The organism is Rhodococcus sp. WS3 (genome assembly GCF_003797085.1).
GTDB classification, from domain to species: domain Bacteria; phylum Actinomycetota; class Actinomycetes; order Mycobacteriales; family Mycobacteriaceae; genus Rhodococcus_F; species Rhodococcus_F globerula.
Genome location: NZ_RKMA01000002.1, coordinates 229,945 through 287,615, shown reverse-complemented (window position 1 = coordinate 287,615; position 57,671 = coordinate 229,945). Strand labels below are relative to the sequence as shown.

The following is a 57,671-nucleotide window of genomic DNA, read 5'->3' as shown; positions in this document are numbered from 1 at the left end:
CATCCGTCGAGTCCTGAATTTCAATTGTTTCCCCTATACCTGTTTGTCGAGCAGGCACAAACTCCCCCGTAGGTGCCACTTTGCACCTTAGTGCGTAGTAGTACCCAGCGGCTACCAGTTTCATGCATCGTCCTAGATGAGATGCTCTCGCAACGCTGCCGCTATGTATGCGGACGGCACTGCATCGATCATCTGGTTGTGTGCGCAGTCAACGGTGTCGGCTGCGATCTCACCGCCCACGTATGCGCGCCACTCGTCGACACTATGACCGTTTTCACTAGATTGTCCGGCTATGAAAAATGCGATGTCGCCACCGAAGTACGGCGGACGGTGAGCATTCACCAGTGCGACCGAGTGGGAATAGCCGTCGCTGATCCGGGCGAGGTGATCGGCCTCGATACCGGTGCCGGGCCCGAGTGTTCGCTCGAGGAGGTCGACTGCGTCGTCGAACGTCGCGACGTTTGTCTCCCCAGGCGGCAATCCGAGTCCTGCGACCAATTCGGCGACGGAGAGGTCGACAGGTTGATCGTTGTCCGCGGATGGGTAGCTGTCGAGGATCGCAACTGTGGAGACGTCCGCGTGTCGCTTCTCGAGTTCGTGGGCCACCGCGTGGGCGATGACGCCGCCAAGCGACCACCCGACCAGATGGATGGGCCCGCTGGGTGCAAGTGATTGGACGCGGTCTGCATAGTTCTGAGCGAGTTCGGTGAGGGTGCTGAAGCTGGGTCCTCCGCTCAGGGACGGCAGTTGGAGGCCGTAGAGAGGGCGATCTGGGTCCACATGCGCAGCGAATCCTGCGTATCCCCAGGCCAACCCGATGCCGGGATGGATGAAGAACAGCGGAGGTTTGGTGCCGCCTGCGCGCAGAGTGACAACCGGAGCGAGGAAGGCGGAAGTGTCGGCGGGTTGATTCGCCTGGTCTGCGGCTCGGGCAACGCCTGCGGGTGTGGGGTCGAGGAAAAGTGCTTGCAGGCGGACGCGTCGGCCGATTCGTTCGTCGAGTTCGGCAGTGATCCTCGTTGCGACGATGGAGTTGCCGCCGAGGTCGAAGAAGTTGTCGTCGATACCGACGCGGTCGACGCCGAGGACGGATGCAAAGACCTCGGTCACAACTTCCTCGGTGTGAGTTGTGGGCGGTGCATACGGCACGTTGCGGTTCTCGAAATCGGGTGTCGGGAGTGCGCGGCGATCGAGTTTGCCGACCGGCGTCATCGGGATCTTGTCGACGACGATGATTGCCGCGGGAACCATGTGTGCGGGAAGTCTGGACGAGAGATGATGCCGCAGTTCGGCTTCCGCGATGGTATGTCCGTCGACGGGCTGCACGTACGCCGCGAGCATAGTGTCGCCGGACGGTGTTTCCTGGCCGAGGGTTGCGGCGAAGGACACGGACGGGTGTGACGTGAGAACGGAGTCGATCTCCCCCAGTTCTATGCGGAATCCGCGCACCTTGACTTGGAAGTCGCTTCGTCCCATGTATTCGAGGGCGTGATCGGCATTCCAGCGAACCAGGTCGCCGGTGCGGTACATCCGTTGGCCTGGTTCGCCGTACGGGTCCGCGACAAAGCGGTCGGAAGTAAGTCCGGGGCGGCAGTGGTAGCCACGCGCGAGACCTGGGCCGGTGACGTAGAGCTCACCGATGACGCCGACGGGGACGGGCCGCAGGTGGGCGTCGAGTACCAGTCCGGCAAAACCGATGGCGGGGCGTCCGATGTTGATGTTCTTCCCTGGCCGCATGGGCGTGCTGACGGCGGCTTGGATGGTGGATTCGGTGGGCCCGTATCCGTTGAACATCCGCCGGTCGCGTCCCCAGGTGTCGACGAGTTCGGTGGGGCAGGCTTCGCCGCCGACTGCGAGTACTTGCAGCTCCGGTAGTGCCGAGCTTTCGATGGAGCTCAGCGCGGTAGGTGTGATGAAGGCATGGGAGACGTGTTCGCCCGAGAAGATCTCGGCAAGTTCGGATCCGCCGAATACGGCCGGCGGGATGATGACGAGGCACGCGGCGCTGCCGAACGCCATCATCAGTTCGAAGACCGACGCGTCGAAGCTCGGGGATGCGAGGTGCGCGATGCGCGAGGTGGTCTGCACGTTGAAGCGTTGGTGCTCTTCGGCGTTGAGGTTGGACAGGCCGAGGTGTGTGACGATGACGCCCTTCGGTTTTCCGGTCGATCCGGAGGTGTAGATGAGATACGCGGGGTGCCCGAGGCGTAGAGGCATGGTGCGTTCGGCATCGGTGAATCGGGCGGGACTCCGAGATGTGAGTTCGCGGGTGGTCTGTTCGGAGTCTACGACTATCCAGTCGATGTTCGGGGGCAGCTTCGCGTGCTGTGCTGCGACGGTCAATCCGAGGACCGCCTGAGAATCGTCGAGCATGTGGGTAATGCGCTCGTGCGGGTAGTTCGGGTCGACGGGCAGGTAGGCGGCGCCGGTCTTGGCGACGGCCCAGATCGCGACAACTTCCGAGGCCGATCGTGGCAGCGCGAGTGCAACGTAATCTTCCGGACCGATTCCCCGGGCGCGGAGCACTCGTGCCAGACGATTGGCTTCGGTGTCGAGTTCTCGGTAGGTCATGGTGCGTTCCTGGCTGGAGACTGCCGGCGCGTCGGGGTTCAGTGCGGCTGCGGTCTCGAGGATCTCGGGCCAGGTGCGCGGTCGGGTCGCGTCGGCGCCCAATGCGGGGACAAGTGATTCGGTCTCGTCGGCGCCGAGGATGTTGATGTCGGCGACGTGGATGTCGGTGCTGCTGACCACGGTGTCGAGGATCAGTTGGAGCCTCTGCGCCAACGCGTGAATGGTGTCGGGTTCGAAGAGGTCTACGGCAAAGATGAAGGCCGCGGACATTCCATCAGGTTGTCCGGCTGCGTCGAAGGATTCGTTGACGACCAGTTCGAGGTCTTCCTTTGCGGTCTTGGATTCTGTTCCGAGTGCTTCGACGGTGAGTCCGGGTAGTTCGAGCGCCACCGTCTCGTTGTTCTGCAGTTCGAGTGCGACTTGGAACAGTGGTGAGTACGACGTGGACCGGGTGGGATTGACAACGTCGACGAGTCGTTCGAATGGCAGATCCGAGTGATGGTAGGCGGCGAGATCGGTGTCGCGGATGCCGTCCAGGAGTTCGGTGAACGTCTGATCTTGGTTCACGGGGGTCCGAAGGACGAGTGTGTTGACGAACATTCCGACGAGGTTCTCGAGCTCGTCTTTTCCTCGTCCGGCGATGGGTGTGCCGATGCTGACTTCGTCAGCTCCGGAGAGTTTTGCCAGGAGCACGGCAAGCGCGCCGTGTAGTGCCATGAACATCGTGACGCCTTGTTCGCGAGTCAGCGCGGTGAGTGCGCGGTGTGTGTCCGCGTTGATCTGGAAGTCGAAGCGGTCACCGTGGAACGTCTGTTGGAGCGGCCGGGGGTGGTCGGCTGGTAGCGCGATGACGTCGTCGAGCCCGGCGAGTTGTGCGTCCCAGTACGCGATTTGGCTGCTGATGATCGATTCGGGATCGGATTCGGAGCCGAGGACGTGTTGCTGCCACAGTGTGAAGTCGACGTACTGGACCGGTAGCGGCTCCCAGGCCGGTGCGATGCCGGCTGTTCGGGACAGGTAGGCGGTCATGACGTCGCGTGCGAGTGGAGCCATGGATGCCCCGTCCGCGCAGATGTGGTGGACCACAACGAACAGGACGTGTTCGGCCTCGTCGGTTGTGGTGTCGACCGTGAACAGCGTGACGCGCAGCGGAAGTTCGTTGGCTACGTCGAACCCTTCCTGAGCGAGCTCGCTGATGCGACTGAAGAGATCGTCGGGTCCGACCGTTGCCGTAGCGACGGCGGGTAGGGCGTCGGCGACGTCGAGCACCTTCTGGAACGGTTCGCCGTTCGCGGTCGGGAAGACGGTTCGTAGGCTTTCGTGGCGTCCGACGACGTCGACGATTGCGGCTTTCATGGCGTGGGTATCGAGGTCGCCGGTCAATCGCACGGCAAACGGAATGTTGTACGCGGCTGAGCTGGTGTCGAATTGATTGAGGAACCACATCCGCTTCTGGGCAAGCGAGAGCGGAATGTTGCCGGTCCGTTCGAACGGAACGAGTGGGACGTGGATGCTGGTCGACGGTCCCTCTTCCCGCTGCGAGGAGATCAGTACTGCCAGCTGCGCGGTGGTGGGTGATTCGAAGATCGTCCGCACGCCGAGGTCGAGTTCGAGGGCGGTATTCAGCCTGGATACCACGCGGGTGGCGATCAGCGAGTTGCCGCCGAGGTCGAAGAAGTTGTCGTTGACGCCAACTTTGTCCAGGTCGAGGATGTCGGCGAACACTGCTGCGATCTGCCGTTCGAGTGGTGTCCGGGCTGCCAGGAATTCCGTGGCCGGCGCGGTGAAGTCCGGAGCGGGTAGTGCGCTGCGGTCGATCTTTCCCACGGCGTTGCGTGGTAGTTCATCGACGATCGTGATGCTGGTCGGCACCATGTGGGTGGGCAGACGTCCGGACAGGTGCGCGACGACGGCGGCGGGGCTGAGGTCGGATCCTTCGGAAACGGTGAGGTACGACGCGAGGACGGTCGCTCCCCCTGGTCCTTCGACGCCGAGGGTGACGGAGTTGGTGACACCGTCGATAGAGGTTATCTGGGTGTCGATTTCGCCGAGTTCGATGCGGAAACCGCGGACTTTGATCTGGAAGTCGCTGCGACCGACGTATTCGATGGTGTGGTCGGCGCGCCAGCGCACGATGTCGCCGGTGCGGTACATCCGTTCCCCTGGCTTGCCGTAGGGGTTTGCCACAAACCGTTCGCTGGTCAACCCGGTGCGCTGGTGGTAGCCGCGGGCGAGACCGACACCGGCGATGTACAGCTCACCGTGCGCGCCGACAGGTACGGGTTGGAGACGGCTGTCGAGGACGATTTCGCTGACGCCTCGGATGGGGCCGCCGATGGTGATGGGTGCGCCGACGGTCATGGGTTCGCTGATGTCGGCCATGACGGTGGTTTCGGTAGGTCCGTACGCGTTGGCGAGCTCACGTCCAGGGGCCCATTGTGTGACGAGGTGCGGTGGGCAGACCTCTCCCCCGACAACAACGTGCCGGAATTCGTCGAGTCCTTCGGCGTTGACGGTGGAAAGGGCGGCCGTGGTGATGAAGGCGTGTGTGACGTGTTCGGTTTTGATGAGCTCGGCGAGTTCGCTGCCGCCGTAGATATCGGTGGGCACCAGCACCATCGTGGCTCCCACGCCGAATGCCTGGAGGTATTCGAAGATCGCGCCGTCGAAGCTGGGCGTCGCGAAATGCAATGTGCGCGAAGTGTGGTCGGCATGGAAGCGTCGTTGTTGGTCGAGCGCGAAGCTGTCCAGGCCGGAATGGGTGACGACGACGCCTTTCGGTTTCCCGGTGGAACCCGAGGTGTAGACGATGTAGGCGGCGTTGTTCAGGTCGATTGCACCCAGTCGTTCGTCCTGGCTGATCGGGAGTGTGCAGGCGAGGGAGACGTCCCGGATGAAGGGTTCTTCGTCGAGGACGAGCCACGGCGCCGCGGGTGGGAGTGAGTCGACGGACTCGCTGACAGTGAGGCCGAGCAGGACGTTCGAATCGGTGAGCATGTGTTCGATGCGGTCGGCTGGGTAGTTGGGGTCGACGGGAACAAATACTGCTCCGGTTTTGGTGACGGCCCATACTGCGAGCACCGATTCGATCGAGCGGGCAATGCCGATCGCGACGGCGGTTTCGGGGCCGGCGCCGCGCTTGATGAGTTCGCGGGCCAACTGGTTGGATTTGCGGTCCAGTTCCAGGTAAGTGAGTGCGCGTTCGCCGGCCGAGAGTGCGATGTGTTCGGGGAACGTTGCGGCGGCGTCGGCAAATATCTCGGGGAGTGTTCGAGTGGATCGCCCGGGGGCGCCGAAGACGGGGACCAGGTCGCGGCTCTCGAATTCGGTGAGGATGTGCATCGAGGACAGTGGTTCGTCCGGCGTCGCCGCGATACGTTCGATCGCGATGAGTATGCGTTCGGCGATGATCTCGGTGTCACGCTCGGTGAACTGGCTGGGCTGGTATTCCATCTTGATGTGGAGGGCTCGGTCTTCGGAGGCGACCACTGCCAGGGGGTAGTGGGCGGAGTCACGTCCGTCGATTCCCAGGACATGCATGCCGGCGATATCGGTACCGGCGGACAGTCCGGCGCGATCGACCGGGTAGGACTCGAAGACCGTCAAGGTATCGAAGGAGGCGGCAGGGCCCACCGCTGCGGATATGTCGGTGAGTCCGACGTAGTGGTGATCGAGCATGTCAGCTTGCTCGCCCTGGATGCGAACGCACAACTCGGACAGTGATTCTCGTGCGTTCAGTTGAACGCGTACGGGCACCGTGTTGATGAAGAGGCCCACCATGGACTCGACGCCCGACACTTCGGGTGGGCGCCCGGAGACGGTTCCACCGAATACGATGTCGTCGCGGCCGAGCAACTCCCCCAGCACAATTCCCCACGCGGCCTGAACGACCGTTGCCATGGTCAGTCCGTGCGAGCGGACAAAGGTGCGGAGAACATCGGTGCGTTCGGGCGAGAGACTGACCGAGCACACCTCACTTGTCTGCTCGGGGTCGTCGGTGGACGCGCCCAACAGCGTTGGTGTGTCGATCCCCTGCAGGGCGCCTCGCCAGGCTTCGAGCGATGTGTTGCTGTTGCGGGTGGTCAGCCAGGCGAGATAGTCGCGGTAGTGCGGTGCGCGGGGCAGGATCTCGGGGTCACCGTCGGTGGCGTACAGCGTGAGCAGGTCGCGCAGCACGAGGGGCGTCGACCATCCGTCGAGCAGGATGTGGTGGTTGGTGATGACAAGTCGGGCCGAGTCGTCACTGATGCGTACGAGCATGAACCTGATCAGCGGTGCTGTTTCCATATCGAAACGCTGCGAGCGGTCGGCCTCGAGGAGGCGTGTCCACTCCGCTTCGATCTCGGAAGGCCGGAGATGTGACAGGTCCGCATCCGTCCAGTCCGCCGTCACGTCGGATCGAATGATCTGCAACGCGCGCCCGCCGGGCGCTGCGATGAATCCGGCTCGCAGGCTGGGATGACGGTCGAGCAATGCCGCTGCGGCGCGTTGCATCCGCGCGTGATCGATGCGGCCGCCGAGTTCGAGAGTCAACTGCACCATGTACGGATCGATGCCGGTGTCGTCGAACTGTGCGTGGAAAAGCAGCCCCGATTGCAGCGGTGAGAGGGACCAGACGTCCGTCAGGTCGGGGAATCGTGTGGTCAGGTGTTCGATCGCAGGCTGATCGAGAGTGACGAGGTCGACGTCCGACGGGGTGAGTTGCCGGATGTGCGTCTGCTCGACGTAGTTGCTGAGCGCGGTCAGGGCGCGGGTCCACAGTTCAGCTAGCTCCGACGCGTCGGTAGCGGTGAGGATTCCTCCCGGGAACGCCCAGGTGCTGCGCAGGACCAGGCCGTTGCTGCTGTCCGTGGCCACGGTGTTGATGTCGAGCACCGACGCGGCCGGGAGTTGTCCGTTGTGTGGTTCGTCGAGGGTTACTCCCGGCACTGGCAACCACGGAACTTCCTCGCTGCCGGTCTCAGTACCACCGAGTCGTCCGAGGTAGTTGAACGAGATCTGCGGCGCCGGGAGTTCATGCAGTGATCGGGCGTCGTCGAGGTATTTGGCCATTCCGAACCCGATGCCGTTGTCCGGTACGGCGAGCAGCGTTTCCTTCACCGATTTCACTGCCGACGCGATGGCGTCGCCGCCGGAGAGAGCGTCGATGACGGAGATGCCGGCGAGGTCGAGTCGTACCGGGAAGATGGTGGTGAACCAGCCGACGGTTCGGGACAGGTCGGCTCCCGGTACAGCGGCTTCCTCACGTCCGTGGCCTTCGAGATTGATCAGGACATCGGTGCCGCGCTTGCCGTGCGAGTGACGCCACCCGGTCACGGCCAGTGCCAGTGCTGCGAGCAGGCCGTCGTTCACCGAGCCGCCGAACAGGTGCGGAACGGCGGTGAGAATGTTGTCGGTGACCGCGGAGTCGATGTCGACGGTGATCTTTTCCACGGTCGAACCGAGGTCGACGGCCGGGTCGAGTGCCCGGTTTCCCAGCAGTGCGTCGCGGCCGGCGGTGGCTTCCCAGCGCGTGAGTTCTGCGCGGCGCGCGGGTGCCTGTTCGGCGAGGCCGGTTGCCCACCGGCGCATCGACGTCCCACCTGCGGGCAGCGTGACCGGAGTGCGAGCTTCGGCAGCGGCGTACGCGGTCGCAAGATCGGGGACGAGTAGACGCCACGACACACCGTCGACGGCAAGGTGGTGAATCACCAGGAGTAGCCGTCCACGGGCGCTGGCTCCGACAGGATCGAGCCACACTGCTGCGATCATCTTTCCGTTCTCGGGATCAAGGCGACTCGACGCGTATGCCATTGCTTCTTCGGCGGTGCGGCGGAACTGCGGCCCTTGACCGGCACTGATCTCCAGGCGGTGCAGTACATCAGATGCGCGCACAGTTCCTGGTTCGGCGACGATCAGGCTGTGTGTGCCGGTGTCGAGTCGGCTTCGCAGCACATCGTGATGGTCGAGCAGGGATTGCAGGGCGTCATCGAGTGCACGGGCGATGGTGTGACGAGGCAGAGAGAGCAGCGCGCTCTGGCTGTAGCTGCGGATCAGTTCGAGATCGTCACCACTGCGCTCGAGGAGCCATTTCATGATCGGGGTAAGCGGCATTGTTCCGACTGCGCCGCCGGGTAGTTCCTCCAGTGCGGGTGCGGTTTCGACGGGTTCGCTGCGGACCACCTGCGCGAGTCCGGCCACGGTTTTTGCCTCGAACACGTCGCGCGGAGTGAAGGCCAGTCCGGCGTCCTTGGCCCGCGAGACCAATTGGATCGACATGATCGAATCGCCGCCGAGGCCGAAGAAGGAATCGTCGATGCCGACCGATGGTAGGCCGAGAACGTCGGCGAACAGATCGGCGAGCATGGATTCTGTTGTGGTGGAAGGGCTTCGATTAGACGTCGGCCCCAGAGTGAGCACGGTGAAATCGGGAGCCGGGAGATGTCCCCGATCAAGTTTCCCGTTGACGGTCAGCGGAAGCTCGTCCAGGACCACTATCACCGTCGGCACCATGTACGACGCCAATTCGGCGGACACGGAGACGGTCACTGCCTCGGAATCGATGCTCGCTCCAGCTTCGGGCACAACGTATCCGACGATTCTCGAGCTGCCACTGTCGCTGCGCACGATGGCAACGGATTGCGCGACGCCGGGGCAGCGGAGCATGGCGGCTTCGATCTCACCGAGTTCGATGCGGAAACCACGCACCTTCACCTGGAAATCGCTGCGTCCCACATACTCCAGCTGCCCCGCGTCGTTCCACTTCGCAAGGTCCCCACTTCGATACATTCGATCCCCCGAGCCACCGAAAGGGTCGGGTAGGAACCGCGTAGAGGTCAATGCGGGCTTGCCGAGATACCCGCGGGTGATCTGGTCACCGGATACATACATTTCTCCGACGACGCCGGGCGGTACCAGGCGTAGTCGCTGGTCCAGGACGTAGACGTTCATTCCCGGTAGTCCGCGGCCGATGATGCTGGCGGAGCCGCGATGCGCGTCGTCGCGGGTCAAGGCGATGCGACTGACATGGACGGTGGTCTCGGTGATGCCGTACATGTTGATCAGTGCAGGTGTTGTGGGTCTGCGGTCGAACCACTTTCGTAGTTGACCGAGGTCGAGTGCTTCTCCACCGAAAATGACGTAGCGCAGTGCGAGGTCTGGTTCGCCCGGTGCTGGGTGATGACCGCGGTCGGCTTCTGCGAGTTGGTAGAACGCGGTGGGTGTCTGGTTGAGGACTGTGACGCCTTCGCGGCGCAACAATTCGTCGAACATGTCGGGTGAGCGGGTTGTGTAGTAGTCGACCACAACGAGGCGGCCACCGTGCAGGAGCGGGCCCCACAGTTCCCAGACGGAGAAGTCGAAGGCGTAGGAGTGGAACATCGTCCACACGTCGGTGTGGTCGAAGCCGAATGTCGGGGACGCGTTGTCCATGAGGGTGAGGACGTTGCGGTGTGAGACGAGCACGCCCTTGGGCTGTCCGGTCGATCCGGAGGTGTAGATGATGTAGGCGATCGAGTCGCCGCGCAGTGGAGCCAGGCGGTCCGCGTCGGTGATCCGGGACGGCGCAAGATGCTCGAGACGCAGGTCTGTTTCCGGCGTCCCGAGTTCGATCACCGGGAGGCTGTAACCGTCCGTGAGGCCGTCGGGCAACATCCGCCGGAACTCGTCGGACGTGATCAGGGCGCCGGGTTGAGCATCGGCGACGAGGAATCGGATGCGCTCTTCCGGGTAGGTGACGTCGATGGGCAGGTACGCGCCACCCGCTTTGATCACGGCAAGAAGCGCAACCACCAACTCGGTGGTGCGGGGCAGTGCGACGCCGACGACGGATTCCGGTCCTATCCCCTGGGCGATCAGCAGCCTGGCGAGTCGATTCGCGCGGCCGTCGAGTTCGGCATAAGTGAGTGACGTGGTGCCGTCACCGACCGCAGTGGCGTTGGGATGCGCCGCGACGCTCGCGTAGAAGCGATCTGCGATGGTGTCGTCTGCGGTGAGCGACGCATATCCTGCGGTGTTCCATTCGGTCAGCGCTGTGCGGCGCTCGATGTCGTCGAGGATGTCGAGGTCGCCGAGCCTTGTTGTCGGCTCCTGTGCGGCGGCGGTGAGCAGTTCGACAAGCCGGCGAGCATAGGTTTCCATGAGATCGGCGTCGAAAAGATCTGTGGCATAGATGAACTCGGCGTCGATGCCGTCGGGAGCGCCGTGTTCCCCGTACCGTTCCGTGACCGACAGTTGCAGATCGAATTTGGCGACAGGGAGTTCGATGTCCACTCCGGACACACTCAGTCCGGGAAGTTCGAGTGTCGGCACCACGTTGTTGCGGAATTCGAGGAGGATCTGGAACAGCGGAGTGTGCGATGTGGAGCGCTCAGGGTCCAGTGTGTCGACCAGTCGCTCGAACGGTAGGTCACCGTGCTGGAACGCGCCGAGGTCGATCTCGCGCACCTGATCGAGCAGGTCGGCGAAGGTGGAGTCGAGTGAGAGCGGTGTGCGCAGGACCAGGGTGTTCACGAACATGCCGATGAGGTGATCGAGTTCGGCTTCACCGCGTCCGGCGATGGGTGTTCCGATCACGATGTCGCTCTGGCCGGATAGTCGGGCAGCGAGTGCCGCGTAAGCGCTGTGCAGGACCATGAACATGGTGACGCCGCGCTGGCGGGCTACATCGGAGAGGAGTCGGTGGGTGCTCGCCGGAATCTCGAACGCCGCCACGGCGCCTTGCATCGACTGCTTTGCCGGACGGGGATGCGAGGTGGGCAGATTGATGGGGTCGGGCAGATCCGCCAGTTGGTGTGTCCAGTAGTCGAGTTGACGGGAGATCTCCGAGTCTGCGTCCTCCTCCGAACCGAGGTTCGCCTGCTGCCACAGCGTGAAGTCTGCGTACTGGACGGGTAGTTCGGCCCAGGTCGGTGCGCTGCCGGTGCTGCGTGCGGCGTAGGCGGTGGCAACATCGAGCGCGAGGGGGCTCATGGAGAACCCGTCGGCGATGATGTGGTGAGCCACGACCACAAGAACGTGGCGATCCGGGGCGATCTCGAGCAGTGTGCTGCGAATCGGGACAGCGCGTGAGACGTCGAAGCCTGCTGATCCGAATTCGAGGATGCGGTTGATCAGATCCTGCTCGGCGACGGGTTCCGGTTCCAGATTCAGTGGAACGTCATCGACGGGGACGATGCGTTGCGTCGGTGTTCCGGCGGTGGCGGGGAACATCGTCCGCAAGCTTTCGTGGCGGTCAAGGACGTCGTCGAAAGCGCGGGTCAGCGCGTCGTGGTCGAGTTCTCCGGTCAGGGTGACGGCAAGTGGGATGTTGTATGCCGGTGAGCTGATGTCGAATTGGTTGAGGAACCACATGCGCTTCTGCGCGACGGATACCGGGATGGGTTCGGGGCGTTCGATCGGGGTGAGTGGCACTCGTGCGGTGAGGTCGCGGCCGGCGTTCTGGGCGGCGTGTGCCAGTGCCCGTACCGTCGGGGCGTCGAACAGGGTCCGGACGCCGATGTCGCAGCCCAGCGCGGCGTTCACCCGTGCGACGACGCGAGTCGCGGTGAGCGAGTTTCCGCCGGCGTCGAAGAAGTGTGTGTCGAGGCCGATCGGTCCCGATTCGAGGACTTCGTCGAATGCTGCGGCGACCAGTCTTTCGAACTCGGTGGTCGGGGCCGTGAATTCTCCGCCCGCGGTGTCGAACTGCGGTTCCGGTAGGGCCGCCCGGTCGACTTTTCCGGTGCCGGTCAGTGGGATGTCGTGCAGGATGACAACACTGGCGGGGACCATATGCGCGGGCAGGTGCTCACGTGCGTGTGCGAGGACGTCTGCGACGGTCACCGCAGCATCGCTGTCGATCAGGACGTACGACGCGAGTGCCTGTTGATCGGCCGGTCCGTGAACGGCGAGGGTGACGGCAAATTCGACTCCCGGCAATGCGGCGAGGGCGGTGTCGATCTCTCCGAGTTCGATGCGGAAGCCGCGGATCTTGACCTGGAAGTCACTGCGGCCGAGGTATTCGACGGTACGGTCGGCGCGCCAGCGTACGACGTCGCCGGTGCGGTACATCCGCTCCCCTGGTTCCCCGTAGGGGTCGGCGACAAAGCGCTCGCCGGTCAGCCCGGCACGCTGGTGATAGCCGCGCGCCAGTCCGGCGCCGGCGATGTACAACTCACCGGGCACTCCAACGGACACCGGCTGGAGGCGTCGGTCGAGGACCAGTTCGCGCACGCCTCGGATCGGTCCACCCAGGACGACGGTGCCGTCGGCCGGTATGGGGTCGCTGATGTTGGCGCCGATGGTGGTTTCGGTGGGCCCGTACAGGTTGTGGAAGGACCGCCCAGGTGCCCAGGTGTGCAGCAGTTCCGGTGGGCACGCTTCACCGCCGACGATCACGCACGTCAACGCGTCGATGCCGCTCGGATCCACTGAGGTGAGCATGGCCGGGGTGATGAATCCGTGGGTGACCGCCTCATCGCGCAGGACTGCGGCGAGTTCCTCGCCGCCGTACACGGTGGTCGGCGCGATCACCATGGTGGCACCGTTGGGGAACGCGAGGAGGTATTCGAGAACGGAGGCGTCGAAACTGGGCGAGGACAATGCCAAGGTGCGGGACTGCTCGTCTATCCCGAAACGCTCACGTTCCTCGTCGGCGAAGTTCTCGAGGCCGGAGTGCGTGACAAGTACGCCTTTGGGTTGTCCGGTCGATCCCGAGGTGTAGATGACGTACGCCGCGTTGCCCAAGTGCGTGGGGGTAACACTGCGGCCCGATGCCAAGGTGGCCAGACGCGCTTGCGTTTCGGGTGAATCCAGTTCGATCCATCCGATAGCGGCGGGTAGGTCACCGGAGTGCTCGGTGGTGGTGATGCCGATGTGTGCGGCGGAGTCGGCGAGCATGAACTCGATTCGCTCACGTGGATAGCGCGGATCAACCGGAACAAAGGCGGCGCCGGCCTTCGTGATCGCCCACATCGCGACGACGGATTCGACGGACCTGCTGACGCCGATCGCGATCCGATCCTCAGCCGCGACACCATCGGCGATGAGCATCCGGGCAAGGCGATCGGATGCGTCGTCCAGTTCGCGGTAGGTGACCTGGCGCGTGCCGGCGGTCAGTGCGATCCGATCCGGGAAACGGGCTACGGCGTCGGTGAACAGTTCGGCAAGAGTGCGATTCGACCCGCCCGGCGTCCCGTACGCCGGAACCAGTTCGCGCATTTCCTGCTCGGGCATCAGGGACAGGTGAGCCAGCGGCAAGTCGGGATGCGCGGCAATGAGTTCGAGGGTCCGCATCAACCGGTCGGCTACCGCGTCGACGTCCCGATCGGCGAGTGCACCCGGGAAGTACTCGAACTTGAGCTTGAACATGCCGCCGTCGGTGGACGCGATGACGGCCAACGGGTAGTGCGCGGCGTCCTGCGCGTCATGCACGTCCAGTACGTGCATTCCGGCGATGTCTATTCCGGCGGACAACCCGGTGCGATCGACCGGGTACGACTCGAAGACGGTCAATGTGTCGAACGTGGCTGCGCTGCCCACTGCGGCCGAGATGTCCGGTAGACCGACATGATGGTGGTCGAGCAGCGCAGTTTGCTCACTCTGCACGCGAATGCACAACTCGGCCAAAGACTCTCGTGCGTCGAGTCGCACCCGGATGGGAACGGTGTTGATGAACAACCCCATCATCGATTCGATACCGTGCACCTCGTGTGGACGCCCGGACACCGTGCCGCCGAAGATCACGTCGTCGCGGCCGAGCAACTCGCTCAACACGAGTCCCCAGCCCACCTGGATCAGTGATGCCATGGTCAGTCCGCGGGATCGAAGGAACCCGCGCAGGGCTTCGGTTCGCGCGACATCGAGTTCGAGGAAGGTGTCACGCGATGTAGTGGTCAGTTCTTCGGCCGTGTGGGCATGCGTGACCAAGGTCGGTTCGTCCATCCCGGCCAGGGCGTGCGACCAGGCTGTCAAAGCCGACTCGGTGTCGCGATGTGAGAGCCATTCGAGATAGTCACGGTACGGATGGACGCGTGAGAGGGCACTTTGGTCGGAGTCCGTCGCGTACAGCGTCAGCAGATCCCGCAGCAGCAACGGCATGGACCAACCGTCGAGGAGGATGTGATGGTTGGTCAGAATGAGTCGGTAGGTTGTCTCCCCCGTACGTAGGAGCAGGAAACGCAGCAACGGCGCGGTGGCCATGTCGAACCCGCGGACGCGATCTGCTCGGAGCAGTTCGCGGAATTCTGTGTCCTGCTCGCTGAGCGGCAGCGGGGAGATGTCGATCTCGGTCCACGGCACAACCGCATTCGCGTGGACGATCTGCACGGAGTTGCCGGCCTCGTCGGTGACAAACGAGGTGCGGAGGTTGTCGTGTCGATCGAGCAGTGCCTGCGCGGAGCGATGGAGACGCGCGGGTTCGACGCTCTCGAGGTCGAGGGTCAACTGCACGGTGTACGCGTCGACGGTGTGTTCGGCGTACCGCGCGTGGAAGAGCAACCCGGCTTGCAGGGGTGAGAGTGACCAGATGTCGGCCAGATCGGGGATCTGCTCCTCGAAGCGGTCGATAGCGCTCTGATCGAGTTCCACCAGCGGGAGATCCGACGGGGTGAACCCGCCGCGTTCGGAATTCTCGGCGTGGGCGGCCAGTGCGGTGAGCGCCGATACCCACAAGTCCGCGATCTCCCGGACATCGCCGTCTGACAGAACGCCGGACGGGTACGCCCACGTAGCCGACAACTGTGGTCGCCCGTCGATGTCGGTGGCGACGGCATTGACGTCCAGGACGGCCGCGAGCGGCATGTCGGATCCCCGCGCGGATGCTTCCAGATCGACGTCCGATGCCAACGCCCAGTCGCCGTCGTGAGAAGATTCGGAGCCGCCGAATCGGCCCAGGTAGTTGAAGGAAATCTGAGGCGAGTCCGGTCCCGACAGTTGTTGCTGCCCGACATCGTCGAGATAGCGGAGCAGTCCGTATCCGATGCCGCTGTCGGGAATTGTGTGAAGCAGTTCCTTGACCGATTTGAGAAGCGGTCCGGCATTTTCCTGCCCGGACAGCAGTGCGGCGGTATCGACTGCCGATAGATCCACCCGCACCGGGAACACGGTCGTGAACCAGCCGAGCGTGTGCAGAACATCGGCACCGGGGACAACGTGCGCTTCGCGGCCGTGTCCCTCCAACGAGACCAGCACGTCGTCGGCCCGAACTCCGCGAGACGATCGCCACTGCGTCACCGCCAGCGCCAGCGCAGCGAGCAGTCCATCGTTGACCGAGCCCGAATACAGCGCGGGCAAGGCGGTCAGTACGGTCTCGGACACGTCCACCGGAACCTCGACGGCTACGCGCGCCAACGCCCGGCCGGTATCGAGGTGCGGGTCCAGCGGCCGCGAACCGATTTGCGGGTCCGCTCCGGCCAGCATGGAACGCCACAGGTCTATCTCGCTGCGACGGGTCGGGGCGATCTCCGCGAGGGCGGTTGCCCACCGCCGCAGGGACGTCTCACCGGGGGTCGACGTCGAGGCGGGGGTGAGTCCGGCGTCGAGTTGATGGAAGGCTGCCGCGAGTTCGGGTACCAGTACCCGCCAGGAGACACCGTCCACTGCAAGATGGTGAATGACCAGGAGCAAGCGTCCGGCGCCGGTGGGGCCGGACAACCAGGTGACCTTGATCATCGACGCGTTTCGTGGATCCAACGCGTCGCGGGCGTCGTCGAGGGCGGTGACGATCGCCTCGTCGAACTCCGACGTTCCCGGTTCGGCGTCCACCTGAACGCGTCGGCACACGTGGGCCGCGTCGATGCTCCCGATCTCGCCGACGACCAGCGCCCGGTGCGGTTGCAGTTCGAGTCGAGCGCGCAGCGTTCCGTAGCGGTCGAGAACGACTTGTACTGCGGCAGTGAGCTGTGCGATGCGATGCAGAGCAGTGGGGGCGTTGAGCAGAGTGGATTGCGAGAACGAGTCCAGGCCTGCCGTGTTCTCGGTAAATCGATCGAGCCACCAGTGCGCAACCGGCAGGAGCGGCATCGAACCCACTCCCCCTCCCGGCAGTTCCTCCAGCACGAGCGGTGCGCCGTCTTCGGCGAGCTCGATCACTGCCGCAAGTGCGGCGACGGTCTTGGCTTCGAACACCTCACGCGGCGAGAACACGATGCCGCTCGTGCGAGCGCGAGCCACCAGTTGGATCGACATGATCGAATCGCCGCCGAGTGAGAAGAACGAATCGTCCACGCCTACCGAATCCAGCCCGAGAACGTCGGCGAACAATGCGGCGAGAGCCGTCTCGAGTTCGGTTTCCGCTGCTCGCGAATTCGTGCGGGCGGCAGCGAAGTCCGGGACCGGGAGTGCGCGGCGATCAAGCTTTCCGTTGGACGTGCGCGGCAATTCGTCCAGGACGACAACCGTCGACGGCACCATGTGCGGGGCCAGTTGGGTGCTGACCACCGCGATCACGTCATCCGGACTCAGAAGCGAGACGTCGGTATCCGAGGCAACGACATATCCGACGATCCGTGCCGGTCCGCCGTCACGCTCGACCGTGGTCGCGACAGCTTGAGCCACACCAGGGCACCCTGTGAGTGCCGTTTCGATCTCGCCGAGTTCGATGCGGAAGCCGCGGATCTTGACCTGGAAGTCGCTGCGACCGAGGTACTCGAGTTCGCCCTCACCGTTCCAGCGGACCAGGTCACCGGTCCGGTACATCCGGCTGCCTGGAGCTCCGGCGGGATCGGCGACAAAGCGTTCGGCTGTGACGGCGGTTCGGTTCCGGTACCCGCGGGCCACACCGTCGCCGTTGACGTACAGTTCGCCGGCCACACCGATCGGCACGGGGTGTAGTCGCGCGTCGAGGACGGATGCGGTGATCCCGAGCGACGGCCGTCCGATACTGACGCGCCGCGACGGCGTCAGCGGTTCGGTGATACTCGCGACGACGGTCGATTCGGTCGGCCCGTAGGCGTTGATCATGATCCGCCCCTGGCGTGCCCAGGCAGCTACCAGTTCGGGCGGGCAGACGTCGCCGCCGGTCCCGACAGCCTCGAGTTCGCCCAGGACACTTCCGTCGACGGTTGCCAGAGCGGCGGGTGTGATGAACGCGTGAGTGACGTGCTCGTCGCGCAGCAGAGCCGTGAGTTCGTCGCCGCCCAGGATCGAGGGCGGTGCGATCACCATCGTTGCGCCCGCGGACACCGCGAGCAGCAGTTCGAGGACCGAGGCGTCGAAGCTGGGCGAGCTGAAATGCAGAGTCCGCGAGTGTGCATCGACCCCGAATGTGATGCGTTCCTGCTCGGCGAGTGCTGCCAGGCCCCGGTGGGTGACCATGACGCCCTTGGGCAGTCCGGTCGAGCCGGACGTGTAGATGACGTAGGCAACGTGGTCGAGGGATCGGGGCGCGCGGAGTTCGGAATCGCGGATCGGCGCGTCCGATGCGGCAGCGCATTCCGCGCGGACCTCCATCGTGTCGAGAACAACCGTGCTCACGTCCGCCGGAATGGTGTGTGTGTCGGCCGTGGTGGTCACGACTACACACGCGCCGGAATCGGTGATCATGTGCTTGATCCGGTCTGCCGGATACGACGGGTCGACGGGAACAAACGCTGCACCGGTTCGAGCAACAGCCCAGATCGCGAGCACGGACGTCGCCGATCGCGGCAAGGCCAGCGCCACGACGGTCTCCGGGCCCGCGCCGCGCGAGATCAGCACTCGCGCAAGTTGATTGGCGTGCCGATCGGCAGCTTCGTAGGCGATCTCGATTCCCTCGAAGGCCAGCGCGATCGAATCGCTACGGTAGTTCGCCGATATCAAGTCCGGCAGAAGCGCAGGTTCGGGAAGTGCTCGCGTGTCGGCGGCGCGCACCTCGGCGCTGCCGAGCAAGTCGATGTCGCCAACGGGCGCATGTGGATCCCGGGTGACCGCGTCGGTGATTCGGAGCAGGTACTCGGAAAAGCGCTCGATGGTGGCGCTGTCGAACAATGCGCTCGCGTAGGTGAATCCGCCCTCGATCCCCGCCGGTTCGCCGTGCTCGTCGAACTTCTCGGCGAGCGTCAACTGGAGATCGAAGTTGGACACCACTGTTTCGAGGTCGAGAATGTCCACGTCCAGGCCGTCGAGAGTCAATGCCGGCCGCTCGGTGTTCTTGAACTCGAGCATCGCCTGGAACAGTGGAGAGTGCGACGTGGACCGCTGCGGCGACAGGGCATCCACGACGCGCTCGAACGGAATGTCCGCGTTGTCGAAGGCGTCCAGGTCGACACTGCGGACCTGCTCGAGAGCGTCGGCAAAGGAACGAGCGGGGTCGAACCCGGTGCGCAGGACCAGTGTTCCCACGAACATGCCGACCATCGGGTCGAGCAGCGCGTTACCTCGGCCGGCAATCGGTGAACCGATCGCGATGTCATCCATCCCGGACAGTCGTCCCAGCAGCAACGCATATGCCGCGTGCATCGCCATGAAGAGGCTGCTGCGAGAATTCTGCGCGGTGGCAAGCAACCGTCGATGCACGTCCGCGTCGATCTCGAACCGTACAACGGCGCCGGACAGATCCTGAACGCGCGGACGGGGTCGATCCGTCGGCAGTTGCAGTACTTCGGGGAGCCCTTCGAGTCGGTGTGTCCAGTAGTCGAGCTGGCGGGACAGTTCGCTTCCACTCTCGGTGACGTCGCCGAGAACGCTCTGCTGCCACAACGCAACATCTGCGTACTGGATCGGCAGCGGTGCCCAATTCGGCATGAATCCCCGAGTGCGCGCGGAATACGCGGTCATCACGTCGATTGCCAGCGGCGCCATCGAGAAACCGTCCGCGCAGATGTGATGCACGACCACAACGAGGACATGTTCGTCGGTCGAAACCTGGATCAGTTCCGCCCGGATCGGCGGTGCGGCGGTGACGTCGAATCCTGCCGTGGCCACGTCGTTGATCCGGCTGCGGAGCTCTGCTGGCGCGCAGCGGAGCAGTGGTAGCGACGGCAACGCATCGCCTGCCGGAACGACGATCTGAGCGGGAACACCGTCCACCATCGGGAACGACGTGCGCAGCGATTCGTGCCGATCGAGTACGTCGCCGAGCGCATTCTGCAGGGCACCGTGATCGAGGTCGCCGCGCATCCGGATCGCGATGGCCACGTTGTACGCCGACGAGCTGATGTCGAACTGGTTGACGAACCACATCCGCTTCTGGGCCAGCGACAACGGGATTCGGTCCGGACGCGCCTGCGGTTCCAGTGGAAGCGTTGTCGCTGCGCGCGCCGCGCTCTCGCAGTTTGTTGCCAAGCCTTCGACTGTGGGCTCGTCGAAGATACTGCGAATCGACAGGCTCACCCCCAGCGCGTCGTTGATACGGGCAATCGCGCGGGCCGCGATAAGGCTGTTGCCGCCGATGTCGAAGAAGTTGTCGTCGACGCTGATCTCGTCGGTACCGAGAAGATCAGCGAGGATGTCTGCGATGGTCTGTTCGAGCGGCGTCCGTGGTGCGACATATGCACGCGTGCTCGTAAAGGTGGGATCCGGCAACGCCGTTCGATCGAGTTTTCCGGTGGAACCGAGCGGAAAAGCGTCCATCGTGATGATCGACGACGGCACCATGTACGCCGGAAGTTCGTCCCGAAGCACCTGCCGGATCCGATCCGGGTCGAGAGCAGCCCCCTTGTCGCCGATCGCGTATCCGACAAGAGAATCGCCGAGCGCGTCGTCGTGATGAACACGGGCCGCTGCCTGCGCTACCCCCGGGGTGCGCAGTATCGCCGATTCGATCTCCGGCAACTCGATCCGCAAACCACGAATCTTGACCTGGAAATCTTTCCGGCCGATGTAGTCGAGTTGACCGTCCACCCGCCACCGCACGATGTCGCCCGTGCGATACATGCGGGCGGCCCCGGTTCGGCTGTACGGATCGGCCACAAAACGGTCGGCGGTGAGCTCACTTCTGCCGAAATAGCCGCGCGCCAACTGGACGCCGGCGAGGTACAACTCGCCGTGAACGCCGACCGGAACCGGATGCAGGCGCGAGTCGAGCACGTAGACCTGGGTATTCCAGACCGGTGCGCCGATCGGAACCGACGCTCCCGGGCCCGGCAGGTATTCGGACGCGGTGACGTCCACAGCTGCCTCTGTGGGGCCGTACAGATTGTGCAGGGCGCCGTCACTCACGCGGGTCAGGGCCATCGCCGTGGCCGGAGGCAGTGCTTCGCCGCTACTGAACACGTGGCGCAGAGTTGCGCAGTCGCCGCGCGACGCGACGGCAACAAACTCGGCGAGCATGGACGGAACGAAGTGGGCCACGGTGACCCGCGATTCGGCGATCAACGTCGAGAGATAGGTCGGGTCGCGGTGACCGTCCGGCGCCGCGATCACCAACTCCGCACCGGTCTGCAGGGGCCAGAACAGTTCCCAGACCGAGACGTCGAAAGTGATCGGCGTTTTCTGCACCACGACATCCGACGGTTCCAGTGGGTAGGTGCCTTGCATCCACTTCAGTCGGTTGACTATCGAACGATGCGATACCGCAACACCTTTCGGGCGACCGGTGGAGCCGGACGTGAAGAGGACGTACGCGATGTTGTCCGGGTGGAGCGGAGCAATCCGGTCGGCGTCGGTGGCAGGAGGGGTCGGCGAAGCCTCGAGGTCGACATCGAGGATGTCGATATCCGTCGGGAGGTGCCCGTGATGTCCATTGCTTCCGAGGACACACACCGGTGATGCCACGGACAACACGTACCGGATTCGTTCCTCGGGATGGTCCGGATCTACCGGGACGTATGCGCCGCCGCTGCGGATGACCGCATGGATCGCCACCAACAGTTCCAGCGAGCGCGGGATCGCCACCGCCACGCGCTGATCAGGCCCGACGCCGCGGGCGATCAACGTCCGAGCCAGTGTGTTCACCTGATTGTCGAATTGTTCGTAGGTCAGAGCGGCGTCACCGAAGCGCAGAGCGACGGCTTGGGGACTCCGCTCGGCCTGGGCGCGTGTCAGATCGTCCAGGGTCAGCGCCTCGAGCGGTCGCGACGTCGCGTTCCACCGCTCGAGGACCAACGTGCGCTCGCCTACTGCGCACAGGTCGATGTCTCCGACGACGGAATCCGGCTTCTGCGTCGCTGTGTCGAGAAGAGAGACAAACCGATCTGCCAATCCGGACATGGTGTCGGAGTCGAACAGATCACTTGCGTAGTTCAATCTCCCCTCCAGGTGATCACCGCGCTCGGTGACAATGACCTGGAGATCGAATTTTGCTGCGCCGGTGTCTAATTCGTCCACCGAGACGGTCAGGGACGGCAGAGCAACCTCGGTGGGCGTTGCACCCTCCATGACAAGCATGACCTGGAACAGCGGCGAGTCACCGCTCAGAGCGTCCACCAGCACGTCGTAGGGAACGTCGCTGTGCCGCAGTGCTGCCACATCGGTGGCGCGCGTGCGGGATACGACGGTTTCGAAACTCGCGGCCGCGTCGATGACGGTGCGCAGGGCCAACGTGTTGACGAACATGCCGACGACGTCGTCGAGCGCACGCTCACTTCGCCCGGCTACGGGTGTGCCGATGACGATGTCGTTCCCGCCGCACTCCCGAGCGAGGAGGACCGCCAACGCTGCATGCACCACCATGAACACGCTGGCATCGTGCTCGGCAGCGATGGCCGCAACACGGCGATAGGTCGGTGCATCGACAGTGAAGTTCACGTCGTGGGCGCGCAGGAATCCACGCGCCGGGCGCGGATGATCCATCGGAAGTTCCGGAAGGTCGTCGCGGGCAGCGAGTTCCCCGCGCCAGAAATTCAACTGCGAGCCGAGTATCGAATCGGGTGTTGCCGCATCACCGACCACGCGACGTTGCCACTCGCTGAAATCGCCGTACTGCACCTCGAGCGGCAACCACGCCGGAACCCGTCCGGACTCCCGGGCCGAGTACGCCACCATGACGTCGCGGGCCAACGGTGTCATCGACAGACCGTCGGCGGCGATGTGGTGCACCACCAGAACCAGCACGTGGTCGTGTTCGGAGGCTTCGAGCAACACTGCACGCACCGGGGGCGCCGACGTGACGTCGAACCCCAGCCGCGCCAGCTCTTCGGCTCGGGCACGCATCGCGCCGGCGGAAGTCGTCTCGACGGTCAGTTCCGGATTCACATCGGCGACGTCGAGCACTTTCTGCACCGGACCCCACGCAGTGGCCGGGAACACCGTGCGTAGGGACTCGTGGCGGATCAGGACATCCCGCAGGGCTGTCGACAATGCCGCCACGTTCAGAGGACCCGTCAAGTGGACGGCGATCGGAATGTTGTACGCCGGCGACGCCGGGTCGAGTTGGTTGATCAGCCACATGCGCTGCTGCGCCAGTGATGCCGGAATCGGTTCGGGACGTTCGATCCTCGTCAACGGCGGGAGGAGAGTCTCACGTGAATCCGAGGAATCCGCGCGCGCAGCCAATCCGGAAACGGTCGGCGCCTCGAACAGATCGAGCACGCTCAGGGACGTGCCGAGCGCACCGTTCACCCGCGCCACCACCCGCGTGGCAATCAGCGAGTCGCCGCCGAGGTCGAAGAAGCTGTCATTCGTGCCGGCGCGGGCGATGCCGAGAAGATCGCAGTACACAGCCGAGACGCGCTTTTCGGTAGAGCTTTCCGGTGCGCGGTACTCGCCGATCCCCGACGCCTCGTCGATTCCCGGCAAGGCGTTGCGGTCGATCTTCCCGGCGGGTGTCAGGGGAATCGCGTCCAGCACCACGATGCGTGAGGGCACCATGTGCGGTGCAAGCGATGCCGCAGCATGCGCCGTCACCTCCGGCACCTCGATACGCATCCCCGGCGCTGCCGTGACGTACGACGCCAGCATCGTCTGTCCGCTGCTGCCGCTCACCCCGACAGTCACCACGTCGTCGAGGCTCGAATGCTGACGCAGCACTTCGTCGATCTCACCGAGTTCGATCCGGAATCCGCGGACTTTGATCTGGAAGTCACTGCGGCCGAGGTATTCCAACTCACCGTCGGCAGTCCAACGAACCAGATCACCCGTCCGGTACATCCGCTCGCCGGCTTCCCCGTTCGGGGCAGCGACAAAACGCTGAGCCGTCGTGGCGCCCTGTCCGTGGTAGCCGCGGGCCAGGCCGACACCACTGACGTACAGCTCACCGGCTACCCCGATCGGCACGGGGTGCAACCGTGCGTCGAGCACCATCGCCGACGCTCCCCGCACGGGTTGACCGATCGTGACCGGAACGTCGCTGCGCAGCGGACCGGCCATGGTGGCGACAACAGTCGTCTCGGTCGGTCCGTACGCGTTGAACATCAACCGGTGCCCGGACCATTGCTCGACAAGCGACGACGAGCACGCGTCACCGCCCGTGGCGATCACACGCAGCAGGGGCAAGTGGTCCGGATCAACAGTCGCGAGGGCAGCCGGGGTGATGAATGCGTGCGTCACTTTGCCCGCGCGCAGGACCTCCGCCAGTTCTTCACCGCCGTAGACCGTGGGCGGTGCGATCACCATCGTCGCCGCGGCTCCGAACGCAAGCAGGAGTTCGAGAACGGACGCGTCGAAACTGGGGGAAGAAAAGTGCAGGGTCCGTGCGTCGGGGCTGGTACCGAAACGGATTCGTAGTTCCTCGGCAAAACTGCTCACACCGCGATGCGTGACCACAACGCCCTTGGGCACGCCGGTCGAACCCGAGGTGTAGATCAGATAGGCCGGATCGTCGAGTCGCAGCGGCCTCAGCAGATCGGCGTCGGTGATAGCTGCGCTCGAACGGTGCTCCAGGTCGCCGAGCACCAGCCAGTCGACAGTGTCCCCCAATCCGCCCCGGACATCACTGGTGCAGATCCCGAGTGTCGCCCCGGAGTCGGTCAGCATGTGCGTGATCCGGTCGGACGGATAGTGCGGGTCGACGGGAAGGAATGCGCCACCGGCCTTCGCCACAGCCCAGGTGGCGATCACCGATTCTCGTGAACGTGCCAGTGCGAGCGCAACATACGTCCCCGGGCCGACTCCGCGCGCAATCAACTCTCGCGCCAGCGCATTCGACTGGGCGTCGAGGTCTCGGTACGTCAGTGCCTGATCGCCCACGACTACCGCGTCGGCGTCCGGATTCACTTGTGCGGCGGTGCACAGAATGTGCGCGAGAGTGCGAGGGGACGCCGCTGCGGGACCGGGAACTGCGCGGAGCGATTCCCCTTCGGCCTCGTCGAGTATCGGCAGATCACCCACTGCCATGCCGGGAGATTCCAGCGCCCGGCCCAATGCCCGCAGCACTCGCGTGAGCACCTGCTGCGCGGAGCGCTCATCGAGCACATCCTGGTCGTAGGCGGCGTCCAACGTCAACGTTCCCGCGTCGTCGACCACACCGATGGAAAGGTCTGCGCCCTCGATTGTGCGGTTGGTAGGACCGTCGGTCAGGACGACATGCAGTCCGGCGGTGTCCACTACGCCCTGACTGTAGTCGCGGACCGTAACATCATGGTCTGCAACATCATTCAATACATCGGCGCACGAATGCGCTTGATCGACTGCGCTGCGGAGCGGCACTACGGGTGCGCCCGGCGCAAATCGAGCACCGATCACGATGTCGTCGGTGTTTGTCAGCCGAGACAGCACGATGGCCAGGGCGCCGTGAACCAGACTGAACACGTCTGTGCCCGCTGCCCGCATGCGCTGGTGCAACTCGGGTGCGATCGGGGTGCGCAGAGTTCCGATCTCCTCGCGGTGATCCGAGGTGCGTGGACGATCAAGCACCACCGACGCGCCTTCGGGGGCGTCCGTCATCTCCCTGGCCCAGAACTGCTCGAGCTCACGAGCCCGCGCGCGCTCCCTACCGATCTCAGCCGTCCTGCGATGAACGTGATCCAGCGGTGTGCCGGGACCAACCGCGATCAACTCACGAATCAACTCCGCAAAATCTGCGTGGTGCTCTTCGAGTTCGGTGCGCTCGTAACGATCCGGATTGGCGCGGAACTCGATCAGCGTCTTGACGGGACTACCGCTCTGATAGATGTTGACCAGCAGGTCTTCCACCGGACCCGACGTCACGATGTGGTACTCGCCGACCATCGGGCCCAAGGTGATTTCCTGACGGAAGAGCATCACGTTCATCATCGGCCCGGACAGTCGCTGATCCTCCATCGACAGTCCGGCATCCCGGCGAATGTCTTCGAGGCTGCACCGCTGATGCCGAAGCGCGCCGAGTAGCTCGAGCTGCACTCGCCCCACCAAATCATCGACAGTGTCACCCGGGAGCACCTCGATATGCAGCGGAGCCACGTTGACCAACATGCCGCCCGAGCGCTGCAACGGCGCTGTGGTGCGAGCCGAGACCGGCAAGTTGATCAACACGTCCCGATAACCGGTACGACGCGATAGGTAGCAGGCCAACGCCGAAATCAGCACAGCCGCCGGCGTTGCACCCGAACGTGCACTCCACTCGTCCAGAGCTGCGACGGACGTTTCCGACAGCGCATCCGTCACAATCCGAGAATGCGCGCGAGGTGGTGCTTCCCGGCCCGCGAGTGTCGATCCGTGATCCACGCCCGCGATGCGCTCGGCCCAGTACTGCCGATCAGCATCGAATCGACTCGACGCCCGATACGCCTGGTCCAATTCCGACAGCTTCACCACATCGAGCGCCTTGTTGGGCGCGGGCTCACGCCCCTCGAGTTCCGAGGTGTAGAGCGCCGCTATGCGGTTGACGATGGTCATGCCGCTGTATCCGTCGAGCGCTACGTGGTGAATTCGCGTGTACCACAGGTAATCTCGATCCCCCGTTTGCAGGATCGTCATTTCGACCAGACGGTCTCGCGTCAAATCGAGCGGTGTTGCGTGATCGTTGTCCATCCACTCCGCAGCAGCTTCGCGCGGATCGTCACATTCTCGAAAGTCGAAGTAGTCGATCTCCGCGCCGATTGTGGGGTCGACGATCTGGCACGGCTCGCCATCCGGGTACATCAACCGCAGGAACGGTGATTCGAACTCGTGCGCCGCCGCCACCGCAGACCGCGACAACAAGTCGATGTCCAGGTCGCCGTGTATCTCGATGTACTGCGCGATGAAATACGGAACCGCCGGGTGTAACTGCTGCGCAAACCACATGCTCCGCTGCACCGCGGACAACGGAAACGCCCCGGCAGGCAGAGTTCGCGACTGCTCATCCCGATTGTCGGTACCCATCACAACCACCCCCGCATGCTTCGCCGGGAGTGGCGATCGAAAGGTGTGGTTCGGGGATTGAAGAAGTACATCGCACCGCCTCGATATCGAGAGTGGAAACCATGAACGACCCTGTTCGAGCCACCGCACATCGCGTCGATCGCGATTAATGGGTCGGCTCGGAGTTCGAACCTCCCCGAAGGTCCGAACTGAAGGATTGAAGTTGTGTCGCCTCGTGCGCCCACTGCATATTCACGGCGGCGCGCACACAGCTACAAAGTGATTGCCCAGACGGGGAGGATCGAAACACCTCGTCGATCGAAAGAAATCAGGCGTTCATCGAAAACGTTCGGCCTCGCGTGCGAGCACCGTCAGCTGCTCACACAAGGCGAGTAGCTCGGTAGTATCGGCGCCCTCAGCGACAGCAGTGGCAACGTCTTCAGCAGCGCAACGAACTTCGAACATTCGGTCCACCAACTCGACGGCCTCGGTGGCCGTCAGGATGACCGCGTCCGCGGGAACGCTGGTGCCCTTCACCGCATTACGCTGCTCGTACGCACGCTGGCGGCACGACTGGCAGCAGTACCGGCGGCGACGGCCGACGCCGACTGCCGCTACGCCACGACCGCACCACGCGCAAGGACTACCGGCGCTTCTGGGGCGCGTGCTCGAGGTCATGAGATGACACTTTACTCGAGATTCAGACGCCCTCGATGTCCGCTCGGATGCGAGCGCGCGGGACCCGGTAAGATGGGGAGGTTGCGTCTTCTCGCCACACGGGAACCAATCCGGTGCTCGTGGCGTTGTAGATGAGTGTGAGCGTCTACTCCCCAACACCGGGCGCCCACCAGCGGTGACGAACGAAGAGAGGACACCACCATGGCAGATCGCGTACTTCGAGGTAGCCGACTCGGAGCTGTGAGCTACGAGACCGACCGTGACCATGACCTCGCCCCCCGTCGTATGGCGAAGTACAAGTGCGACAACGGTGAGATCTTTGACATCCCGTTCGCCGACGACGCCGAGATCCCCGGTACGTGGATGTGCCGCAACGGCCTCGAGGGTTCCCTTATGGAGGGCACTGCGCCCGAAGCCAAGAAGGTCAAGCCGCCGCGTACCCACTGGGACATGCTGCTCGAGCGTCGTTCCGTCGAAGAACTCGAAGAACTTCTGAAAGAGCGTCTCGATCTCCTGAAGGCCAAGCGCCGCGGAGCGTGATGCACTAGCACCACAATGTGCACGTCGAAGACCGTCCGGCCAGGTGCCGGGCGGTCTTTCTCGTTGCATTCGATGCCGATGTGGTCCTTGTGTTGCAGTCATTGTCCACGAACCCTTCTTCGACGCCGATGTCATCCGAAAGCGTTCCCGCTCAGCAGTTTTCATCGATCAGACAAGCGCCGTGCCGGTAGCCTTCCTCGCACTGTTCGGCAGGGAAAGCCATCGGCACGGATATCTGTACCAGTGTTTGCTGTATCCCCTGACGGCTCGGCTGCCAAACGTCACGGATGGAGTACGGCCGGTATGCGAGTGAGCACAGTTTCTGCTCAGTGAGCACAGGCTCCAGCGCCCAGAAAACCATGCTCACTCGAGGAAAAGGGGCCCAGCTCCTTCGCCGATTGCGCCTACGCGGTCCAGCGACGCATCGCCACGTATCCCGCCGCCCCCACCACGATCAACCCGACGCCCAGAGCGACCGTCGTCGAATCCGTCACCAGTCCCGCCATGCCGGTGACTGCTACGAAAACTGGCACGAAATCGAACAGTCGAGCAATCGATTCCGGCGGCTCGACCGGAAACCCGAGTGCTTGGCCGGCCTTGCTCCGGGCGTAGCTCGGGTACCACTCGGTGAACGAGATAGCGAAGAACGTGCCCGCCAACTGCAGAATCCAACCGGTCCAGAAATTGCCGCTGTCGCCCAGCACTGCGTCACCGATCAGTCCGACAATCGCAGACCAGGTGAAGGCCAGCGCCCAGACCGCGGTGATGACGTAATTGATCCGCAAGAAAAGCGAAGTGGTCCAGTACTCCTCCGGAGTGGATTCCTTTGCATATTGCATGGTGAACGGATTGCGCAGCAGTATCGATCCGAAAGCGAAGACAACAAGCGCGATATTGGTGAGCTCACCGCCCCACAATTCGAACCATTCGATCGTATTTGCCGATGCGAACAGTCCAATTCCTGCGAGTATGCCGAAGAAGAGGACATCGAACAGTTCCAGCAGTTTCAGAGTGCCGCCCCGCCGATGATTTGCGGCCAGTATCAGCAGAGATAGTCCGAGCGCCGCTGCAGCGGATTCCTCGAATCGTCCTGGTCCGGACAATAGCGAGAGCAGAATCCACGGGGACAATCCCGCAAGTGGAGACCGTAGAACAGCATCGACAACGCTCGTCTTACGGCTGACACTCTGATCTTCAATCATGGGAAACGCCCTTTGCTCGACTAGGTGTCAAGGCGAATACCCGATAATGAAGGAGGCGAAGCCCCCTGTGCGCCTTTTTGGTAGTGGGGGCTACCAGAAAGGCGCACAGGGGCTTTGCCCCTAACGGCGCTTCTTACGCCCCGAATCGCACGGCCCGGAGTACTTGTCCAGTCCGACGCCCTTGTTCGCTTTCTTGCTGCGTCCGGTCGGGCCTGATTTGGGGCGCTGCACCCACTGACCGTCGGCGTCCAGACCGGGCATGCGTTCACTGAGAGTTCGGCTGTAGCGCGTCTCCCCGTCGACGGTCAGCACACCGTCCTGCACATCGATGTGCGCGACGGTCGCCCAGAACGAGTTCTTGCCGTTGCCGACGTACACGAGGATCTCGTCGGCGTCCGAACCAGGGAGTCCGTCCTTACCGGCTTTGCCGTACCGAATGGCGACGCGAGGATTGCCGAACGAATCGATTGCACCGGCCCCGTTGTCCACGCTCTGATAAACGTTGACCAGCAGATCGCCGTTCTCGTGGGGCAGCACACGAACCTGCTCGACGGCCGGCTTCTTCCCCTTGCCCGGTCCGGCGCTGTCTCCGTAGTGGTAGATGTGCGGCCAGGTTTCGAGTCCACCACGATGGTTCGGCTCACCGCTGATGACGACGTAGTCGTTGGTCTCTTCGTTGCGGCAGAAGAAGTAGACGTCGAGGTCTCCTTCGCCGTACTTCTTGACCTTGCCGTTCTTGTCGTACGTCGCCCCGCGCCCGTCCCATTCCAGGCCGACAGTCAACACCCAACTGGGATCGCCTTGGCTCTTACGCAGGTCGATGCGCGCTGTCTTGTCCTGTGAATCCTTAGTGAGGCTGACGGAGACTTTCTCGAAGCTGATGGTGGGGGCGGGAGCGGCTACGGGTGCTTCAGGAGCCGCAACAGTAGCGGGCTCGTCGTCATCGACGTCGATACCGTGTTCAGCGGCAAAGGCTGCCAGTCCGGCGCTGTATCCCTGTCCGACGGCGTCGAGACGCCAACCCGCGCCGCGGCGATACAAGGCGACCAACTGCAGCACCGTTTCGGTAGTCAAACCTGTTGGCACAAAAGACAACTGCTGCGACGATCCACGGGCGTCGACGCGGATGGAAGTGACATCCGAGAAGTTCTTTCCCTGCGCTTCAGTGCTGCCGGTCATCAACACGCGGTGAACGTCAGCAGGCAGAGCGGCGAGGTCGATGGTGATCGTCTCGTCCGAAACGAGTGCAACGCCGGGGGCTTTCGGGTTGTTGAAGAAAACGAAGTCGTCGTCGGTTCGGACTTTCCCGTCGGCGCCGAGCAGAACTGCCGCGATATCCACCACACCACGAACGCTTCCGGTGTCGAGCGCGATGGTGTAGCTCGCGTCCACCAGATCGGTTTTCGAGCCCTTGGTTACGTCAGTCATTGCTCTCTCCTGTTTCGGGAAGGGAGGGTTCACGTCGTCGGGAAATTACTGCTATCACTATTGAGCCCGCAGCGAGGAGGCACAGGACGACCTCGGGCGCGGGGCCAAGCTTCGTTGCAAGGGTGGTGTCGGTCGACAGCGGCACATCCGCAACCAGATACTCGGGTACGAACAAGTCGGTTTCCGACGTGACGGAACCGTCCGGCGAGATGATGGCGCTGACACCGCTGGTAGCTGCGACGACCACTGCTCGGCCGTGTTCGACGGCACGAACTCGCGACATCGCCAACTGTTGGTACGTCATCTCCGTATCGCCGAAAGTGGCGTTGTTGGTCGGTACGGCAAGAAGTTGCGCTCCGTTGCGCACTGATTCCTGGAATGCCCGGTCGAATGCCACTTCGTAGCAGGTGGCGATGCCGATGGGCACACCCGCGGCGTGGACAACGCCATTGCCGTCGCCGGGTACGAAGTTGCCGGCGCGGTCGGCGTACTCGGAGAACTTCCGGAAGAAATCGCGATACGGCAGGTACTCGCCGAACGGTTGGATGATCTTCTTGTCGTGCTGTTCCTGCGGACCCTTGTTTCCGTCCCAGACGATCACGGAGTTCGTGGTTGTCCGGTCGGCGTTGACCAGCACGGTACCGACCAGGATCGGCGCACCGATCGATACGGAAGCGCGAGTGATGTCGGCTGCTGCGTCCACGTTGCGCAGCGGATCGATGTCGGAGGCGTTTTCCGGCCAGATGACAATGTCGGGTTGTTTGACGCGTCCGGCGTCGACCTCGTCCGCAAGCCTCAGAGTTTCGGCAACATGGTTGTCGAGCACCTGCTTGCGTTGGGAATTGAAGTCCAACCCCAACCGCGGGACGCTTCCCTGAATTGCCGCGACGGTGATCGTCTTCTCGCCGGAGTCCATGGTTGCGAGGAACGGCGCCACGGCAACAGCCAGCAGAACAGGTACGACGGATGCGGCAACCGCTCCGACAAATCCCCTGTCCCAGCGTTTGCCTGCAACGGCAATAGCTACGGCAGCCAAACCGGTGCCGGTCAGGGCCACCCCGAAACTGAGCAGCGGCGCTCCGCCGAGGCTGGCCAGCGGAAGCAGTAAACCTTCGGACTGGCCGAAAGCAAGCCTGCCCCAAGGGAATCCGCCAAACGGAACACTGGAGCGCAGCCATTCGGTCAATGACCAGATTGCGGCAATCCAGAGCGGAGCCCACGGTAACCGAGACACCAAAACTGCCAGGAGCCCGAACAATCCGATGAACAGTGACTCCACGGCGGCAAGGGCGATCCACGGCATTGCGCCGACAAATACCCCGATCCACGGGAGTAGTGGAATCAGGAAGCCGAGACCTGCCAGGTAGCCGTATCCGAATCCAGCTCGCAGCCGCAGTCCCCCGCGGCCGAAGTTCGTCAGCACACACGTGAGGAGTGCAATGCCCACCGGTGCGAGAAACCACAGAGGCCGCGGCGGAAACCCCACAAAGATCAGATATCCACCCGCTGCCGAGTACAGCGACCGCAACCACACCGAACGGGTCAGAATCTCGGTTATCCGAGACCGCTGCCCGGCGGGTGACTCAACGCTCATAAACGACGCGTCCACGATGCACCGATCGAACACACACCGGTGCCTGCGCGTCGGCGTCGAGACTCGGTAGCGCCGGGACACGCGAGCGCGGATCGGTCGACCATCGCTGGACCGAGTCGGCCGGCGCGCTTACCTCGAGGTCTCCCGCTTCCCAGATGACATACGACGCCGGCGCACCCGGGTTGAGTGTTCCGGCCGCGCCGTCGCGGACTCCGCCGGCGCGCCAGGCGCCGCGGGTTGCGGCCGAGAAGGCCGCTCGCGGTGAGATGCCGCTTCCGTCGGTGCGGTGATGCACTGCGGCACGGAGCATCGCCCACGGTTCCACCGGAGTGACCGGTGCGTCGGAACTGAATGCGAGGGAAACGCCCTTGGATGCGGCCGGGGCAAACGGGTTGAGTGCAACGGCGCGTTCGCCGCCCAGTCGCGTGGCATACAGGCCGTCGGTGCCGCCCCACAATTCGTCGAAGACCGGCTGGACGCTGGCAATGACGCCGAGCGCGGCAAAGGTTTCGGCGTCAGCGACAGACATCATTTCGGCGTGCTCGAGACGGTGACCCAGTGCGGCGACCTTGGGTCCGCCGAGTTCGTCGGCAACCTGCTGAAATGCTGTCGCAGCGGCCGAGACGGCGGCATCACCGATTGCATGGAACCCGGCTTGAATTCCGGCGAGGGTGCATGCCCGTACGTGCGCCGCGATGGCGTCGACGCCCAAGTAGGCGTTTCCGGTCGAATCCGGTTGATCTGCATAGGGTTCGGTGAGCCACGCAGTGTGCGATCCCAGCGAACCGTCGATGAAGAGGTCACCGCCGAGGCCGTGCGCGCCGGTCTTGTCGAGGAGCGCTCGAGCGTCCTCCGCTGTACTGACGTGCTCACCCCAGTATCCGCGGACCTCGACGCCGTGATCGTGAGCGAGGAGTTCCTGGAAATCGGTGAGGCCGGAGATATCCGGGCCACCGCACTCGTGCACGGCAATGATTCCGCGTGAGGCGCAGAGATCGAGAGCGGCGGTGCGGGCCGCGGCGCGCTGATCTGCCGTGAGGAGGTTACGTGCGGCGGCGCGGGCGAGATGGTGGGCTTCGAAAGTCAGCGGGCCGTCGGCGGAGTAACCGGCCTCGTTTGCCAGTCCATCGATCCCGTCCCGCAGTGTGCTCGAGCACACTGCCGAGTGCACGTCGATCCTGGAGAGGTACACCTTGCGCCCCGGTGCTGCGGCATCAAGGTCAGCCGTCGAGGGCGCAGTCTGATCGGCCCACTCGGTGTCGTCCCAACCGTGCCCCCAGATGACGGCGTCGGGATTGGCGTCGGCGAATGCCGTTACACGCAAAAGGCATTCGTCGAGCGACTGTGCACCGACAAGATCAAGTCCGACTATGGACAATCCGAGCGCAGTGATGTGGACGTGAGTATCGACAAAACCGGGAGTGACAAACGCACCGTCCAGATCTTCGATCTCGGCGCCGGGATGCAATGCGCGTCCGGCGCGTTCGTCACCTACCCAGACGACGGTGCCGTCGGTGATGGCGAGCGAAGTCGCGTCAGGTGCAAAAGAACTGTAGATCCGGCCGTTGACCAGCAATCGAGTAGTCACGAGCGCCAAGTCTGCCTGTTAGTACTGCGGCCCCCGCGAACGGGTGGGTGTATCCGTGTCGAGAATCTCACCCTCGAGGACAAGTTCCTTGCCGTTGCTGGCCACATATTCGGTGGTCGCGGTAGGTGTTTCGACGATGATCTCGCCGTCGATGACCTCACCGTTTCCACGCATCCGGGCTGCGTATCCGACGGTGCCTGCAAAGGCGTCACCGCCCGCTGCGAACGCCGCTGCCCGCCGGCCTGCCAGGAGGACAGCAAGAGGACGCAGTGCCCAACGGGTCGGGGGAATCAGTAGGAGCAGACCCAGGACCGATGTGACAAGACCGGGAACGAACATCAACGCGGAGCCAGTAGCAACGAGCGCGCCGTCTGCCACGGCGAGCGACGGTGAACCTTCACCGCGCGTTGCCTTGCGGAATCCGTCCATGACTTTTCGCCACTGCGAACGCATGAGCACCATCCCGACCAGTGAACCGGCCAGGAACAGCAGAATTGTCCAGGCAATGCCGATGGCGTTGCCCACGATGACAAGTGCGGCGATCTCGACGATCACGTAAAGCAGGAACATGGCGGCGATCATGACGTCCCCTTTCAGACGGTCTACCACTACAACGCACGACGGTTCGGTTTTTCTCCCGAGCGCCCGACATTGCCTGTGTAGTGAGTCACTTCCCACCGCGCCGGGTGTGCGCGACGTTAACTAACGCTCCGCTAACGATCTAACCCTAAAGTTGACCTTTAGACTCTGGGTGTGGTCAAGTCGTTTCACCCGCTTTCCAGCGGACCTAGTGAACGTGAAGGAGCCCGACATGAGCCGACTCCCCGGCAACAGACTTTCCCGGCGTCTACCCGCTGCGCTGGCCGGCGCTGCCGCCGTCGTAGCCCTGACTGCAGGGTCTGCCCTGGTCGGAGCCGGTTCTGCGGCGGCAGATCCGCAGGCACCTGCCGAGTTCACAGTGCCGATCGAGATCAATGTGCCCACCGACCTCGCGGCACTGATCGATCAAGCCGGCGCAATCTCGCCCGAGGCCACCGCTGCGTTGAATCAATTGATCGGCACGGCGGCAGCTGACCAGATCGCTGACGCATTGGGCGTTGATCTCGGCTTCACGACACCGGCGCCGTTCATGTATCCCGCACCGACGGTTGGTTGTGGGCTCGACGGACAGATGGCGACGGTGACTCTCGCTACCGCGCAGTCCGGGCCTAACTTCCCGTTACCTCCGTGGGTGGAGGACAACCAACTTCGATTCCAGGCACTTCCCGCGTACATCGGGATTCCGAAAACGTCCGAGTTGAGTGTCGCGTGGATCAACACCAGCACATTCAAGGGCGGAATTGTTCCTCTGGACGAGACCCTCCCGGTCGTGGACACTCCCCTGTTGTCGAAGGTCGTCGACACCGGTGACGGCAAGGTCCTGGCCGCGATATTCGGCAAGGTCGACTACACCGACGGAAAGTCCTGCATCGTGCTTCCGACGGTCGGCTCCTTCGACGCCTGAGTTCGTATCGGCCTACGAGCCCGGAGTCACCAGCCCGGTCTCGTAGGCCAGCACGACAGCTTGCACGCGGTCGCGAAGATCCAGCTTCGTGAGGATGCGTCCCACATGAGACTTGATCGTCGACTCCGATAAATACAGTTCCTGGGCAATCTCCGTATTGGATCGCCCCGCCGCGATATGGCTGAGCACTTCCCGTTCACGTTCGGTCAACACGTCCAGAACGATCGGATCTCGCCGTGGCGCCGGACCGTCGACGATGAAGCGAGACAACAATCTTCGCGTCACCTTGGGTGACACAACAGCATCGCCGGCCGCAACACTGCGGATTGCGGACACGAGGTCCTCGGGTGGAGTGTCCTTGAGCAGGAACCCACTGGCACCTGCCCGCAACGCACCGAGTGCATGTTCATCGAGATCGAACGTCGTCATCACAAGAACACGCGATTCGATCCCCGACGCCAGAATCTGCTCGGTTGCACTGACGCCGTCGACAATCGGCATTCGGACGTCCATCAGCACGACATCCGGCTTCAGTGCGATCGCCGAGGCAAGCGCAGCCGCTCCGTCCCCGGCTTCACCGACCACTGAAATATCTTCGTGTGCCGCGAGGACCATATTGAGCCCCATACGCATGAGTTCCTGGTCATCGACAATCAGCACGGAGATAGGCACCGCGTAAACCTATCGGGCCGACCGGGCTGATGCGACTCAGCCGTTCGGATGGGCCGGCAGATGTCGAGTGGCGTCGTAGGGCTCGAAGTAGGATTCGCCCACGACGAACATCCCCTTCTGCGGCAGCCAGAAATCTCCGAGACGTGCCTGCACAGGTAGCGGACCTGGCGGTCCGATATCGACCCCGTCAATACTCGCCCGACTCCGGTCGACGGTCCACAACATCCGAGGATTCGCTCGATACCATTGACCGTTCGAGGTGGTCCCGGTCAGTTTCACCCGGCCGACACCCAGCGCGGGTCCGGCGGCGCGTCCCATCGCGGACATCACGCCATTGCTGCGCCACATTGCGCCAGGCATCAGCTTGCCCATGCCGGTCATCGCGGCGGTCGCCGCAGATCGGCCCACGTCGAGTTCCCACACGAGTGTCTCGTCCACCCTGACCGTGAAGGCGGACGGGCCCGTCCACGTCACCTTGATGTCCGCTGTTCGCGCGTCGGCGAGATCCGAGCCGAAGTATCGGGCGCAACTGTTCTCGGGCGAGTTGCTGCTGTAAATGATCCAACGTCCGTCGGGGTCTCGATGCCACACCGAGTCGTACCCGGCACCGACCGAGCTGGCGGGAAAGTGCCGCATCGCCAAGTAGTGGCCACTAGCGAATGGTTGTCCCATCACCCCGTAGCCGGCGAATCGTTCTTGTCCGTCACCCGGGGGAACCTCTCTGGTGCGTTCAGCAATTGATCGTGGATTGTCAGTCATCATCTGTCCTCTCCGAATCCGTCCCCGTTCGACGGTTACCCCGTTTCAACATCGGCACCAGCGCGTTGCAAAGTCGCCAGTGCAACATTCGTCGGGATTCTGGAATGCTGGATGTACAGCAACCACACAACGGGGAGGCTGACATGAGGTTTTACGAGGATCACATCGTTCCGCGACTGGTGAACGCAACCTGCGGGATGTCGCTGACCGAACCCTCGCGCAAGCGAGTCTGCGCCGACCTGCACGGTCGTGTTGTCGAGATCGGGTTCGGATCCGGTCTCAACGTCCCGTTCTACCCAGACTCCATCGATTCGGTCAGCGCCGTCGAACCCGCCGACCTCGGCTGGAAACTAGCGGGCACACGGCTCGCGGAGTCACCCGTGCCCGTCGAGCGCTCCGGACTCGACGGGCAGTCACTTCCCTTCCCCGACAACACCTTCGACGCCGCACTCTCCACGTGGACGATGTGCACTATCCCCGACGCGGGCGCCGCGCTGCGCGAGGTGCGACGGGTTCTCAAGCCCGGCGGAACCCTGCATTTCGTTGAACACGGTCTTGCCCCGGACGAGAAAGTGCGACGCTGGCAGCACCGCTTCGAACCGATCCAGAAAGCAGTCGCAGGCGGCTGCCATCTCACGCGCAAGATCCCGACGCTCGTGCAAACCGCGGGCTTCGAGATCCACGACCTCGACACCTTCTATCAGAAGGGTGTACCAAAAATCATGGGCGCGCTGTCCCTCGGCGTTGCCAGGCCCGTAGGTTGACTGACTCCGGGCACCAGGACTTGTGCGGCGCTACCTGTTGCGTCGCCGAGTGATCCGAAGCTCGCTACGGCTTCGCGCCGGGCGCGAGCGAATTGCGGATCAGCCGCGGGCACGTTGACCGATGGCCGCTTCGGAGACGATATGGGCGATTCGACTTGCCCGTGTCGCGTCTCGAGCGGCAGTGACGATCCACCACAGCATCTGTTTACGGGCGCTGGGCGGAAAACCGTCCCAGTTGCTTCGAGCTCGCGGGTCTCGATCCAGCGCCGCCGTCAAGTCAGACGGTTCCTCGAGGTCTTCTACTTGGTCGGAAATCGTCCACCAGCCGTTGCCTTTCGCGGCAGCAATGGCGTGGCGCCCAGCGTCGGTCATGAGGCCGCGCGCCTCCATATCGGCTGCGCGTTCGCGGTTGAGCCGGGTCCAAGAACTCTTGGGTCTGCGCGGCGTGAACAATTGCAAGCCGCGCTCTTCGTCGAGGATGGTGTTGGTGGAGTCGATCCAACCAAAGCAGATGGCTTCCTCGACGGCCTCGGGGTACGGGCAGCGTTGACGGCCGGCGGTGTTGCGCCAGGAGCACAACCACACGCCTCGGGCCGATTTATGGTTGTGCGTCAGCCAAGTTCGCCACTGTTCCCGAGTCTCGGCATGGATGATCGGGTAGTCGAATTTCCACGTTGGGGGGTGGGCGGAGACCGGTGGCGGCGATTCCGAAGTGGTCATTTACTCTCCTAGTTCAGAGCGAAACGGACACGTATCTCGATAGACGAGGGACCGGCATGGTGGCGAGATTCTGAGGTGAATGGCGAGCTGCCTTACGGTGTCGGCGAGCTCGGCTGGTTCGATGACTGTCACTGGAGCGGTGAGCGCAATGCGAGCAACCGTCATGGCGAGCCGGCCGAGATCTTCACCGCGGATCTCGACCACACTGAAGTTCGGCCCCAACTCGATTGGTGTGTGGTCAATCCATCGGAGCACACCCTCGAGTTCTGCGAACGTGGCTTCGATGACGAGTTTCGCATCGAGGTGACGGGGCGACGAGCCGAGTGAGCTCGCGACGAAGCCCGCCGCATCACCACCCGGAATCTCGCGTGGTGTGAAATGACTGCCCGCCAGCTGGGGCTCCCAGAGTCGGTCCAGCCGAAAAGTTCGCCAGTCACCACGATGTTGGTCCCATGCCAGGAGGTACCAACGTCGTCCTGCCGTGACAAGTTGGTGCGGCTCGACCAACCGTCTGCTGCTCTCGCCATCACCTCGCCGATAGTCGAAACGCACATGCTCATGGTCGCGACATGCCGCGGCGAGCACACTGAGTGCTTCGGGATCAACGATGTCGTTGTCGTCCGCCCGCCGCATCGAAATGACGCTCGAATGTAGCGCCGACACACGTCGGCGCAGGCGATGAGGCAGGAGTGTTTCGATTTTCGTCAGCGCGCGCAGCGACGTTTCTTCGATGCCGTCGATGGCTGCCTCAGCGGCGTAGCGTAGCCCGACGGCTACCGCGACGGCCTCGTCATCGTCGAGAACCAGGGGCGGCACGTGTGCTCCTGTTGCAAGTCGGTAGCCCCCATATTTTCCCGACGTGGAATCGACCGGATAGCCGAGGTCGCGGAGGCGATCAACGTCGCGGCGCACCGTTCGCTCCGTGACCTCGAGTCGTGCGGAGAGCTCGGCGCTGCGCCAGAAACGATGAGTCTGCAAAAGCGACAGCAGCTGCAGCGCTCTACCTGTTGGATCGTTCCGCATTTCTTCAGTGTGCCAACAATCGAGGACACGATGTGTCCGCAATGTTCCCTATCGTCGGGGCAACCGGTCATTCCACACACACGATCGGTAATCAACCCAAAGGAGAATCCGTGAATCCATCCGACTTCCCCAAGCCCGTCCTTATCCCAGTCAACGGCGTGGAACTCGAAGTCTTCGAAGCAGGGCGACACAATGCCGGGAAACCCATCGTGCTGTGTCACGGATGGCCAGAGCACGCCTATTCTTGGCGATACCAGGTGCCCGCCCTTGTCGAGGCGGGCTACCACGTCATCGTCCCGAACCAGCGCGGCTACGGCAATTCATCACGTCCGACCGAAGTGACGGACTATGACATTGAACACTTGGCGGGTGATCTCATCGCACTTCTCGATCACTACGGCTACGAAGATGCCACCTTTGTCGGTCACGATTGGGGCGCCTTTGTCGTGTGGGGCCTGACCCTGTTGCACCCGGACCGGGTAAACAAAGTGATCAACCTGAGCTTGCCCTACCAGGATCGCGGAGAGCAGCCCTGGATTGAGTTCATGGAAGCCGTGCTTGGCGGCGACTTCTACTTCGTCCACTTCAATCGACAGCCGGGCGTCGCGGACGCCGTGTTCGAAGACAACACCTTCCGGTTCCTCCGCAACATGTACCGGAAGAACGAACCCCTCAGGGAGCCTCAGCCGGGTATGGCGCTGATCGATCTCGCCAGAGCAGAGACGCCGCTCGGTGAGCCTCTGATGAGCGATAGCGAATTGGCCGTTTTCGTCTCCGCCTTCGAATCGACAGGATTCACGGCCAGTATCAATTGGTACCGAAACTTGGACCGCAACTGGCATGTGTTGGCGGACGTGAACCCCATCATTCAACAGCCCACACTCATGATCTACGGCGACCGCGACGCCATCGCGAAGTCTGAAAAACTGACAGAGTTCGTGCCCAACGTAGAAGTAGTCAATCTTGACTGCGGTCATTGGATCCAACAAGAAAGGCCCAAGGAAACTAACCAAGCAATCTTGAACTGGCTGGAACGGCAGGATGCAACATAGTTTCAACGCTAGGTGGCGCCTCAGGAAATATGTCAATCTCATTCAGATCCAGTACTAAGCCCGTCAGGTCATGGATTGTATTTCGAGTTGGTCTTGGTGCACTGTCGCTAATAGACACGCGATGTCGATAAGTCCTGGGCGTGCCTGACCTGGCTAGAACTGGCCATCGTTCAGGCCTGCCCTGGACCGACCACGCGCAGTCCCTCAGGCGGTACTTCCTGCACGATGAATTCGTCGCGGACGTCGGTCACGATGGCTACGTAAAAAACTGGGTGACCGTCGACCTGCGCATGGCACCCGATGGTGAAACCTTCGAGTCGCGGAATCCGCTGGAGAACAGGTTCACCGCCGGCGATGTGGGCATCTCCGTGGAGGCGTGCAGCCTCGGCCAGAACGGCTCGCTGTACCGCGTCTCGGTCGACTAGGTCATCGTCGTCCGTCAGTGTCGACAGCGTCACCGGTTCCCTACACACGAACGGCACCTCCAGCCTCATCGGTTGCGGCGCCCCGTCCGGGGAGGCCGGTGGGGCGTAGGCGCGGAACCCGATGCGGTACACCGCGATCGGTCGATACGATTCACGGTCGATCACAAACGACCATCGCGCATTGTGCGCCGGTACGGTACCGCTCAGCGCAGGGCCCCCATGTGCTGTCGCAGCTAGGAACTCGTCGTATCCGACGAGGTCGGCGACTCCATGATCGTGGTCGCGAGTCTGCGCATGGACCTCCAACAATTCGACCTCGAACAGCGACACCGGATAGGGGTACTTCCACCCGACGATCTCGGCGTAAAAGTCTCTGAGGGCGTCGGTGTCGAGATCGTTTGCGATCCACTGTGCGATTTCACGTGTGGTTACCTCCCCGACAGGTCGAACTGGCTCGGGAAAACCACGGAAAACTCCGTCTTCGTCGACGCTGTCCGCGAAAGACTCGAAATCCATGTTCGCGATCGACAGGTTGTTCTCCACGCTCGGCATCTCCGCGGGAATGACGCGAAAGGTTCTCCCGCGCGGCCGCTCCGGTTCGTCCGGACCCGTGTAGACCGCGACGATGGGTTTTTCGGGGTTACTCACCGTCTCGGCATCGACGAGAAATGCGTAGTAGGGCGGCGGTTCGCCAATTGCCTCGAGCAACCCGTCGACGCTCAGCCCGTCGTAGTCACGATTGTCGATGCAGGTGAGGTAGGCCGCGAATTCCATGTCGTTGCCCTGCAGAATCGGAGCCATTGCGGCGACAGCGATCTCACGCCAGGCGGCGTCGTCGCTGAAGTCTGTGCGGATCAGCAGCGACTCGTCTGCGAGGTGGTCGGTGAGTATTCTTCCGGTTCCGAGAGTTTCGAGTACCTGCGCTTCACGGCGGTCGTGTTCCTCCGCTGCGAGTTCGGCGGTGATCTCTGCCGCCTCCCATTGCGGTGGGTCAACGGGAACGATCGACTCGACGACGCGAGCGCAGTCGGCCGGGTCGATGTCCTGATAGCTACGAATTTCGTATGTCCAGTCACCGAGTGACTGCCGATAACGTTCCGGCGTCTGATCGTTCGGCCACTCGAGTGACGGCTCGCCGATCGCGCTCACCCAACGGCGCAACGTGAATTGGGGCGAAATCCCGTTGATCGACAAGCTCAGCTCACCGGTACGGGGATCACCTGACTGCGACGTGGCACCTATCGTCAGCGGAAGCCACGTCGGAACCGCCTGAGGTATCTCGGCCAGTGCGCGTTCTCGTTCCTGATGCTCGCGCTGGAACTTCGCCATCTCGTCTTGCGCGGGGCGAGAGGGACCTGTCCATCTGAAAAGATCGGGCTCGAATTCTTGGTCCAGAGCAGGGTTTTCGAGTTCCATCCACTCATCGCCGTACCGCCATCGCAACGCGACACCGAGGTGCGCATCGAACACGTAGGTGACCGTTTCGTTGGTGTACTGGTCGAGAGCGGTTACTTCCCATCCTTCACGGCCGCGAACCATCGCTTCTCGGGGTGTACTGGGGTCGACGAATCGATGGTTGTCGAACCCGTGACTCGATTTGGGAGGAAACACGTCGTACGCACGCAGAAGCAGTGAGGGTGAGCCGATACCCATGGTCGCGTAAATGGTGTTGGGAGACTTGGCGGCGTGGACCATCGTGCCGTCCGCGTCGAGTGACCATCTGTCGGTGGTGTCCTCCAGGAATATCGGTTCACCGAACTCGTTTTCGTAACGCCATGCCGCCTCCGGAGCGTGCAACACCAGCTGCCATGACCCGTCGGGTCGGTGGACGCGTCCGCCGACTGTGCGTCCCATCGTGCCGTAATTCGCGCCTCGAATCTGTTCCCAAGTCGGAGCCATCTTCAGAACGTACCTGACGGTCCGTTCTGCCGAGAAAAGCCCGACCCACACGCATGCGGCCGCCAATCCCCAGCTTGCGGTGCGAGCCACGACTCTAGGTACGGTACCGTCGCATGTGGGTGACCCCGAGTCCGCGACCTTCGTGTTGCGGTTCACCGAGAACTCGGGGCATGAGATGCACAGACAGTTCCGCGAGTTCTCCTCTCCCCTCGCCGCTTGTGGTTCGACGCCGGGTTTCTGCTTCTCGCGCTCGACGACGGCGGCGTAATGGAAAACCGATTCAAAGAAGACCGCCGCCTGGGAACTCTGATCGCATGCGTCAGCCTTCTCATCGAGGCCATCGCTCGACATGATCGATGGCAGATTGCCCGCGCGGCCACGGGCCCACTGCTCGAGGAACTGCTCGCCGGCCATTACGACGACAAATTTGTCACCGGTGATCGTCCCGACCATCCCGGTCTTCAAGGTGTGCCAATTGCAGTGGCCGATGACCGGGTTGCCATCGTCGTCGGAAGCGTTCCGACCGAAGCCGAACCCCGACCGATTCAGGTGACCGCCGTCTTGGTGGCACGCGATTGTCCTCGCCGCTGGTTAGTCGCGGCACTGGACTTCGATATGGTCGCGGACAACGACTTTCAGCGCCAAGTCCAATTCGGAACGTTTTCGGAAGATATGGACCTCGCCGTCATCGCAGCGCACGGGACACTGGACAATGAGGCCGCAGAAATCGACTGGGACGATCCCACTGTCGTTCTGCGCGAAAGTGATAGTGGCACAGTCACTGTCGCGGACATTGTTACCGAACTGGCCGAGTGGGACAGGTCGGCATGGGCGTGGTTGGCAGCAGAACGCGTCACACTGAGCGGCCACTATCTGCGTGCCAAACATCCAGAACTTGTCCGCGAGTACCCGCATCACTGAGGAAGCAGATCAACCGTCTGTCGAGGATGACTGACTGGTTATAGAGCGGATTACCTCCACTGTGACTGGAGGAGGTGCCACATTCGAAACGTGCAGTATTCCCGGTCTTCGTGGATATCTGCGAAACTCCTCGGATGGCACTCATCGGGCGCGAAGCAGCGGCATTGCTCAACGACGCCGGAATCGAACTCGGCCCCGGATTAACCGAATCTGAATTCGACTCTGTCCACGAACGCTTCGGATTTCACTTCAATCCGGATCACCGTAGCCTGCTCGCCACTGCCTTACCGCTCGGTGACCGCTGGCCGGACTGGCGAAACGGCGACGACCTCGAGCTGGAGACATGGCTAGATAGTGTTGCCGAAGGATTCATATGGGATGCACTGCATCAGAGTCCGCCGTTCTGGCCGCCATCGTGGGGCACATTGCCCTCCTCAACCGAGGACATAGCCACAACGGTGCGCCGAGAACTCAGGGGGTGGCCGCGCCTCATTCCGATCTACGCGCACCGCTTCACCCCCGCCGCGCCCTCACCGTCAGAATCACCGGTGTTCTCCGTGTGGCAGACCGACATCATCTACTACGGGGCCAACCTACTCGAATACCTCACCAACGAGTTGCTGTCCGGACAGGGCCGAAAGGCACTCTCCCCCCCCAAACTATCAGCGTCCCGTACTGGTCGCGGTTCGTCGAGTCAGCAAACAGCGCAGAATCAATCTGACCAACATCGACGCGCAAAACCTTCTATCGAGTGTGCCGTTAACCCGACAGTCCGGGATATGGCGGCTCGCCGACGCTGTCGACTGGCCGGAAGGAAAAGCCGTCTTGCTGCGTCGATTTCCCGGTCGAAATCGACGGGTTCAACGACTTCGACATCTCCGCTCTACCCAAACACGTCAAGCACTCTCCAGCTGCAAGCGGAGGATGCTTGAGCGTCGAAAGACTGCTCGCAAATCATCGAATACGCACACTCTAACCTGACTCGGTTCCCGTTCAGTCAGATACAACATTGATGCATCTGTATCGAATAGCGGCACCTCGACGGGGTGCCGAGAGGCGCAAGACGGCCACCGACTCTTTGGAAGCCACTCGATATCTCCGGGTGTCGGCGGGCTTCGTCGTGTACCAGTCAGAGAGAACCCGATGGCGCTGTACGCCGACGAGTTCGCAAGGGATTACTTTCGACAACGCTATTCGCCATTCCCACGGCAACGGAAGAACCAGATCCAGCGACCTGCGATCATCAGTAATTACTTCCAGGCCGAACCGTTCAGTGACGACTTGAGACGTCGATTGGCGGTGTGCAGTATTCGAAACGTGAAATATTCCTCCTGACACCATGCGGACACCGAACCGTACCGGGATTGTCGCACTGACGTGAGCCCGTTTGATAGCGGTCGGTCGGTACGCTCGTGCGCATGGGACTGGGGTTTTTACTGCTGTTTGCCATGTTCGGCCCATTGCCGTTGCTCTGGTGGGCGGCGGTCCGGGCGAAGAGCCGCGGCCTTGGGGGGTCGTTCGTCGGGCCGTTTCAGGAGATGTTCGATCCCGGTGCGGCGCGAGCACAGATCGTCATCGAGCAGATCGCGGAACTGCCTGACCCTGCGGGCTCCGGCGACCCGGACAACGACGACGATGTGCCGTACACAGTCGCCTATAAGGGCGTTCGACTCCACATCAACCCTGATAGGGGTCGACAGCGTGGAGGCGACGGGACCACCAAGTGAGCTGAGTGAGCACCAGCCTGGCCAACCCCGGCAACGCCGACCTCGCGTTCCTCAAGGACCAATACCAGGCACTCGTCCCAGATCTCCACGTCAGCGGCCGGTTCAGCAGTCAGTGATCATGCTTTCGCCGAGCGTGCAGTCGTCTTCTGACATTCCGCGTTCAGAAGTGCTGTGCGCCAACCGTCTACCTGACAATGTCGGTAGAGAGTGGCGCGCCGCTGCAAGTCCTCGACTGTTTCGATCAGATGTTTGAGTGATCGACCTAGCCTGTCCAGTCGCCAGACGACGAGGGTGTCACCGGCGTGAAGGTGACTGAGTAGATCGAGCAGGGCCGGGCGATCGTCCTTGGCGCCACTCGCCACTTCTTCCCACACTCGATCGCATCGAATGGCCTCCAGAGCGTCCCTCTGCAAATCGAGGACCTGATCAGTCCCGGAAACCCTTATGTACCTGTGACTCCCGAAATTGTTTGGCACGTTTTTACCGAATTATTGGCACGGGGCTTAACCGTCAGGTGATTCGAGGTGGATGTTGCCACCTGATCGGTATCGTCGCGGTATGACTCGTTCCGATGTTTCCTGGCAGAGCCGAGCGATGGCGTGGCCGCTGATCGTGGGAGCTGTATTCGGAAGTTACTTCGCGCTTCTCTTCGCAGATTCCAGCGATGTCAGTAGTGTTCTCACCGCGATCTGCCTCGGGTCGTTGTGCTCGCTTCCTGCCGGCGCGCTTTTGGGAATGGCAGCAATCCTGACGGGGAAGGGCGTCCTCGCGGTCGGCGAGCGACACGTCCGCGCCGCGGCGCCGACGACGTGGCGGCTCGCATTCGCAACGTCGACGGCTGTGGTGGTCGCGATGATCGTCACTGCTGCGCTCTCCGTTGCAGGAGCCGATGGGTGGAGTATCGCCTGGCCTGCGTTGACAATCTCAGCCATTTCCTTCGGCGCAGCATCCGTGTACTACCCCGCGGCCACACATGAGGACCTCGCTCACGATGACGTTGCATCAGCTGGAAAATAGGATTCGGCACATAGCCGAATCCCCTACCGTCCCAGCCATTAGCACTCCCCTGGTGTGGCGTTCGGGATATCAGTTCAATGCCAGTAGTCGCCCATAGTGTGAGCTACGCGGCGATTGCGTACGTGGTTGATAGCGTCCGGGACCTGTGCAACTCTCCTTGATCTTGGAGCAATGTTTTTCGGAGTGCTCGACGAACGACGAAATCCGGCACCAGTACCGCTTGGAGTGGCGATCGGACAGCCCCCATGCCTGGCATCCGCAGTGTTGTCCTCGCTGAGCCCGACGTCGGCAGTGGTGTGCGAATTCAGCGGGTACACCGACGATTGCGGCTGCGCACTTATGCGCCAGACCAGCGGGCTCGGCAACTTCGTCGCGGTAGTCGAGCAACTTAACTTAGTCGCGCTTCGACCAAATGACCGTGGTTCGGCGAATGCCATACCGACGGCACAATTCCCACTCCCGTTATGTGGCTGGTCGATGACGCAGGAAACTCAGCAAGGGCCGCTCTTCCCGTTGACGGGACGTGCGGAAACCCGCTGCCCGACACCTACGCTCCCGACACCTACGTGGCAATCACGAATCTGACGATGCCGGACGAGCAAGCGCACAATCTGCCCCGAACATTGTGAAGCCACAGCCACGGCACGCCACGTTTTGGCCTGTTTAACCGGTTCGCTCGCAGATCATTTCTACGGGTTTGGGTGTTCGTTTTGACCATCGACAAACTGGATAGTTTCTCCTGCCGGACACCCGAAATGCCCTGAGCAGCAGTAGAAACCCTGGGATAATCGGAACATGAGCTACAGCCACGGCAACTTGACCAACCCACTAAATAGCGGATGCGTCGCATGAGCGGCATTATTCTATCGTGACAGTCATGAAACCAGCGCCGCTCCCTCCGCGCCCGCTCCGAATCAGCCTGTCCGTCGTCGCATGGTTCAACCTGCTCTCCGCCCTTCTCGGAATGGCTGGACTAACCATTGGTGGCGGGTTCGGCCTCCCCCCGGAATGGATCGAAGGAACCGTCTTCACTTCCTACTTCTGGCCAGGCATCATCCTCGGCGTGATCGTCGGCGGAAGCCAGGCAACCACGCTCGTTGCTCAGTACGGCAGGTTCGCACTGGCGTGGGGTCTACATGCCGCAGCCGGCCTAATCATGATGATCTGGGTCTTCGTCGAAATCGCCATCATCCTCGTCTGGTCGCCGCTGCACGACATCTATTTCGCCACCGGCATCATTCAGACAACCCTCGCCGTGCTCGCTCTAGGTGCCTGGCCGCGCCCCTTCCTCCACCAATCGTCAAAGCAACCACCACCCACTTCCTGACCGCACCGCAGGACATAGTCTTCATAAACTCATCTACACAACGTTCAGTTGCGTCCCCGCGCTGGGATACCTCGGACTTACTGTTGATCGGTTCCCACGCCATGTTCGATCACTCGCCGGGAAGTGAAGTCAGTTCTCGAGCCTCAGGTCGTCGTCGATCAAGTTCTCAGTAGCTGCTGCACGCGCTTGCACTGGCAACGGTGAGGAGGAGCGCCGAGACGATGCCGAATGCAGTTCGGGTGGTGACCATCTGAGATCAACGATCCATTCGTGGGAAGAAGAAGGACAGGAGGGTGCCGGCCAGCAGTAGGCCGGAGCAGACGAAGAGGGCTTGGGAGTATCCGGAAACCAGTGCTTCGGTCGGCGCGCTGTCCGAGCGTGCCGTCGAGGATGCGGCGACGCTCACGAGAACGGCTAGTCCGAGTGAACCGCCGATCTGACGCGACGTGCTCAGCAGCCCGGATGCCATGCCGACTTCTTCGGGAGGAGCGTCGGCGGTGGCGACGTTGCTGAGCGGCATGAACGACAGGCCGATTCCGATGCTCGCCAGAAGCGAAGGCACCAGGATGACGGCCCAGAAGGGACTGTCGAGGTTCATGGTCGAGAAGATGAAGGTCCCGATTGCTGCGACCGCTGTTCCGACTACGAGTAGCGGCCGAACTCCGTAGCGTGGAAGGAGTTTGGTGGATGCGAGGATGCCGATGACCAGGCCGAAACAGAAGGGCAGGAACGCCAGACCGGTGGTGGTCGGCGAATAGCCCAGTCCGCGTTGCAGGAATAGCGAGACGAAGAAGAACGCGCTGAACTGTGCCCCGCACACCAGGCACATGATGGCGTTGGCCAGTCCGATTCGGGGTCGAAGGAGGGTGGACAGTCGTACCAGTGTTGTGGCGCAGCGGCTTTCGACCGCGACGAAGGCGGTCAGCAGGACGATCGTGAGCGCGAATCCGCCCAGCACGTAACCCGAAGTCCAGGAATGTGATTCAGTGGCGATGACGGTGCCGACAAGGGCGGTGATTCCGGCCGTCGCCAAGATGGCGCCGGGGAGATCGAGGGAGCCGCCTCTAGCGGCTTGGCCGGCAGGCAGGCCGCGGGTACCGGCAACTGCGGCGATCAGGGCCACCGGTGCGCCAGCGAACATCACCCATCGCCAACTGAGCCCTTCGGTCAAAATGCCGCTCAGTACTACACCGAGTGCACCGCCCAGTGCTGATGACATTGCGCCGATGCCGAATGCCTTGGCCCGGGCGCGTCCGGTGGGAAAGGCCTGGCTGAGGGCGGCGAGCCCGGCCGGCGCGATCATCGCAGCGCCGACGCCTTGAAGTGCCCGAGCGCCGACAAGCATCTCGGCGGACACCGAGAAGGTGCCGACGATGCTAACGAGGGCGAACAGCAGAAGCCCGGAAACCAGAACCCGGCGAGTGCCCATCACATCGCACAATCGGCCGCCAAGAAGCAGCAATCCGCCGAAGGCGAGGGCGTACGCGTTGACGACCCAGGACAGCCCGGCGTCGGAGAAGTTCAATGATTCCTGGATGTCGGGTAGTGCGACGTTGATGACCGACATGTCGAAGGCGACCAGGAACTGTGCTGCCGCGGCGGCTGTGAGGACCAGGGCAGGCGCGGCTACCGCCCGTGTTGTTGTTGTCATTGCTGGCACCTCATTTGTATACATGTTCTCATAAGTAGTTAGGTTTACCTTGCTGCCGACCGGGATGCAAGGGGTTCCCCGGGCGAGAGCGCCGTAGCAGGGGCGCGCACAATCGATGCATGGCCGAAAAGATGGAACCGAGATCGCCGCGGCTCGGACGTCCCCCGACGATCACGTCGGAGCAGATAGTCGAAGAGGCGAAACGGCAACTTCAGTCCGGCGGCGCCGACGCACTGAGCATGCGAGCGTTGGCGAAGTCGCTCGGCACCACTCCGATGGCGCTGTACCGGCACGTGGGCGACAAGGAACAGCTGATCAGCGCGGTTCTCGATGCGTACTCACAAGACCTCGGTTCGCTGGTCCTGCCACAGGATCAGGTCGAGCGGATTCGCTTGATCTTCACCGCGATCTTCGAAACGCTGGCATCGGAGCGCTGGATCATCGAGTTGCTTCAGCGCGGCGGGCGCGGCGGGAGCGGCGCCGTCGTCCTGGTCGATCGAGCCATGGCCGCGTGTGTCGAACTGGGCATGTCTCCACGCCGCGCACTGTTGGTCTACCGAGCGCTGTGGAACTACACGCTCGGCGCACTGCTCAACATCTATGACGACAGCGCGCGACCCGAAGGCAGCGTGTCACCTCTTGCGATCAAGATCCGAGAAATCGGGCCCGCGGAACTACCCGTACTCAACGAGGTGCTCGAAGACTGGCCGGCCGGGACGACGACCGATGGTTATCTCGAAGGTCTCGACATACTGATCGACGGATACCTGCGTCGCCCGGCCTAACGGCACAGGCACCAGGCCATGTCTCACAGCGACAACGTGCCAGGTAGTCAACACGCCGAGCCTCGCTCCGAGAGGCAGTGTGGCCGCCACCCCGGATGCAACTTCATCTCCCATAGCCAACCGATTAACGCAGCATCTCGACGCGTTGTTCGCCTTTAGGAGAAATCGGCAACCTGCCTATCTGAGTTGTCCAGGATCAGCTGTTCTGAGGGGTGGCCGGATACACAGGCAGCCACATCGCATCCTGAACGGCCTGCACCAAGTCGTCGTGGGTCACGGTGGCGACGCCGTCATCGGCTGCTGCCTTCGCGACCGCCACAGCCACCGTCGCGGACGAGGCACGAAGGTTTTCGACGTCGGGGAGGAGGGACGCTCCCCGCTCCGAGACATCCACCTGACCGGCGACCGCGACCGCAGCTGCAAGGAGCATGCCATCGGTTACGTGACGAGCACCGGACACGATCGTGCCAAGGCCTAGGCCTGGATAGAGCAGAGCGTTATTGCATTGACCGATCCGATAAGTGACGCCGCTGTATTCGACCGGTTTGATCGGGATCCCGGTCGCCATCAACGCCTGCCCTTTGGACCACAAGATGGCGTCCTGGGGCATGACCTCTATACGACTGGTCGGGTTCGAGAGCGGCAGCAAGATGGGGCGTTCGACCCCGCCACTGAGCGCTTCTACGACGTCCTGCGTGAAAGCTCCGTGCGCGGTCGAAGTGCCGATCAGGATGGTGGGTTTGACGTGCTGGACCACCGTCAGAAGGTCGATAGGGCGCCCGCCCCAATCGGCGACTTCGTGTGCTGGCCGGGCATAGGCTTGCTGGTAGTCGGGCAGGTCCTGCATATCGTCGGTGACCAAGCCGTCGCGGTCGATAAGCCACACTCGAGCGCGGGCCTCGTCATCGCTGAGCCCGGCGCGGCTCATCGCGGCGGAGATCTGGTCGGCCATGCCCGTGCCGGCGGTGCCAGCGCCAAAGATGACAAGTCGTTGATCCGCGAACGTCTGTTTGGTGACCTTCAGCCCCGAGATGACCGCCGCCATGACGATGGCGCCGGTTCCCTGAAGATCGTCGTTGAAAATGCGGTACTTGTCGGCGTGGTCTACGAGGATACGGCGGGCATTGGAGGGGCCGAAGTCCTCAAAATGCAGCAGTGCCTTCGGGAAGAGCTTCTCCACTGTCTCGAGGTAGGTTCCGATGAACTTGTCGTACTTCTCCCCCCGGACGCGACTGTGTCGGTTCCCAAGGTAGAACGGGTCGTTGAGGAGCGCTTCGTTGCTTGTCCCCACATCTAGATTCACCGCGATGACGCGATTGGGGTTGATGCCGGCTGCGGCGGTGTAGATCGCCAGTTTCCCCACGGCGATGTCGGTACCGTTGACGCCCCAGTCCCCAATCCCGAGGATCTCCTCAGCGTCGGAGCAGACGATCAGGTCCACATCCTCCGGACCCAATTCCAGTGTGGCGAAGGCGATTTCGATGTCGTCGACGTGATCGATCGACAGGTACACCGCACGCGACTGGCGGTAGTCTTGTGACCACTGTTCGATCGCGTCCCCGATGGTCGGGTCGTACACGACGGGTAACAATTCCGAGAGGTGATCCGCAATCACGCGGTAGTACAAGACTTCGTTGCGCTCGTGGAGCGAATCAAGGTAGATGTACTTCGCGAGATCCGTTGACTGCTTTTGCAACTGTGCGTATGAGCGTCTCGCCTGCTGATCAAGGGTCTCGACCGCTGATGGCAACCGCCCTACCAGGCCAAGTGATGCACGCTCCTCTTGCGTGAATGCAGTTCCCCGGTTCACCGCATCGTCGCGAAGAATCTTCTTTGCTTCATCCATGCTCTCCCCCATCCGTCGGGAGGACCGCCAGTGGACCCTTCAGGTGACAGTCCGGCGCCAATGACTGACCTCAATTGGAGTCAAATCTAACCCCGCAGTCGCTGCGCTGCCCACAGGTTGACTGAACTGTCCCGGCTGGCCTATCAGGGTTGCTCGCAGTGTGAACGCCACCTCTTCGGATTCGGCAGCTGACCAATCTGTCTACGCCTCCATACTGACGATGGGGCCTTACACCTGACAAGGATGGAAGGCCCCATCGATGCGTTGATCTGTTGAGACCAAGATCGAATCTGGGACTGTCTCACTGATCACTGCACCAGAACCGAACGAATCTGGGACGAGTCAGCTCGGCGGGCGGCTACCGAGTGCTGCTCCGGTCATTCGCTTCGTTCATCGAGAGCTGCGTCGACGAGATCCGCAGCGGCTTTCAATCCGAGACCCCGATGTTGTTCACGCAACGCCTTGATCGCCGAGATCCGGTCCGTTGTCGATTCGATCGCCGACTCCACATCCAAGAACGGAACATCCTCGGGTGCAACAAACGTGTGATCAGGCTTGGTTCCTCGGGCCAAACGCTTGCGCCACATAGCGACGGCATTAACCGCGAAGGAGACGATGCCTCCCAATACGACTACGACGACAACCCAGTTCCACACCGAGGGGTGTTCGGCAGCCTGACCCACGCGGGAAGGAAGAACAGAGAGGGAGAATCCGATTGTGGCGACCGTAGCTGCCCATCGCTGAACGACCTCACTGTCGAGCAACCGCACGATCTTCGACACTTCATCCCCCTTGGTCATCCCCGCACAACATCAACGAAGTGTCTCAACACTAAGTGCCTCAGGAAGAAACGATTAATGGACGCAGTGGCTTCGAAAGGAACACCGATCAATTCCCGGACTCCAGGTTCAGCAGTCAGACAGGGGAACGACTCGGTGATCACGCTTTCGCCGAGCGTGCAGTCGTCTTCTGAAAACTGACAACATGCCTTGGGGATATTTCAGCAGATCTGTGCGATTTAGTGTCCGACAAAGATGTGTCGACGGGTAGACCGGATCGACCAATCGCGACGAACTCTAGCCGTGTCGGCTGTCGAGGACACGACCCTGTCGCCGCTAGAGAATCTCCGCCGCCGCGACACTTCGCACCAAAGCGTCTGCGGACGCACGTGATCGATCCACGCCAATTCTTCTGTCCTGCAACGAAAATCTGGTCGGTCGGTCGACTAAATTTGAACCTCGAAACAGTCGATTCCGCGTCATTTTTCACCCTCAACGGGCATATTTCGGGCCATTGAAGACCGTCATCGTTATGACATACATCACATTTCAGGTCAATTCTGTAACGCTCTGCGGGCCCGAATAACGGCGATCGACCTGCAATAACACCTTCTGATGCACATACGTTGCACAAACAGGCACCGACACGCCTACCCGTGACCAATCCGTGACAGTCCCCTACCTTGGAGTGAGCCCAAGCAACCGGGCATTACCGGATCGCCACCGCCAGCCCCACCCCGTGATTCGGATTCGACAACATCCCTTTGTGGTGGGAGCTGAGACGGTCACCGTCCTCCGCTGGCGGAAATTGAAAGGAATTCATTTACATGAAGAACAACACTGTTACTCGCGTCCTTGCTTCCGTCGCTACCGCCGGCGCACTCACTGCCGGAGTCTTCGGCCTGAGCACCGGCACCGCATCTGCTGCCGGCCACGACTGGTCGGGCGTCGCAGAATGCGAATCGTCGGGCAACTGGGGCGCGAACACCGGCAATGGCTACTACGGCGGACTCCAGTTCAGTGAGAGCACGTGGCAGGCCTACGGCGGTTCGGGCAGTGCACACACCGCCAGCCAGGCAGAACAGGAACGTGTCGCGGAAAACGTCCTCGCAGGTCAGGGTGCCGGCGCATGGCCGGTGTGCGGACAGTACCTGCGCTGATCCCCACCCCTTACGTATTGCGTCGCTGCCCGGTGACCGTCGAATTCGACGGTCACCGGGCAGTTTCGTTCTACCGACATCTCGTCTCGGGAGAGTCGCAAGTGATATTCAGCGTCGTGGCGCGTCGACACTGTCCGATTGCCGACGGGTCACCGACTGCGTCGACGGAGTAATTCAACGCACGCTAGAATCACTTAGCGTGCGCTAGATAGGGTGGCCGTGACTGGATGAGATTCATGGCCGACCCCAGGTAAGGATGTGCCGATCAGTCGGCTCGAACTTTAAACGGGGGTTCGGTTTGCCGTCCGTACCACCTTGTTCGAGTTACCTTCCGCTACAACGCAATCACCCGGCCCAGGCCGGGTTTCAGCAACACCCTACGTGTCAACACCGAGACTGAGGCAGATACCCGATGCAACGCAAGCACTACGAAGCCGATCATGAGGACTACCGCGCAACCGTCCGCGAATTCCTGGCCCGTGAGATCGAACCTCACTACGCGAAGTGGGAAGAGGATCGGCTCATCGACCGCAGTGCGTGGCTCGCCGCCGGCGCGTCCGGCATCCTCGGCCTCAGTATTCCCGAAGAGTACGGCGGTGCGGGCGTCACCGACTATCGCTTCCGGAATGTTGTTTTCGAGGAAATCGCCCGCACGGCCACTACATCGTTCGGCTCCGGGTTGAGCGTGCACGACGACATCGTCATCCCGTACGTCCTGCATCTGGGCACGGAAGAGCAGAAGGCCCGCTGGCTGCCCCGGATGGCGAGTGGTGAGGTGATCGGCGCAATCGCGATGACCGAACCCGGCGCTGGGTCGGATCTGCAAGGAGTTCGGACTTCTGCGGTACGGGACGGCGACGAGTGGGTGATCAACGGCCAGAAGACGTTCATTACCAATGGGATCCACTCCGATTTTGTGATCGTCGTGTGCCGGACCGACCCCGAGGCGGGGTCGAGGGGCTTCTCTCTGATTGCCGTTGAACGTGACACTCCCGGATTCACCCGCGGGCGCAAGCTCCACAAGGTCGGACTGGCTGCTCAGGACACTGCAGAACTGGTCTTCGAGAACGTGCGCGTTCGCACCGACAACCTGCTCGGTACCGAAGGAAAGGGATTCCTTCATCTGATGGAGAACCTGCCGCTCGAGCGGATCTCCATTGCAGTGTCTGCAATCGTGGCTGCCCGCGCTGCCTACGAGTGGACCAAGAACTACGTGTTCGAGCGAAAGGCATTCGGAAGGCCGATCGGCGATCTGCAGAACACCCGGTTTGCCCTTGCGGAGATGCGCACGGAGATCGAGGTCACCGAATCGCACATCGACCGCGCCGTTCTCGCACTGAATGCCGGTGAGCTCACGGCAGTGGATGCGTCGATGAGCAAGTGGTGGGCGACCGAACTTCAGAAGCGTGTTGTCGACCGCTGCGTGCAGTTGCATGGTGGGTACGGGTACATGATGGAGTACCCGATCGGCCGCGCCTACGTCGACTCCAGGATCCAGACCATCTACGGCGGCACTACCGAGATCATGAAGGAAATCATCGGCCGGGACATCGCCGCAGAGTTTCGGTGACACCTTGTCCCGCAACGAGATCGACTGATGCGCACGACGCTCACGTGACCACGGATCGATCCTCACGGTGAATCCACACCGTGAGGATCGATGCGCGAGGGCTATGTGGAGGGCTATGTGGAGGCAACATCGAGGCCGAGCGCCCCGATGCACATCTGATCGAGGGTATCGAGCAAGATCTCCTCATCTGCTTCGTCGCCCTGAACGAGCCACAAATACAGCGTGTGGTCGACCATCGCGGACATGGCGCGGGCGGCCATCACCGGATCGAGTGACTCACGAACGTGGCCTTGGTCCTGCCACCGAGCGATTGCACGGGATGTTCGCTCGATCAGTTGTCGACGATGCTCGTGCCGAAGTGCGCGAAATTCGGCATTGAAGGTCGCGACCTGCTCGACGATGGCCATCAACTTCGCGTTTCTGCGATATGCCTGGTAGTACAACCGGTTGGTTGCGATGAGCCTGGCGGCCGGCGACAGGTCGGAGTCGAGAGGTTCACGGCGGTGTACGTCCTCGAAGAGCCGGATGCTCAGCTCCTGGAACACATCGTCTTTCGACTCGAAGTACCGGTAGAACGTCCCGTAGGAGACGGAGGCTTCCTGGACTATCTGCTCGACTCGAGTGTCGAGAAACCCGACCTCCTCGAAGACCTTGCGCGCTGCATCGAGCAAACCGTCGCGCGTCTTTCGACCCCGCGCGGTCAGGGTGTCAGCGGGTGGCGGTACGGAAGGTGTACTGGCAGATGACTTGCTCACCCTCGTGAGTGTCCAATAAACTGACATGACTGTCAAGTCATGTTCCCTCGGTGGGCGCACCCGCTCGCCCCCCGCCAGCGTAGACACGTAGCACTGGAGGGGTCGAGCCTGGTCCGGGATCAGGTCTGCGACGGACGGAGCACGTGGCGGGGGTTCGCCACCCGCAATCGAGTGAGCACGGCAGTCGAGATCAACTGGCGGACGGCAGTATCCGCGTACGAGACGGCGCCGGTACGAATTCGATCGGCAAGATCTGCTTCCGATGTGCAATCGAGTGCTGCAAGCAATTCCGTCACCTCGCCTGTGCGATCTCCGGCACTGAGCTCCCGTCCCGCTATCCCCAGCAGGTTGACGCAGATGCGGAGCAGGTACCGCTCCCGTTCATGCGCCCCGTCAAGCACGGGGGCGATATCATCACGAAGAGTGCCGGTGACCAGTTCGAGGATCTCCGACATGCTCGGACGGTCGTGCACCGACGGCGCCGTGTCGTCCGGTAGCGACTCGATGTTGTCGAGCAGACCGAGAATCAGGAGCAGGTCGTACTCCGACTCACACACTCGCCGCCCGATCGCGGCCAGTTCGATCGAGTTCTCGGCGCCGCTCAGATGCCGCTGCGACTGAAACTGACTCAGCACCAACCACCGCAGCGTGCCGTACGCCTCCCACCAGTGCAGTTCAGCCTCAGACGGCCGGATTCCCGCGGCGCGTTCATAACCGTCGAGCAACTGTTCGCGCGTACCGATGCCCGCAACCGGCGGCTCCGCGCCGAACCGCCACGCACGCACGCAGAGCCAGCCGAGGTCTTCGATCGGATCACCCAGATGGGCGAGTTCCCAGTCCAGCACGCCGCGGATTCCCCCGCCGTCGACAAGCACGTTCCCGAGTCGAAAGTCACCGTGTACCAGAGCATTCGGGCGCCTGGCAGGCCTATTCTCCCGAAGCCAGCGCAGTCCGACCTCAACGGCTGGGCGAGGTTGTTCCAAATCCCGGTACACGGCCTCGATCGCGTCCAGCGGGTCGCCGGCGTCGAGCATCCCGAGAGTGCCGGTGTCCGCACGGTGAATCTGTCCGAGCACGTAACCCATGTCCTCAGCGAGATGAGACCGCACCTCGTCGAACGCGGAATCCCGCTGCAATTTACGCGGGATCGACTCACCGACGATCATGTCCATCACCAGATACGGAGCATCGATGCCCGGTGCCGTGTCCCCTGATGCGAGGACGGTGGGAACCGGAACCCCGACTGCGGAGGCCGCCCGCAGGCATGCCACCTCTGCCCGCATCCGGTCTGCGTCGCCGTGCCCGGGTGGGTCCCGGCGCAGCACAACGTCCTGCGATTGACCATCTACGCCCCGAACGTCGACCGCCCAGATCTGACGGCTCGCACCGCCGGTCAACTGTCGGGGTTCCCCGACAGTGATCTCGTCGCCGAAGGAGTCGCTCAGTGCGACGCGGATTCCGTCACCAAGGCTGCTGGCGGCATGAGTCACAGCCATGGCGCTGCGCCTGGATCGCGCAGCAGTCGACGTGCGGTCGACATGCGGTGCACCTCGTCCGGACCGTCGTAGACGCGCGCGTAACGTGCTTGTCGGTACATCCGTTCGAGCGGTGTGTCGGAGGTCAGTCCGAGTGCGCCATG

At 62.5% G+C, this 57,671-nt stretch carries 31 protein-coding genes and 1 pseudogene (2 of these 32 only partly in view); 12 read left to right on the top strand and 20 right to left on the bottom strand.

Annotated elements, in window-relative coordinates; translation table 11 throughout:
* The 3 genes from EEB13_RS15410 to EEB13_RS15400 form a co-directional block, all read right to left on the bottom strand.
* A protein-coding gene (locus EEB13_RS15410; protein WP_051730332.1) for a lipase family protein crosses the window boundary here: on the bottom strand, nt 1-3 show its 5' portion. Its footprint begins 1,188 nt before the window's first position; 3 of the gene's 1,191 nt are visible here — the first part of the coding sequence; it begins with the start codon at nt 1-3; its stop codon lies off the left edge, out of view.
* Nucleotides 4-132: 129 nt separating this feature from the next.
* Entirely contained in the window at nt 133-26,667 is a 26,535-nt protein-coding gene (locus EEB13_RS15405; protein WP_141485724.1) for a non-ribosomal peptide synthase/polyketide synthase, read from the bottom strand.
* A 315-nt stretch (nt 26,668-26,982) separates the two neighbouring features.
* Nucleotides 26,983-27,324, bottom strand: coding sequence for a hypothetical protein (locus EEB13_RS15400; RefSeq protein ID WP_033232035.1), 342 nt, complete (start codon nt 27,322-27,324; stop codon nt 26,983-26,985).
* Nucleotides 27,325-27,525: 201 nt separating this feature from the next.
* Between EEB13_RS15400 and EEB13_RS15395 the strand changes: the two genes are divergently transcribed.
* On the top strand, nt 27,526-27,864 hold the full coding sequence (locus tag EEB13_RS15395) for an RNA polymerase-binding protein RbpA (RefSeq protein ID WP_033232034.1): 339 nt from the start codon (nt 27,526-27,528) through the stop codon (nt 27,862-27,864).
* Nucleotides 27,865-28,268: 404 nt separating this feature from the next.
* Here the strand turns inward: EEB13_RS15395 and EEB13_RS15390 are convergent, their stop codons facing one another.
* The 5 genes from EEB13_RS15390 to EEB13_RS15370 form a co-directional block, all read right to left on the bottom strand.
* The gene (locus EEB13_RS15390; protein WP_033232032.1) at nt 28,269-29,066 is read right to left on the bottom strand and encodes a hypothetical protein; all 798 of its coding nucleotides are present in this window, start codon (nt 29,064-29,066) and stop codon (nt 28,269-28,271) included.
* Between the two features lie 120 nt (nt 29,067-29,186).
* On the bottom strand, nt 29,187-30,494 hold the full coding sequence (locus tag EEB13_RS15385; RefSeq protein WP_141485723.1) for a TerD family protein: 1,308 nt from the start codon (nt 30,492-30,494) through the stop codon (nt 29,187-29,189).
* A complete protein-coding gene (lnt, locus tag EEB13_RS15380; RefSeq protein ID WP_045067754.1) occupies nt 30,487-32,088 on the bottom strand; it encodes an apolipoprotein N-acyltransferase in 1,602 nt (533 codons plus the stop codon). Before lnt ends, EEB13_RS15385 begins: the two co-directional genes overlap by 8 nt.
* On the bottom strand, nt 32,078-33,676 hold the full coding sequence (locus tag EEB13_RS15375; RefSeq protein ID WP_141485722.1) for an amidohydrolase: 1,599 nt from the start codon (nt 33,674-33,676) through the stop codon (nt 32,078-32,080). The genes lnt and EEB13_RS15375 overlap by 11 nt, the downstream gene beginning before the upstream one ends.
* Before the next feature lie 18 nt (nt 33,677-33,694).
* A complete protein-coding gene (locus EEB13_RS15370) occupies nt 33,695-34,258 on the bottom strand; it encodes an FxsA family protein (RefSeq protein ID WP_033232029.1) in 564 nt (187 codons plus the stop codon).
* Nucleotides 34,259-34,487: 229 nt separating this feature from the next.
* Between EEB13_RS15370 and EEB13_RS15365 the strand changes: the two genes are divergently transcribed.
* Nucleotides 34,488-35,180: a hypothetical protein gene (locus tag EEB13_RS15365; protein ID WP_141485721.1), complete on the top strand. Its 693-nt coding sequence runs from the start codon at nt 34,488-34,490 to the stop codon at nt 35,178-35,180.
* Nucleotides 35,181-35,192: 12 nt separating this feature from the next.
* On the opposite strand, the gene EEB13_RS15360 is transcribed toward EEB13_RS15365, so the two are convergent.
* Both EEB13_RS15360 and EEB13_RS15355 read right to left on the bottom strand, forming a co-directional pair.
* Nucleotides 35,193-35,852 (bottom strand): response regulator, encoded by a 660-nt coding sequence (locus tag EEB13_RS15360; RefSeq protein WP_033232028.1) that lies wholly within the window; start codon nt 35,850-35,852, stop codon nt 35,193-35,195.
* A 36-nt stretch (nt 35,853-35,888) separates the two neighbouring features.
* Entirely contained in the window at nt 35,889-36,611 is a 723-nt protein-coding gene (locus EEB13_RS15355) for a hypothetical protein (RefSeq protein ID WP_141485720.1), read from the bottom strand.
* 143 nt (nt 36,612-36,754) lie between these two features.
* On the opposite strand from EEB13_RS15355, the gene EEB13_RS15350 reads away from it, so the two are divergent.
* A complete protein-coding gene (locus EEB13_RS15350; RefSeq protein WP_033232027.1) occupies nt 36,755-37,375 on the top strand; it encodes a class I SAM-dependent methyltransferase in 621 nt (206 codons plus the stop codon).
* Between the two features lie 99 nt (nt 37,376-37,474).
* Here EEB13_RS15350 and EEB13_RS15345 read toward each other — a convergent pair whose 3' ends face one another.
* Both EEB13_RS15345 and EEB13_RS15340 read right to left on the bottom strand, forming a co-directional pair.
* Complete coding sequence (locus tag EEB13_RS15345) at nt 37,475-38,095, bottom strand: YdeI/OmpD-associated family protein (protein WP_141485719.1); 621 nt, start codon at nt 38,093-38,095, stop codon at nt 37,475-37,477.
* Nucleotides 38,096-39,118, bottom strand: a complete 1,023-nt coding sequence (locus EEB13_RS15340; RefSeq protein ID WP_141485718.1) for a helix-turn-helix transcriptional regulator — start codon at nt 39,116-39,118, stop codon at nt 38,096-38,098.
* A gap of 110 nt (nt 39,119-39,228) precedes the next feature.
* Between EEB13_RS15340 and EEB13_RS15335 the strand changes: the two genes are divergently transcribed.
* A complete protein-coding gene (locus EEB13_RS15335) occupies nt 39,229-40,170 on the top strand; it encodes an alpha/beta fold hydrolase (protein WP_141485717.1) in 942 nt (313 codons plus the stop codon).
* 170 nt (nt 40,171-40,340) lie between these two features.
* Here the strand turns inward: EEB13_RS15335 and EEB13_RS15330 are convergent, their stop codons facing one another.
* Nucleotides 40,341-42,494, bottom strand: coding sequence for a DUF6924 domain-containing protein (locus EEB13_RS15330; protein ID WP_141485716.1), 2,154 nt, complete (start codon nt 42,492-42,494; stop codon nt 40,341-40,343).
* A gap of 216 nt (nt 42,495-42,710) precedes the next feature.
* Between EEB13_RS15330 and EEB13_RS15325 the strand changes: the two genes are divergently transcribed.
* From EEB13_RS15325 to EEB13_RS15315, 3 genes are all read left to right on the top strand, one after another.
* Nucleotides 42,711-43,415 (top strand): hypothetical protein, encoded by a 705-nt coding sequence (locus EEB13_RS15325; RefSeq protein WP_261984560.1) that lies wholly within the window; start codon nt 42,711-42,713, stop codon nt 43,413-43,415.
* Nucleotides 43,416-43,549: 134 nt separating this feature from the next.
* Nucleotides 43,550-44,347 carry a hypothetical protein gene (locus EEB13_RS15320; protein ID WP_261984559.1) on the top strand — a complete coding sequence of 266 codons (798 nt, stop codon included), beginning with the start codon at nt 43,550-43,552 and terminating at the stop codon, nt 44,345-44,347.
* A 486-nt stretch (nt 44,348-44,833) separates the two neighbouring features.
* A complete protein-coding gene (locus tag EEB13_RS15315) occupies nt 44,834-45,142 on the top strand; it encodes a hypothetical protein (RefSeq protein WP_045067760.1) in 309 nt (102 codons plus the stop codon).
* Between the two features lie 116 nt (nt 45,143-45,258).
* Here EEB13_RS15315 and EEB13_RS15310 read toward each other — a convergent pair whose 3' ends face one another.
* The gene (locus EEB13_RS15310; RefSeq protein ID WP_410055765.1) at nt 45,259-45,618 is read right to left on the bottom strand and encodes a recombinase family protein; all 360 of its coding nucleotides are present in this window, start codon (nt 45,616-45,618) and stop codon (nt 45,259-45,261) included.
* Between the two features lie 82 nt (nt 45,619-45,700).
* Between EEB13_RS15310 and EEB13_RS15305 the strand changes: the two genes are divergently transcribed.
* Nucleotides 45,701-46,159: a hypothetical protein gene (locus EEB13_RS15305; RefSeq protein WP_141485715.1), complete on the top strand. Its 459-nt coding sequence runs from the start codon at nt 45,701-45,703 to the stop codon at nt 46,157-46,159.
* A gap of 877 nt (nt 46,160-47,036) precedes the next feature.
* The gene (locus EEB13_RS15300; protein WP_261984558.1) at nt 47,037-47,486 is read left to right on the top strand and encodes a hypothetical protein; all 450 of its coding nucleotides are present in this window, start codon (nt 47,037-47,039) and stop codon (nt 47,484-47,486) included.
* Nucleotides 47,487-47,742: 256 nt separating this feature from the next.
* Here the strand turns inward: EEB13_RS15300 and EEB13_RS15295 are convergent, their stop codons facing one another.
* The gene (locus tag EEB13_RS15295; RefSeq protein ID WP_141485714.1) at nt 47,743-49,137 is read right to left on the bottom strand and encodes an MFS transporter; all 1,395 of its coding nucleotides are present in this window, start codon (nt 49,135-49,137) and stop codon (nt 47,743-47,745) included.
* Between the two features lie 119 nt (nt 49,138-49,256).
* Here EEB13_RS15295 and EEB13_RS15290 point away from each other — a divergent pair, with 119 nt between their 5' ends.
* Entirely contained in the window at nt 49,257-49,922 is a 666-nt protein-coding gene (locus EEB13_RS15290) for a TetR/AcrR family transcriptional regulator (RefSeq protein WP_141485713.1), read from the top strand.
* A gap of 196 nt (nt 49,923-50,118) precedes the next feature.
* Here EEB13_RS15290 and EEB13_RS15285 read toward each other — a convergent pair whose 3' ends face one another.
* Nucleotides 50,119-51,768: an NAD-dependent malic enzyme gene (locus EEB13_RS15285; RefSeq protein ID WP_141485712.1), complete on the bottom strand. Its 1,650-nt coding sequence runs from the start codon at nt 51,766-51,768 to the stop codon at nt 50,119-50,121.
* Between the two features lie 377 nt (nt 51,769-52,145).
* Nucleotides 52,146-52,568 carry a hypothetical protein gene (locus EEB13_RS31535; protein ID WP_187328571.1) on the bottom strand — a complete coding sequence of 141 codons (423 nt, stop codon included), beginning with the start codon at nt 52,566-52,568 and terminating at the stop codon, nt 52,146-52,148.
* Between the two features lie 806 nt (nt 52,569-53,374).
* On the opposite strand from EEB13_RS31535, the pseudogene EEB13_RS15275 reads away from it, so the two are divergent.
* Together EEB13_RS15275 and EEB13_RS15270 are read left to right on the top strand one after the other, a co-directional pair.
* Nucleotides 53,375-53,701 (top strand): annotated as a pseudogene (locus EEB13_RS15275) (transglycosylase family protein); the annotation flags it as partial.
* Nucleotides 53,702-54,119: 418 nt separating this feature from the next.
* Nucleotides 54,120-55,277: an acyl-CoA dehydrogenase family protein gene (locus tag EEB13_RS15270; protein ID WP_141485710.1), complete on the top strand. Its 1,158-nt coding sequence runs from the start codon at nt 54,120-54,122 to the stop codon at nt 55,275-55,277.
* Between the two features lie 113 nt (nt 55,278-55,390).
* On the opposite strand, the gene EEB13_RS15265 is transcribed toward EEB13_RS15270, so the two are convergent.
* The 3 genes from EEB13_RS15265 to EEB13_RS15255 all read right to left on the bottom strand — a co-directional run.
* Nucleotides 55,391-56,032, bottom strand: coding sequence for a TetR/AcrR family transcriptional regulator (locus EEB13_RS15265; protein ID WP_095886317.1), 642 nt, complete (start codon nt 56,030-56,032; stop codon nt 55,391-55,393).
* A 119-nt stretch (nt 56,033-56,151) separates the two neighbouring features.
* The gene (locus tag EEB13_RS15260) at nt 56,152-57,528 is read right to left on the bottom strand and encodes a phosphotransferase family protein (protein ID WP_141485709.1); all 1,377 of its coding nucleotides are present in this window, start codon (nt 57,526-57,528) and stop codon (nt 56,152-56,154) included.
* Nucleotides 57,519-57,671, bottom strand: partial view of an acyl-CoA dehydrogenase family protein gene (locus EEB13_RS15255; RefSeq protein ID WP_187328570.1) — the 3' end only. It continues 1,032 nt past the right edge of the window; only the last 153 of its 1,185 coding nucleotides appear in the window; its start codon lies beyond the right edge, outside the window — the gene reads right to left on this strand; its stop codon occupies nt 57,519-57,521. Before EEB13_RS15255 ends, EEB13_RS15260 begins: the two co-directional genes overlap by 10 nt.

Bases quoted from the DNA above. Each gene is read 5' to 3' on its own strand.
- EEB13_RS15405 (WP_141485724.1), bottom strand. From the start codon at position 26,667: ATGGGTACCGACAATCGGGATGAGCAGTCGCGAACTCTGCCTGCCGGG.
- EEB13_RS15400 (WP_033232035.1), bottom strand. From the start codon at position 27,324: ATGACCTCGAGCACGCGCCCCAGAAGCGCCGGTAGTCCTTGCGCGTGG.
- EEB13_RS15395 (WP_033232034.1), top strand. From the start codon at position 27,526: ATGGCAGATCGCGTACTTCGAGGTAGCCGACTCGGAGCTGTGAGCTAC.
- EEB13_RS15390 (WP_033232032.1), bottom strand. From the start codon at position 29,066: ATGATTGAAGATCAGAGTGTCAGCCGTAAGACGAGCGTTGTCGATGCT.
- EEB13_RS15385 (WP_141485723.1), bottom strand. From the start codon at position 30,494: ATGACTGACGTAACCAAGGGCTCGAAAACCGATCTGGTGGACGCGAGC.
- lnt (WP_045067754.1), bottom strand. From the start codon at position 32,088: ATGAGCGTTGAGTCACCCGCCGGGCAGCGGTCTCGGATAACCGAGATT.
- EEB13_RS15370 (WP_033232029.1), bottom strand. From the start codon at position 34,258: ATGATCGCCGCCATGTTCCTGCTTTACGTGATCGTCGAGATCGCCGCA.
- EEB13_RS15365 (WP_141485721.1), top strand. From the start codon at position 34,488: ATGAGCCGACTCCCCGGCAACAGACTTTCCCGGCGTCTACCCGCTGCG.
- EEB13_RS15355 (WP_141485720.1), bottom strand. From the start codon at position 36,611: ATGACTGACAATCCACGATCAATTGCTGAACGCACCAGAGAGGTTCCC.
- EEB13_RS15350 (WP_033232027.1), top strand. From the start codon at position 36,755: ATGAGGTTTTACGAGGATCACATCGTTCCGCGACTGGTGAACGCAACC.
- EEB13_RS15345 (WP_141485719.1), bottom strand. From the start codon at position 38,095: ATGACCACTTCGGAATCGCCGCCACCGGTCTCCGCCCACCCCCCAACG.
- EEB13_RS15340 (WP_141485718.1), bottom strand. From the start codon at position 39,118: ATGCGGAACGATCCAACAGGTAGAGCGCTGCAGCTGCTGTCGCTTTTG.
- EEB13_RS15330 (WP_141485716.1), bottom strand. From the start codon at position 42,494: ATGGCTCCGACTTGGGAACAGATTCGAGGCGCGAATTACGGCACGATG.
- EEB13_RS15320 (WP_261984559.1), top strand. From the start codon at position 43,550: ATGGCACTCATCGGGCGCGAAGCAGCGGCATTGCTCAACGACGCCGGA.
- EEB13_RS15315 (WP_045067760.1), top strand. From the start codon at position 44,834: ATGGGACTGGGGTTTTTACTGCTGTTTGCCATGTTCGGCCCATTGCCG.
- EEB13_RS15305 (WP_141485715.1), top strand. From the start codon at position 45,701: ATGACTCGTTCCGATGTTTCCTGGCAGAGCCGAGCGATGGCGTGGCCG.
- EEB13_RS15300 (WP_261984558.1), top strand. From the start codon at position 47,037: ATGAAACCAGCGCCGCTCCCTCCGCGCCCGCTCCGAATCAGCCTGTCC.
- EEB13_RS15295 (WP_141485714.1), bottom strand. From the start codon at position 49,137: ATGACAACAACAACACGGGCGGTAGCCGCGCCTGCCCTGGTCCTCACA.
- EEB13_RS15290 (WP_141485713.1), top strand. From the start codon at position 49,257: ATGGCCGAAAAGATGGAACCGAGATCGCCGCGGCTCGGACGTCCCCCG.
- EEB13_RS15285 (WP_141485712.1), bottom strand. From the start codon at position 51,768: ATGGATGAAGCAAAGAAGATTCTTCGCGACGATGCGGTGAACCGGGGA.
- EEB13_RS31535 (WP_187328571.1), bottom strand. From the start codon at position 52,568: ATGACCAAGGGGGATGAAGTGTCGAAGATCGTGCGGTTGCTCGACAGT.
- EEB13_RS15270 (WP_141485710.1), top strand. From the start codon at position 54,120: ATGCAACGCAAGCACTACGAAGCCGATCATGAGGACTACCGCGCAACC.
- EEB13_RS15260 (WP_141485709.1), bottom strand. From the start codon at position 57,528: ATGGCTGTGACTCATGCCGCCAGCAGCCTTGGTGACGGAATCCGCGTC.